The sequence below is a fragment of the Arthrobacter sp. E3 genome, assembly GCF_017353415.1.
Classification (GTDB): Bacteria; Actinomycetota; Actinomycetes; order Actinomycetales; family Micrococcaceae; genus Specibacter.
In genome coordinates, this window is sequence record NZ_JAFMPX010000028.1 from 1 (window position 1) to 49,597 (window position 49,597).

49 protein-coding genes and 1 tRNA gene are annotated in these 49,597 nt (G+C 62.4%); 19 read left to right on the forward strand and 31 right to left on the reverse strand.

Annotated features, from left to right (window positions below; translation table 11 throughout):
- Nucleotides 1–78 precede the first annotated feature (78 nt).
- Together JMA46_RS12110 and JMA46_RS12115 are read right to left on the reverse strand one after the other, a co-directional pair.
- The gene (locus JMA46_RS12110) at nt 79–378 is read right to left on the reverse strand and encodes a hypothetical protein (protein ID WP_207345604.1); all 300 of its coding nucleotides are present in this window, start codon (nt 376–378) and stop codon (nt 79–81) included.
- 26 nt (nt 379–404) lie between these two features.
- On the reverse strand, nt 405–2,639 hold the full coding sequence (locus JMA46_RS12115) for an ABC transporter permease (protein ID WP_207345605.1): 2,235 nt from the start codon (nt 2,637–2,639) through the stop codon (nt 405–407).
- Nucleotides 2,640–2,840: 201 nt separating this feature from the next.
- Here JMA46_RS12115 and JMA46_RS12120 point away from each other — a divergent pair, with 201 nt between their 5' ends.
- Nucleotides 2,841–3,503 carry a TetR/AcrR family transcriptional regulator gene (locus tag JMA46_RS12120; protein WP_207345606.1) on the forward strand — a complete coding sequence of 221 codons (663 nt, stop codon included), beginning with the start codon at nt 2,841–2,843 and terminating at the stop codon, nt 3,501–3,503.
- A 39-nt stretch (nt 3,504–3,542) separates the two neighbouring features.
- On the opposite strand, the gene JMA46_RS12125 is transcribed toward JMA46_RS12120, so the two are convergent.
- Complete coding sequence (locus JMA46_RS12125) at nt 3,543–3,872, reverse strand: thiamine-binding protein (protein ID WP_207345607.1); 330 nt, start codon at nt 3,870–3,872, stop codon at nt 3,543–3,545.
- Between the two features lie 111 nt (nt 3,873–3,983).
- Between JMA46_RS12125 and JMA46_RS12130 the strand changes: the two genes are divergently transcribed.
- Nucleotides 3,984–4,679: a DUF5684 domain-containing protein gene (locus tag JMA46_RS12130; RefSeq protein WP_207345608.1), complete on the forward strand. Its 696-nt coding sequence runs from the start codon at nt 3,984–3,986 to the stop codon at nt 4,677–4,679.
- On the opposite strand, the gene JMA46_RS12135 is transcribed toward JMA46_RS12130, so the two are convergent.
- The 4 genes from JMA46_RS12135 to JMA46_RS12150 form a co-directional block, all read right to left on the reverse strand.
- Nucleotides 4,656–4,967, reverse strand: a complete 312-nt coding sequence (locus JMA46_RS12135; protein WP_207345609.1) for an AzlD domain-containing protein — start codon at nt 4,965–4,967, stop codon at nt 4,656–4,658. The genes JMA46_RS12130 and JMA46_RS12135 overlap by 24 nt on opposite strands.
- The gene (locus tag JMA46_RS12140) at nt 4,964–5,770 is read right to left on the reverse strand and encodes an AzlC family ABC transporter permease (protein WP_207345647.1); all 807 of its coding nucleotides are present in this window, start codon (nt 5,768–5,770) and stop codon (nt 4,964–4,966) included. Before JMA46_RS12140 ends, JMA46_RS12135 begins: the two co-directional genes overlap by 4 nt.
- A gap of 81 nt (nt 5,771–5,851) precedes the next feature.
- Nucleotides 5,852–7,717 carry a glycoside hydrolase family 15 protein gene (locus JMA46_RS12145; protein ID WP_282099593.1) on the reverse strand — a complete coding sequence of 622 codons (1,866 nt, stop codon included), beginning with the start codon at nt 7,715–7,717 and terminating at the stop codon, nt 5,852–5,854.
- A 14-nt stretch (nt 7,718–7,731) separates the two neighbouring features.
- Complete coding sequence (locus JMA46_RS12150; protein WP_207345611.1) at nt 7,732–8,544, reverse strand: glycerophosphodiester phosphodiesterase family protein; 813 nt, start codon at nt 8,542–8,544, stop codon at nt 7,732–7,734.
- Nucleotides 8,545–8,566: 22 nt separating this feature from the next.
- On the opposite strand from JMA46_RS12150, the gene JMA46_RS12155 reads away from it, so the two are divergent.
- The gene (locus JMA46_RS12155) at nt 8,567–9,856 is read left to right on the forward strand and encodes a DUF445 domain-containing protein (RefSeq protein ID WP_247647268.1); all 1,290 of its coding nucleotides are present in this window, start codon (nt 8,567–8,569) and stop codon (nt 9,854–9,856) included.
- On the opposite strand, the gene JMA46_RS12160 is transcribed toward JMA46_RS12155, so the two are convergent.
- The 7 genes from JMA46_RS12160 to JMA46_RS12185 all read right to left on the reverse strand — a co-directional run bounded on the left by JMA46_RS12160 (nt 9,853) and on the right by JMA46_RS12185 (nt 13,958).
- Nucleotides 9,853–10,329 carry a hypothetical protein gene (locus JMA46_RS12160; RefSeq protein ID WP_207345613.1) on the reverse strand — a complete coding sequence of 159 codons (477 nt, stop codon included), beginning with the start codon at nt 10,327–10,329 and terminating at the stop codon, nt 9,853–9,855. The two genes, JMA46_RS12155 and JMA46_RS12160, sit on opposite strands and share 4 nt — an antisense overlap.
- Nucleotides 10,271–11,206: a serine hydrolase domain-containing protein gene (locus tag JMA46_RS12165; protein ID WP_207345614.1), complete on the reverse strand. Its 936-nt coding sequence runs from the start codon at nt 11,204–11,206 to the stop codon at nt 10,271–10,273. The genes JMA46_RS12160 and JMA46_RS12165 overlap by 59 nt, the downstream gene beginning before the upstream one ends.
- Before the next feature lie 261 nt (nt 11,207–11,467).
- A complete protein-coding gene (locus JMA46_RS12170; RefSeq protein ID WP_207345615.1) occupies nt 11,468–12,385 on the reverse strand; it encodes a hypothetical protein in 918 nt (305 codons plus the stop codon).
- Between the two features lie 98 nt (nt 12,386–12,483).
- Complete coding sequence (locus JMA46_RS17630) at nt 12,484–12,744, reverse strand: DUF2871 family protein (protein ID WP_348770149.1); 261 nt, start codon at nt 12,742–12,744, stop codon at nt 12,484–12,486.
- Entirely contained in the window at nt 12,684–12,932 is a 249-nt protein-coding gene (locus JMA46_RS17635; protein ID WP_348770150.1) for a DUF2871 family protein, read from the reverse strand. Before JMA46_RS17635 ends, JMA46_RS17630 begins: the two co-directional genes overlap by 61 nt.
- A 140-nt stretch (nt 12,933–13,072) precedes the next feature.
- Nucleotides 13,073–13,306 (reverse strand): hypothetical protein, encoded by a 234-nt coding sequence (locus JMA46_RS12180; protein ID WP_207345616.1) that lies wholly within the window; start codon nt 13,304–13,306, stop codon nt 13,073–13,075.
- Between the two features lie 10 nt (nt 13,307–13,316).
- Nucleotides 13,317–13,958, reverse strand: coding sequence for a phospholipase (locus JMA46_RS12185; RefSeq protein WP_207345617.1), 642 nt, complete (start codon nt 13,956–13,958; stop codon nt 13,317–13,319).
- Nucleotides 13,959–14,311: 353 nt separating this feature from the next.
- On the opposite strand from JMA46_RS12185, the gene JMA46_RS12190 reads away from it, so the two are divergent.
- The 6 genes from JMA46_RS12190 to JMA46_RS12215 all read left to right on the forward strand — a co-directional run bounded on the left by JMA46_RS12190 (nt 14,312) and on the right by JMA46_RS12215 (nt 22,015).
- The gene (locus tag JMA46_RS12190) at nt 14,312–15,100 is read left to right on the forward strand and encodes a DeoR/GlpR family DNA-binding transcription regulator (protein WP_207345618.1); all 789 of its coding nucleotides are present in this window, start codon (nt 14,312–14,314) and stop codon (nt 15,098–15,100) included.
- Nucleotides 15,097–16,065: a 1-phosphofructokinase family hexose kinase gene (locus tag JMA46_RS12195; protein WP_207345619.1), complete on the forward strand. Its 969-nt coding sequence runs from the start codon at nt 15,097–15,099 to the stop codon at nt 16,063–16,065. The genes JMA46_RS12190 and JMA46_RS12195 overlap by 4 nt, the downstream gene beginning before the upstream one ends.
- Nucleotides 16,062–18,158 (forward strand): fructose-specific PTS transporter subunit EIIC, encoded by a 2,097-nt coding sequence (locus JMA46_RS12200; RefSeq protein ID WP_207345620.1) that lies wholly within the window; start codon nt 16,062–16,064, stop codon nt 18,156–18,158. The genes JMA46_RS12195 and JMA46_RS12200 overlap by 4 nt, the downstream gene beginning before the upstream one ends.
- 23 nt (nt 18,159–18,181) lie before the next feature.
- Nucleotides 18,182–19,900 (forward strand): putative PEP-binding protein, encoded by a 1,719-nt coding sequence (locus tag JMA46_RS12205; protein ID WP_207345621.1) that lies wholly within the window; start codon nt 18,182–18,184, stop codon nt 19,898–19,900.
- A gap of 65 nt (nt 19,901–19,965) precedes the next feature.
- Nucleotides 19,966–20,241, forward strand: a complete 276-nt coding sequence (locus tag JMA46_RS12210) for an HPr family phosphocarrier protein (RefSeq protein ID WP_207345622.1) — start codon at nt 19,966–19,968, stop codon at nt 20,239–20,241.
- Nucleotides 20,242–20,410: 169 nt separating this feature from the next.
- Nucleotides 20,411–22,015, forward strand: a complete 1,605-nt coding sequence (locus JMA46_RS12215) for an MFS transporter (protein WP_207345623.1) — start codon at nt 20,411–20,413, stop codon at nt 22,013–22,015.
- A gap of 18 nt (nt 22,016–22,033) precedes the next feature.
- Here the strand turns inward: JMA46_RS12215 and JMA46_RS12220 are convergent, their stop codons facing one another.
- The 3 genes from JMA46_RS12220 to JMA46_RS12230 are packed head-to-tail and all read right to left on the reverse strand — an operon-like array spanning nt 22,034 to nt 24,019.
- A complete protein-coding gene (locus JMA46_RS12220; protein WP_207345624.1) occupies nt 22,034–22,795 on the reverse strand; it encodes an SDR family NAD(P)-dependent oxidoreductase in 762 nt (253 codons plus the stop codon).
- Nucleotides 22,796–23,131, reverse strand: a complete 336-nt coding sequence (locus tag JMA46_RS12225) for an N-acetyltransferase (protein WP_207345625.1) — start codon at nt 23,129–23,131, stop codon at nt 22,796–22,798.
- Between the two features lie 54 nt (nt 23,132–23,185).
- On the reverse strand, nt 23,186–24,019 hold the full coding sequence (locus JMA46_RS12230; RefSeq protein WP_207345626.1) for a hydroxymethylpyrimidine/phosphomethylpyrimidine kinase: 834 nt from the start codon (nt 24,017–24,019) through the stop codon (nt 23,186–23,188).
- Between the two features lie 102 nt (nt 24,020–24,121).
- On the opposite strand from JMA46_RS12230, the gene JMA46_RS12235 reads away from it, so the two are divergent.
- Complete coding sequence (locus tag JMA46_RS12235; RefSeq protein WP_207345627.1) at nt 24,122–24,769, forward strand: cysteine hydrolase; 648 nt, start codon at nt 24,122–24,124, stop codon at nt 24,767–24,769.
- Between the two features lie 55 nt (nt 24,770–24,824).
- Here JMA46_RS12235 and JMA46_RS12240 read toward each other — a convergent pair.
- Nucleotides 24,825–24,900: transfer RNA gene (locus JMA46_RS12240), tRNA-Lys, on the reverse strand.
- 180 nt (nt 24,901–25,080) lie between these two features.
- Between JMA46_RS12240 and JMA46_RS12245 the strand changes: the two genes are divergently transcribed.
- The 3 genes from JMA46_RS12245 to JMA46_RS12255 all read left to right on the forward strand — a co-directional run bounded on the left by JMA46_RS12245 (nt 25,081) and on the right by JMA46_RS12255 (nt 27,557).
- Nucleotides 25,081–25,728: a hypothetical protein gene (locus tag JMA46_RS12245; protein ID WP_207345628.1), complete on the forward strand. Its 648-nt coding sequence runs from the start codon at nt 25,081–25,083 to the stop codon at nt 25,726–25,728.
- A 198-nt stretch (nt 25,729–25,926) separates the two neighbouring features.
- Entirely contained in the window at nt 25,927–26,544 is a 618-nt protein-coding gene (locus JMA46_RS12250) for a nuclease PIN (RefSeq protein WP_207345629.1), read from the forward strand.
- Between the two features lie 2 nt (nt 26,545–26,546).
- Entirely contained in the window at nt 26,547–27,557 is a 1,011-nt protein-coding gene (locus JMA46_RS12255; RefSeq protein WP_207345630.1) for an inorganic phosphate transporter, read from the forward strand.
- Between the two features lie 134 nt (nt 27,558–27,691).
- On the opposite strand, the gene JMA46_RS12260 is transcribed toward JMA46_RS12255, so the two are convergent.
- The 5 genes from JMA46_RS12260 to pstS all read right to left on the reverse strand — a co-directional run bounded on the left by JMA46_RS12260 (nt 27,692) and on the right by pstS (nt 32,902).
- Nucleotides 27,692–28,804 carry a hypothetical protein gene (locus tag JMA46_RS12260; RefSeq protein WP_207345631.1) on the reverse strand — a complete coding sequence of 371 codons (1,113 nt, stop codon included), beginning with the start codon at nt 28,802–28,804 and terminating at the stop codon, nt 27,692–27,694.
- A gap of 57 nt (nt 28,805–28,861) precedes the next feature.
- Nucleotides 28,862–29,641, reverse strand: a complete 780-nt coding sequence (gene pstB, locus JMA46_RS12265) for a phosphate ABC transporter ATP-binding protein PstB (RefSeq protein ID WP_207345632.1) — start codon at nt 29,639–29,641, stop codon at nt 28,862–28,864.
- A 25-nt stretch (nt 29,642–29,666) separates the two neighbouring features.
- Entirely contained in the window at nt 29,667–30,776 is a 1,110-nt protein-coding gene (gene pstA / locus JMA46_RS12270) for a phosphate ABC transporter permease PstA (RefSeq protein ID WP_207345648.1), read from the reverse strand.
- The gene (gene pstC, locus JMA46_RS12275) at nt 30,773–31,651 is read right to left on the reverse strand and encodes a phosphate ABC transporter permease subunit PstC (protein WP_348770151.1); all 879 of its coding nucleotides are present in this window, start codon (nt 31,649–31,651) and stop codon (nt 30,773–30,775) included. Before pstC ends, pstA begins: the two co-directional genes overlap by 4 nt.
- Nucleotides 31,652–31,786: 135 nt before the next feature.
- A complete protein-coding gene (pstS, locus tag JMA46_RS12280) occupies nt 31,787–32,902 on the reverse strand; it encodes a phosphate ABC transporter substrate-binding protein PstS (protein WP_207345634.1) in 1,116 nt (371 codons plus the stop codon).
- A 219-nt stretch (nt 32,903–33,121) separates the two neighbouring features.
- Here pstS and radA point away from each other — a divergent pair, with 219 nt between their 5' ends.
- Nucleotides 33,122–34,534, forward strand: coding sequence for a DNA repair protein RadA (gene radA / locus JMA46_RS12285; RefSeq protein WP_207345635.1), 1,413 nt, complete (start codon nt 33,122–33,124; stop codon nt 34,532–34,534).
- Between the two features lie 177 nt (nt 34,535–34,711).
- Nucleotides 34,712–35,782, forward strand: a complete 1,071-nt coding sequence (gene disA, locus JMA46_RS12290; RefSeq protein WP_207345636.1) for a DNA integrity scanning diadenylate cyclase DisA — start codon at nt 34,712–34,714, stop codon at nt 35,780–35,782.
- A 6-nt stretch (nt 35,783–35,788) separates the two neighbouring features.
- On the opposite strand, the gene JMA46_RS12295 is transcribed toward disA, so the two are convergent.
- Nucleotides 35,789–36,448, reverse strand: a complete 660-nt coding sequence (locus JMA46_RS12295; RefSeq protein WP_207345637.1) for a hypothetical protein — start codon at nt 36,446–36,448, stop codon at nt 35,789–35,791.
- A 236-nt stretch (nt 36,449–36,684) separates the two neighbouring features.
- On the opposite strand from JMA46_RS12295, the gene JMA46_RS12300 reads away from it, so the two are divergent.
- Nucleotides 36,685–37,605 (forward strand): A/G-specific adenine glycosylase, encoded by a 921-nt coding sequence (locus tag JMA46_RS12300; RefSeq protein ID WP_207345638.1) that lies wholly within the window; start codon nt 36,685–36,687, stop codon nt 37,603–37,605.
- 123 nt (nt 37,606–37,728) lie between these two features.
- Here the strand turns inward: JMA46_RS12300 and dhaM are convergent, their stop codons facing one another.
- The 7 genes from dhaM to lysS all read right to left on the reverse strand — a co-directional run bounded on the left by dhaM (nt 37,729) and on the right by lysS (nt 45,759).
- The gene (gene dhaM / locus JMA46_RS12305) at nt 37,729–38,412 is read right to left on the reverse strand and encodes a dihydroxyacetone kinase phosphoryl donor subunit DhaM (protein ID WP_207345639.1); all 684 of its coding nucleotides are present in this window, start codon (nt 38,410–38,412) and stop codon (nt 37,729–37,731) included.
- On the reverse strand, nt 38,409–39,059 hold the full coding sequence (gene dhaL, locus JMA46_RS12310) for a dihydroxyacetone kinase subunit DhaL (protein WP_207345640.1): 651 nt from the start codon (nt 39,057–39,059) through the stop codon (nt 38,409–38,411). Before dhaL ends, dhaM begins: the two co-directional genes overlap by 4 nt.
- Nucleotides 39,060–40,061 (reverse strand): dihydroxyacetone kinase subunit DhaK, encoded by a 1,002-nt coding sequence (dhaK, locus tag JMA46_RS12315; RefSeq protein ID WP_207345641.1) that lies wholly within the window; start codon nt 40,059–40,061, stop codon nt 39,060–39,062.
- Between the two features lie 101 nt (nt 40,062–40,162).
- Nucleotides 40,163–40,684, reverse strand: coding sequence for an amino-acid N-acetyltransferase (locus tag JMA46_RS12320; RefSeq protein WP_207345642.1), 522 nt, complete (start codon nt 40,682–40,684; stop codon nt 40,163–40,165).
- 348 nt (nt 40,685–41,032) lie between these two features.
- Nucleotides 41,033–43,522: an ATP-dependent Clp protease ATP-binding subunit gene (locus JMA46_RS12325; RefSeq protein WP_207345643.1), complete on the reverse strand. Its 2,490-nt coding sequence runs from the start codon at nt 43,520–43,522 to the stop codon at nt 41,033–41,035.
- Nucleotides 43,523–43,718: 196 nt separating this feature from the next.
- Nucleotides 43,719–44,048 (reverse strand): Lsr2 family protein, encoded by a 330-nt coding sequence (locus tag JMA46_RS12330; protein WP_207345644.1) that lies wholly within the window; start codon nt 44,046–44,048, stop codon nt 43,719–43,721.
- Nucleotides 44,049–44,310: 262 nt separating this feature from the next.
- Complete coding sequence (gene lysS, locus JMA46_RS12335) at nt 44,311–45,759, reverse strand: lysine--tRNA ligase (RefSeq protein WP_207345649.1); 1,449 nt, start codon at nt 45,757–45,759, stop codon at nt 44,311–44,313.
- 247 nt (nt 45,760–46,006) lie between these two features.
- Here lysS and JMA46_RS12340 point away from each other — a divergent pair, with 247 nt between their 5' ends.
- Genes JMA46_RS12340 through JMA46_RS12350 form a run of 3 tightly spaced genes read left to right on the forward strand, consistent with a single transcriptional unit; the run spans nt 46,007 to nt 49,379 of the window.
- Nucleotides 46,007–47,008: a nucleoside hydrolase gene (locus JMA46_RS12340; protein WP_207345645.1), complete on the forward strand. Its 1,002-nt coding sequence runs from the start codon at nt 46,007–46,009 to the stop codon at nt 47,006–47,008.
- A gap of 5 nt (nt 47,009–47,013) precedes the next feature.
- On the forward strand, nt 47,014–48,429 hold the full coding sequence (locus JMA46_RS12345) for an MFS transporter (RefSeq protein WP_348770152.1): 1,416 nt from the start codon (nt 47,014–47,016) through the stop codon (nt 48,427–48,429).
- A complete protein-coding gene (locus tag JMA46_RS12350; protein ID WP_207345646.1) occupies nt 48,426–49,379 on the forward strand; it encodes a ribokinase in 954 nt (317 codons plus the stop codon). The genes JMA46_RS12345 and JMA46_RS12350 overlap by 4 nt, the downstream gene beginning before the upstream one ends.
- The last annotated feature ends 218 nt before the right edge of the window (nt 49,380–49,597 follow it).

Below are 49,597 nucleotides of genomic sequence, written 5' to 3' on the forward strand. Positions count from 1 at the left end.
CGAACCCCACGACCACTGCCAATCGACGGAAACCATTAATAACGGGCAGAAGCGTCACCACCAAAACCGGCAGAACTGTCACCGATGTGTTGATACAGAAGTGTCACCGATGTCCTGCGACATAACAAACAAAATTAACAGATCCCACACAAAATTAAAAGGCCCCCGCACAAGACCTAACAAAGTACTACTAGCCCCTTGTATCCGGGCCAGCAGCATGAGCAGTTTCCCCGCCGTCGGAGCCACCTCGATGCGTGGCATGCCGGCGTCGTCGATGCTGCGCAGCACCCTGTCCATGCTGGAACCACCCCGTACAAGCGTGGCGGACAAATAGTCCTCAACATCGGCCCAGCCAAGCCGCCTCTGATGCTCAACCATAGGCCCAGCCTAGCGCCGTTCCGGCTTTAGGCAGGCACCAATTCCCGCGGCACTTCAGGCTGGGCCACAAGGCTGGCGACAGACCCGGTTGAAGTGTCGCCGTGCGGCGGCACTTCTTTCCTGCCGTTCACCGGCTTGAACCTGTCAATGACTGCCACAACTGCCAGTGACACGGCCCCCCAAATGGCGAAGTTCAGCAGCGCACCACCCACCACGTCGCCACCGAAGTACAGGATTGAACGCGTCGCTTCCACGGCCGCAGGCATTGGGAGGATGTCGTGCAGCACCCGGAAGATCTCCGGTTCCATGTAGACCGACAGTGCCCCGCCAGAAGAAGGCACACCCAGGAACATCAAGATGGCTACCACCGGGATGATCGACAGCATGCCGATGAGCCGTTCAAACACTGTGGCGAACATGGCCATGGCGAAGATCGCCACGGCACCAGTGCCAAACAGTGCCCAGAAGTGCCCGTCAATGGCCCCCACCATGGGCCCGGCAATCATGTAGAGGACAGCGGACATGAATACGGACCAGGCGGCAACGATTGGCAGGAGCTTGCGCAGCGGCCGCGAAGCCGGCGCCGCATTGGCACCCACCACGATGATCATGAACCCTGCCATCATCCAGCCCATGGCCATGTACATAGCCACCGTTCCGGCGCTGTCGCTGTCCGGCAGCGGCGCCACGTTTTCGGTGTCCAAGCCCATCTGCTGCCCTGCGGCCACTTGGCCGAAGATGGTGGTGACGAGTTGTTGTGCGCTGGAGCTGGCCGCCTCATTGGTCAGCAACAGGGCGGCGCCGTTCGGTGCGGTGGGCAGCACCAGAGCGGCGCTGACCGTGCGGTCGCCAACCAGAGTGCGGGCTTCCTGTTCCGAATCCACGGCGCGCAGCTCAAACAGCCCCTGCATGCCGGCATCCAGCGTATCCACCGCTTCCTGCCCAACTTCCATGGTGGCACCGACGACGGCGACCGGCATGTCACGCGGCGTCGGCTCGAACATGGCGCCGAGCATGAAGGAAATCATCATGGCTACCATGGCAAAAGGGAAGAACAACAGTGCGGCATAGCGCCAGAACCGCGTCTTGGGGCGGGGCCCGCCGTGAAGCGATTGGACAGCGACCATGGGAAGGGCCGCGTTCGGGTTCTTGCGCTGCTTGTTCGCGTCAAAGCCGAGCGTGAAGAGTAGTGCCAGCACGGCACCCACCGCGAGAACGAGCACATAGGGTCCCGTTCCGGCACCGTCAAAGTACATGACGGAGCTCAGCGCCTCACCCAGTGCGGGGGTGGGAAGGAACGTATGCAGGAACGCATAGAGGTCAGGCATGGTGTAGACGGACATGCCCATGTTGGACGCCGGGACACCGAGCACCATCAGCAGGAACATGGCCGCGATGATAGCCATGGGTCCCATGAGCCGGGTCAGCAGCAATTGCACGGCGCCGACAGCAAACACACCGAGCCAACAGACTCCCAGCACTGCCCATGCATGCCCCTGAACCACCCCCAGGAGTGGACCCGTCACGGCCCACACAAGACCGGCGGCGAGCGCCGCCCATCCGGCCAGCAGTGGCACGGCCCGGCGCAAGCGCAGCAATTCCGGCGAATTTGAAAGCGTCAGGCTGAACGGCAGGTACCCGGCCATGATCAAGGCCGTCGTCATGAACATGGCACCAAGCCCGGACTTGTCGTTATCCGGGAGCCGAGCCAGATCCTCGGCGTGCAGTTCCAGCCCTTGGGACATGATCTGCGGTGCCAGCAGCCCTGTGACGGCTCCGGCTTGGGAGGCACCGGCGGCTCCGGCGGTGTACAGCGAGGCATTGCCTTCACCGAGTACCACCGCTGCTGCAACGTCGCGGTCCACAACCAGTTTGCGCGCTTCTTCAGCAGTGGCAACGGTGCGGACATCCACTGCGTCCGGGTCAGCCAATTCCAGTGATTGGGCGAACTCCGCAACGGCGGCAGGGGCACCCGCCACTACGACGGGCATGTTGTTCGGCGTCGGCGAGTGCATTGCGGCCAGGTATCCGCCCACCATCATGCCGACCATGATCAGCGGCATCATGAACATGGCGGTGTAGCGCCCGATTGTCTCAGCCTTGGCTCGCTTGCGTGCTGCAGCTTCCGCCGCGGCTGGGCCATCGGCTGATGATTTTGCCGATGGTTCGTTGCCGTGTGCTGGGACCTTGCCAGACGCCTCCAGTGTGCGGAGTTCCCCTCCCGGAGGGTGGGTGCTGGGATTTTCTTCGGTGCTGCTCAAATTCGTACTCCTGTTGCTGCGCTCTAAGGTTGCATGGCTTCCCACATGGTCGGAAAGCGCCATTCACACACCACAAATTCGTGGGGCAAGATGCAATTAGATCACTTTACGCCACGTGGCGTAAAAATGTACAACAGGTGGCCAGTGCAAACCTCATTGCCGTCCGCGATACGGTGGGGAATTGAAGGGAAGGTGGGATACATGGGACATCATGGAGACATGGCGCGTGAGGCTCTACTCGATGCGGCAGAGGAGCTATTTGCCCTGCATGGTGTGGATGCAGTTTCCAACCGCAAGATTGCTGAACATGTGGGCACGCACAACCACTCGGCCGTTGCCTACCACTTTGGCAACCGCGACAAACTCATCCACGCCCTGCTCGAACGGCACTTGCAAAGCATGGAAGGACGCCGGGCGGAGCTCATCGCAGATCTTCCCGCGGACGCAGATCTACGCTCCGTGATCGCGTGCCGGATACTGCCGTGGGTGGAGCAGCTTGCGGAAATGCCCCAGCCAAGTTGGCGCGCGCGGTTCCTTTACCAAGTGCGCACCGTCCCCTCCGTGTCCGAGGTACTGGCGTCTTCCTTCGAATCAAGCAACAATTTCGATGACTTGCTCCTGCGCATGCGCGAGGGTCTGCGCGAAATTCCACCGACCATTCTGCGGGCGCGAGCCGGTGTCCTGGGACATATGGCGCTGGGTATCTGTGCTGACTTTGAGGCGCAGCTGCAGGCTGGCACCCAGCAGGGCAGCTGGACGTCCGTGGGCTACTTCCTCATCGACGCCGGGGCGGGCATGCTGGCCGCACCTGTCACCCACAGTGGGGACTTCCTGTCACCACAGAGCATGCCCAGCCTGATTTAGGTGCCCGTCCGGTGACGGACAGGCACCTGCAGCCAGCTACTAGCCAAGTTCACCCAGCGCGCTTTGGAGCCTCTCGATCTTTCCGGTGATTTCACCGGTGTGGCCCGGGCGGATGTCCGCCTTGAGGACAAGCGAAACACGTGAGCCGTACTGCCCAATGGCCTCGGTGGCGCGTTTTACAACGTCCATGACCTCATCCCACTCGCCTTCAATTTCGGTGAACATTGAACTCGTGCGGTTGGGCAGCCCAGAATCACGGACTACCTTGACGGCGGCAGCTACTGCCGTGTGCACGGAAGCGTCGTCGCCCCTGCCCGCTGGTCCATCGAGCGGGGTGCCGCTGGGTGCAACTGAAAACGCAACAATCATGAAGATCTCCTAGAGTTGAGGGCCGATGTTTGCATTCGGCCTGGTGTCCACTTCCATTATGGGCAGTTCACCCCATGGGAGGGTGCCTCCAGAGCGGATACGATGAAACCCATGCTTGCCTCATTGCTTTCGCTTCCGCTGGCCCCTGCCCCGGATCCTTATGACTACCAATACGACGGCGCCTCAACGGCGGCCTCCATGGGTCTCGTCCTGATGATCATGGGCATCTATTTTATGATCTTCGTGGTCTTCTGGTTGGCAAACGGCTTTGCCTGGGCCGGTCTCTTCCACAAGGCGGGCCACCCGAAGTGGGCTGCCTTTGTGCCGTTCTACAATTCATGGGTCATGGTGAAGATTGCTGGTCGCCCCGAATCAAGTTTTTGGTTGCAGTTCATTCCCTATGCCGGAATTTACTGGATGATCGTCACCCTCAATGATCTTGCCAAGTCCTTCGGCAAGGACGTCGCCTATACGGTTGGCCTGGTATTTGTCCCGGTGGTGTTCGCTGCCATCCTCTCCTATGGAGACGCCCGCTACTTGGGCCCGGCCTACGTCTCACCTGCCCAGAAGCAGTACTGGCAAAACTATCCGCAGCAGCAGTACGCCGGCCAGCAGTACCCCGCCCAGCAGTACCCTGGCCAAGGGCAGCCCCAGTACGATCAGTCGCACTACGGACCGCAGGACCCACAGGGCCAGTACCAGCAATATCAAGGCCAACAGTTTCAGGGCCAGCAGCCGGAATACCCCAGCCAGCAGGCCCCTCAGGCGCAGCCGCCGTACGGTTCAGGGCCAACCCAGCAGCCGTAGCCCGGCAGCGGCCGCAGCGCCGGCAAGAACCACCACGAGGAACGGTGCCTTGAGCCAAAGGGCGATCCCGGCCGCCACCAAAGCACCGATTCTGGCATCAAGCACCAGCGAGGCACCACTCGCTGCGGCGTTGACAACCGTCAGCGAGGCCAGCAGCCCGATGGTCAACGTTCCTGCCACCCGCGACATCCGCGGGTTGGCCAGGACCTTTGCCGGCACAAGGTAGCCCAGCAGCTTGGTCAGATACGCCAACGCGGCGGCAACAAGCAGCCAAAACCACATGCTCACGGCTGTTCCCCTTCATTCCCGGCCACCAAGTGCCCCGTTCCTGCCGCTGCATGCCTGGGGCGTGCAACGACGTCGTGCTTGTATGGTTCAAGGTCAGGTTCCAACCCGTCACCAACATGCCCCGGCGCATGGCCGGGCGTGCGGTCACTGCGGAACCAGCCGATCAGCCCGGCCACGACGGCAGCCACCAGGATTGGCACACCCGGGGGTACCCACGGAACAGCCAGCAGCGTTGCAACGGCGCACACCACGGCGATCGCGGCAGGCTGGAATGCCTTGATGCGCGGCCACAACAAGCCGAGGAACGCCGCCACTGCGGCGCCGTCAAGACCCCACTGTTTGGGGTCACCCAAGGCGTCACCAAGAACGGCGCCGGCGGCTGTCATGACATTCCACAACACAAAAATTCCCAGCCCGGCCACCCAGAAGCCGCGCTTTTGTTCCCCAGGATCGCTTTGGCCGGTTGCCGTGGCAGTCGACTCATCGATGGTCACGTGGGCGGCCGCAAATCGGCGCCAGCCCGTGGGCCGCAGCAACGCGTTGAGTTGCATGCCGTAGACCCCGTTGCGGATGCCCAGCAGGGCAGAGGCGCTCATGGCCGCAACTCCCGTGCCACCGGCGGCCACCACGCCAATAAACGCAAATTGCGAGCCACCGCTGAACAGCAACAGGCTCAGCACCATGGTTTGCCAAAAGCTCAGACCCGAAGCTACCGAGAGCGCACCAAACGAAACCCCATACAAGCCGGTGGCGACGGCGATCGAGGCGCCAATCTTGGCGGCCGGGGAGTCCTTGAGCTTCATCCCCACCATGGTGTCATGTCTGCCTCCCTGACGGTGCACCGCAGGGGCGCAAGGCCGGGAAGGCCCGTTCGGGTTGCCAGCCTATTGCCGCACGATGGCAATGGGCCTGGTGTGCGTGTCGATGGGTTCCGTGGACAGGCTCAGGCTTTCAGTGCCGTGGAGGGCATCCGCGGCCCGGACAAGCGCCAGGTGGGAGAAGGCCTGCGGGAAGTTCCCGGCCATCCGGCCCTGGGCCATGTCATATTCTTCACTGAGCAGACCCTCCTCATTGGCCAGCCCCACCAGCTTGTCCATCAACGTGACGGCCTCGGCGCGGCGGCCCGTGTGGGCGTACTGCTCCACCAACCAGAAGGAGCAGGCAAGGAACGGGTGCTCCCCTGGCGCCAGTCCGTCCAACCCTGACGCCGTTTGGTAACGCAAAATCAGTCCGTGTTCGTCGACAAGCTCTTCCTCGAGGGCCGCCACCGTGCCCAGCATCTCCGGGGACGTGTACTTCACGAAACCCACCTGCGGAATGACAAGCAACGAGGCATCCGTAGAGGTTCCGCCGTATGTTTGGGTGAACGTGTTCAGCTCCTTGTTGAAGCCATGTTCAAGAATTTCTTCCCGCAACTGCTCGCGTACGCTCTCCCAGTGCTCAACCGGCCCCGGCAGGCCGTGGTTGCGTACGGCCCGCACGGCACAGTCAAAGGCGGCCCACATCATGACGCGCGAATGGGTGAAATACAGCAGGTCCCCACGCATCTCCCAAATGCCGTGGTCCTTGTCCGTCAGGTGCTTGTCAATGAAACCCAGCATGGCTTGTTGCAGCGGCCAGGAGAAATGGTCTTCATGTCCACCGGCGAGCCGCAGCTTTTCCAAGGCCACCATGACTTCACCGACGACGTCGGCCTGATATTGGCCCACAGCTTCGTTGCCGATGCGCACCGGCAGAGCGCCCTCGTATCCAGTCAGGTGGTCAAGGTCGCGTTCAGGCAGATTCCGCTCACCTGAAAGCCCGTACATGATTTGCATGTCCTCGGGGTCCCCGGCCACGGCCCGCAGCAACCAGTCGCGCCATTTCAAGGCCTCATCGGCGTAGCCGTGCGTGAGCATGGCCTCGAGCGTCAGGGCCGCGTCCCGCAGCCAGCAAAAGCGGTAGTCCCAGTTTCGCGCTCCGCCAAAGTCCTCCGGCAGCGAGGTGGTGGGCGCCGCGACAATGCCACCTGTGTCTGCATGCGTCAGAGCCCGCAACACCAGCAGGGACCTCTCCACCAGGCGTGCGTACTTTCCGTCCTGGTTGTACCTCTTGGCCCAGTCTTCCCAGTATTTGCAGGTTTGCTCCAACGCCGGTTGCGTGTCGACTGCCTTGGGAACTGGGCGGTGCGAGGGGTACCACGTCAGCTCCTGCACCACTTTCTCACCGGCCTGCACTGTGAACGTGCCACCGTGCAAACGGCCGACGGCGTGCGGCAGGTGGTCTCCGCGCAGCACCACCGCGTCCGGTCCGGCGACACCAACGATTGCTTCCGTGCCGTCTTCCTCCTCCACCCGACGGATCCAGGGCACGATCTTGCCGTAACCGGGGCGGAAGGTAATTTCCTGGTTGAATTCTACGCTTCCACTCACCCCGTCGATGCGACGCACAATGGACGCCCGGCGATCCCCGATCGGCATGAAGTCAGTGACACGTGCAGTGCCTTCGGGAGTTGTCCAGAGCGTTTCCAGTACAAACGTCCGCCCGAGATAGTTGCGCTTTTCAACGGCTGCTTCAGGGTGTGACGGTGCCATGAGCCAGCGTCCGTTGTCAGTGGTGCCCAGCAGTGCCGAAAACACTGCGTGGGAGTCAAAACGCGGAAAACACAGCCAGTCGATGCTCCCATCACGGCCCACAAGGGCGCCGGTGTGCAGATCGGAAAGCAGTGCATAGTCTTCAATTCTCGATGCCATGGTTCCATGCAACCACATGGAACCGGGCGCTGCTACATGAACGGCAAAGCTGTCAGAGTTGAACGGATCACTGCGGGCACGTTGCTTGTCACCTGTGTCACCCCGTGGCTCAGGCACAGTTGCAGATCATCAGCGGTGTCAACGGTCCAAACTCGCAGGACACGGCCAGCTGCCACCCACCGTGCGACGTTGCCAGGGTACGCCCGCACGTAGCCGACGCCCGGCCCGGCAAGGTGGGCAACGCCGTCGTCCAATAACTTTTCCCCCGCAGCCACGGCCTCAACAGCAGGGGCCGTGGCTACCTCCAGCAGCTGACACAACTGTTCCGCCGGGACGTGTTGGGCTAAATATGCCACGGCTTCCGGATGGAAGCTCATGAATGACACCTCCACATTGCCGGCCTGTCCGCCGTCGTCGCTCCATCCGTGGCCGCGCAACGCCTCAAGTGCGGTCTCTACAAGAGTGGGCTCAAAGAGTGCACCGTATTTGAACTCGATCGCCAGCCCCACGGGCCTGCCAGCGTTGGCCAGGATGTGCAACAATTCCAACAGCGTCAGCAGCTGGGTGGCGGTGGTGCCGAACTCGGGAGGGAGCGGTGTAATGTGCCAGCTGCTGAAATCGAGCTCCCGAAGCTGCGCGAGCGTCAGTTCGGAGACGGGTCCGGTGCCGTTCGAGGTCCGGTCCACGGTGTCGTCGTGCAGCAGGATCAGTTCCCCGTCGGCGCTGAGGTGAACGTCGCACTCAACCCCGTCGGCGCCGTCGGCCAAGGCCTGGAGGTAGGCGGCGCGGGTGTGCTCGGCAAATGCAGCGCTGGCTCCGCGGTGGGCGTAGATCTGAACCGTCATGGCTCCACGCTACGCTTGCTTCATGGCGCAAACACAACAACTTGGCTCAGCGGGTTTGGCAAAGGTTTCGAAAACCGACGCGGAAAAGGCTGCGGCCCTGCGATGGATGAAGCGCTTCGCCCTGTCCCTGCTGCTCTTCATGGCGGTAGTGTTTTGCGTGGCCTTTGCCCTGGAGCCCCAGTACCCGTGGCTTGCCTACGTCCGGGCTGCAGCCGAGGGCGGCATGGTGGGCGCGCTTGCCGACTGGTTTGCCGTCACAGCACTGTTCAAGCACCCCATGGGCATCAAAATCCCGCACACGGCCATCATCCCGAACCGCAAGGATGAGATCGGGGTTTCACTGGCCGACTTTGTGGAAAACAACTTTCTGTCAGAGGCCGTCGTTGCCGAGAAGCTCGCCACCACCGAAATCGCGCAAAAAATAGGTGCATGGCTGGCCAAGCCTGCAAGCGCCCAGCGGGTGGCAAAGGAGGGTGCAGCAGCCCTGCGCGGGGCCATGGCAGTGTTGAAGGATGAGGACGTCAAGGACGTCATCGAGGCCATGGTGCGCAAGCATTTGCTTGAGCCGCCATGGGGCCCGCCCATTGGCAAGGTTGCCGAGCGTATTTTCGCCGACGGCCACCACCATGCCCTGGTCGACTTGCTCGTTGACCGCTCAACCACGTGGATTCGCAGCAACCACACCACCATCAGTGGACTAGTGACAGACCGCTCCCCCAGCTGGGTGCCACAGTTTGTGGACGGGATGGTGGGAGACAAGATTTACACCGAGATTTACAAATTTGCCCGCGCCGTCCAGGATGACCCGCAGCATGAAGTCCGGTTGAAACTCGATGAGTACCTCAAGGATCTGGCCCAGGAACTCCAGCATGACCCGGCCATGATCGCCAAGGCTGAATCCATCAAAAAGCAGGTCCTGGGTGACCCGGAAGTGCGTGACTTGGCGGCACGTACCTGGAGCACGATCAAGACGGCCATTACCGACGCCGCGGAAGACCCCAATTCCGAGCTGCGCCTGAAGTTCACGTCAGTGGTGCAGGAGTTTGGCAACAGATTGATCGAAGACTCTGAGCTGGCGGATAAGGCCAACAAGTGGATTTCCGACGCGGCCGCGTACCTTGTTGGCACGTATAAGCATGAGATTACCTCTCTCATCTCCGATACCGTGGGGCGTTGGGACGCTGTGGAAACCAGTCAAAAGATCGAGCTACAGGTGGGACGGGACCTGCAGTTCATCCGCATCAACGGCACCGTCGTTGGCTCATTGGCCGGCCTGGCCATCTTCGCCGTCGCAACCCTGGTCTTCGGCTAGTCTTGCACAGCTGAGCTTCCCCGGCTCCCGGTGTAGGCCACCCCAAGCCTGAACACGGCCCACAGAACACCGGTCACCGCGGTTGCGATGAGCAGCAAACCAATATCGGGCTGGAACAGAAGTGTGGTGGCGAGCGGCGGGCCACCCAGCTTTGGCAGCAGAGTGAAAACGATCCACGCTGCAATAAGCATGGCCAGCAGAGGGCACCACAAACTGAACAGGCCAACAATGCCAGAGTTCAACTTGGCGCGGACCTTGGTGCGACGAAACCACGCCCAAATCATGCTGACCCCAAAGACCATCGGCAGGAGCACCATCGCGATGAACAACACCTTCCGGGACCATCGCAGCCCATCACCGTCGTAGTCGATGCCCATCGCCCTGGCGGTGATGCCGTTACGGAGTTGGGTAGTTTCACCGAATCCCAGCCCGCTGCCGCCGTTGACCAACAGCGCCGTTGCTGGAATCCACAAACCAGCCAAAGCCGTAGCCGGGCGATGCGTCGCTGGCTGGGCGCATCATTCGCGCTTTGCCTTCGGCGCTCAGCACATCGTTCCGACCATTCATCATCATCTGCATATAGCTCGCCAGATCGGTGGCGCTCGCGACGATCCCACCTTGCGGAGCCGTCCCGCGATCGGTCGTTTTTTTGGGCAGCGGTCGTGTGGTGCCGAACCATGGCGTGTGCCCGGCCGCCATGGATTCGTGGATCTCACCGTCAGCGACGAAGCTGTGCTCCATTCCAACCGATTCGAGGATGTTGAGTGCAATATAGGCTTGGTATTCCTGCCCGCTGACTACTTCGATCAGGCGACCAAGAATCTGGTAATTCGTATTGGAGTATTCCCACCTCTGATCGGGCTTGTGAGCTGGATTCATCTGCGCAAGCTGGTCAACCCGGCTCGCAAGCTCATTCTTTCCGCCGGTTATGTCCGTATGCGAGGTGTTCCCTTGAAGAGTCGAAAAGCCGCTCGTGTGGCTGAGTAGCTGCCTGATCGTGATTGCGCCGACGGGCTGGTCCGAGAAACGCTCAAGATAGTGCGAAACCTCGGTGTCCAAGCCGATCGCGCCTGCCTCGATAAGTTGCATCACGGCCAGCGCCGTAAAACTCTTTGAGATCGAGCCGGTCAGGAAAGCCGTGTCCGAGGTGACTTTCCTGCCGCTTCCGATCTTGGTAGCACCGCGCGCGCCAACCGATGTGACGCCGTCGGCCACGACGGCGTAGGCCAGGCCGGGCACGCCCACAGCAGGCATCTCGGCATCGATGAAGGCCTCGATCGATCCCTCAGATCCACCAGTCTGGAAGGCTGCACTGAGGCCAAGAGCCAGGATCACCAGTAATCGCCACACGGTATCGTCCTCCCCGGGGCATCTGCGTGTGGTCTGATTATAGGTCCAGTAGTCGCATCACCGTTGGGGGTGGGGGCAGCTGCGGCGCGTCAGTTGAGGTTTTTAAGCGCTTGGACGGGGCGGTTCCCGCTGCGCCGCAGACCATGGGCGCTGGTCGTTGCAAGGCCTCGCATGGTCAACGAACTCGAGTGGCCGCTGGGGGTTAACCATGCCAAGGCTGAAGCTCAGCCTTGGGCTAAAGCTCAGTCCACGGCACGAGCACTAGCTGCGTTTGTGGGTCCTTGGTTGTTTCGCCTGCTTCGCTACTTTGGCCGGCTTCGGGGGCTTAAGCGCCTTGGGCTCCTTGGGTGGCTTGGCTGCTTTACCGTTGGTCTCCAGCTCGGCCAGCAGCTGCTCCGGAATCATGAGGGGCGCCGGACCGAAGGCGCGGTTAGCCGAGGCCACCACCGCCCGGCCCATCATGTAGTTGCCTGCTCCACCTACGGCAGCACCGATGCCAAACGGCAATGCCCGTCCCACGATGGAGACGCTGCCCTTGACGGCCATCTTCCGCAGAAACTTTTTCTGCATGGGTGCAATCAGCGTCTTGACTGTTGCCAGCGGAATGCTCTTGGTGACCGTCCGCCCCCACGCCTGCATCGGCGTTTTGCCGGTGCCCAGGGCGTGCCCGGTCAGTCCCTGCAGCATGGACAGGCCCTCATCACCCAAAATAATGGTCATGACAGTGAGTTGGGCGAGTTCGGGATCTTTGAGCCGCAAGCCGTGGAGTTCTGCAATGGACTGGGCGTAAAGTGCCGTTGCTTCAAGAAAAACTCCGGCAGCGGCAGCTGAAATGGTCAGTGCCGCGACCGTGCCAACCCCCGGAATGATTGCCGTGGCGCCAATAGCGGCACCGCCGGTTCCAACACCGGACAAAAAGTCACGTTCCAGCCGCTGACTGAGCTCAAACGCGGTTGCGTTCGGATGGCGTTTGCGAAGGCGCCGCAAATTGGCCAGCACCAGCGGGCGTTGTACCTCAACGGCTTTGAGCAGCAGCCCATGAACGGCAGGCGTGGGCCTGCCGTCGCTGCCGAACGCCGCCCCTGCGGCAACTCCCACGGCCGGGTTGACCTTCCCTGCCGACTTCGCGAAGCCAGGTCCGGGCTCCATTCCAACGTGCTTGAGTTCCTTGCGTGCCATAACTCCCCTACCCTGTCTGTTCCTCAAGGCTAACGGCACATCTGTGCAATGGCCCAGACGTTCACTCCTAGGAAAAATCTGCCAGCCAGCCCGGGAGGTCAGCCTGCGAGCGCAACCGACGTGGCGCCGTCGTGCTTCACTGCGGAGGTAAAGAGGCGGGTGCGCAGGGAAAGCAACAGCAGCACCATGCCGACGCTGAGCAGTATGTGCCCCAATCCGGCAATGCCGGGGATGGCCGCAGAAACCTCGGTGGCGCCGTTGACCTGGAGCATTCCGTGGACCACCATCATGGCCGCCGTCAGCACCAGCCCGGCGTTGTACGTCCAGAAGAACCAGCTGAACAGACGCGAACAGGACAACACGAACACCTTTCAAGCACCAGCACGATCAGCAGCACCATGAAGCCAAGGGTCAGCAGGTGCGTGTGGATCACGGAAAGCTGGGTGAAGCCGGTGAAGTTCTTTCCCTTTGTGAACTCTCGGTAAAAGAAGCCCGAAAGCACTCCGATGACCATGTAGGCAAACGCTGAATAAAAGAGCTTCTTCATGAGGGGTCCTTAGCTGCGGGCCCCCGGTGCGGGCCTTTGCTTCCAGCCTAGGAACGCGCACTACGACGGGCATCAACCTTTTGGTTGAACCGGCCGCGACACTTGGCTTATGTTTGCGCTTGCTTTTGTCCGAGTCCCGTTCAGCGGCACTGCCCGAAGTTACGCGGGTGGTTTTTCGCTGTGCGCTCGTTTCCGCGCTTGTAGTTACCGGTCAGGCGGGCCATCAACTCCTGGGGGTCTGCCGCTTCCAGATCGTCGCGAAACTTCCGGGCCGAGCTGCCACGCAAGGTTGCTGCGCTGCGACCGTGGTGGCTGATGGTGACGTCGCCGTTCTCCGCGATCGTGTACTTAAAGCCGTTGGGTTGGTTGAGCATTTTGCGAGGCCTATCCGCGGGGGACGAACGAACCCGATACGTGTCCGGTCAGGAAAGATGACACATCGGCCAGTTCGGTGGCGCCGATGTGGTGGCCCATCCCGGCATAGTGGGCGTTGCTCAGTTCAGTGTTGTCCACCAGCCAATCGGCAGTGAACGCCGTGGCGTCCGGATTGATGACGACGTCGGCGGGGTCGCGCGCCCAGAGGAACGGGATCTGGACGGCCAAGGGTTCCATGGCGGCAAGGAGTTCATTGTGGAGGACAAAGCCCGAGAGCCCCACGCCAGCAGTGAACTGCTCCGGGCGCAACCGGATGAGTGTTGTGGCCATGGCCATGCCTTGTGAAAACCCCAGCACCGACACTGAACTGAAAGCGTATTTCTCCATGACGGAGTCCAGCCAGGCCAGCACTGCGCTGGCAGCACCAACCACCTCGGCGAAATCGTTGACCAGGAAATAGTCCAACAAGAACCAGCCCCTGCCCCCTGCAATGTCCCGTGGTGCCCGCGGTGCCGCGCAGGTGAAACCCTTGGGCAGGTCCTTGAACATGGCGGCCATGCGTGCTTCATCCGAGCCGTAGCCGTGCAGCATCAGCAGCAGGGGCGTGCCGGCGCGCTCGCCCTCGGGGCGGGACCACAAAATGTTGTCCATGGGGCAACACTACCCATCCGGTGGGACCTGGTCGGCTTTGAGCGGCGGTTTCCCGCTTGACCGCACCTTTTCCGCATATTCGCAGGGTACAGACACCGCTTTAGCGGTCAAGGTGCGTTTATGCACGAAACAGCCGTCTGTGTCCCCGATCCTGCCCTCAAAAACAGGCGTCCATTCCACAAAATCCGGCCCAGCCTCACGCCGAATCCCCGCTTTTCTGTGTTTGCGTGGATAAATCCTTGACAAGTGAAGATGAACACAGATAAAGTCACTTTAAACAACATCGTGACACACGTCACGCAGACCGTTTCAAGCCCCACACCGCCTGAAACGGTCCCAGCGAAAGGAATCCCATGTTTGCGGAGGAACGGCACCAGAAAATAGCCGAACTCGTCGGCACCCAGGGCCGGGCTGGCGTGAATGAACTGGCCGAACTCTTTGCCATCACCCAGGAAACGGTCCGCCGCGATCTGGCTGTACTCGAGGAGGCTGGCCAGCTGCGCCGGGTCCACGGAGGCGCCGTGGCACCGGACCAGCTCACTCGCTCCGAATTGAGCCTGGGCGAACGGCAGGGCCGTCACATGGATGAAAAGCAGCGCATCGCCACTGCCGCCATGGCACTCATCCCCCACACGCCGACGGCATCGATCCTGCTCGACTCCGGCACCACCACCGCTGCGCTGGCCGACCGTCTCGCCGGATGGTCGCCCACCAAGGTCGGCGATGAACTGCTCATCATCACCAACTCCCTCCCCTTGGCAGTTTCGCTGGGCACCAACCCCAGGCTGCTCCTGGACATTGTGGGTGGCCGGGTCCGTGGGCTGACAAGCGCCGTCGTGGGTGCCAGGGCCACCGAACAACTCAGCGGGCTGCGCCCCGACATTGCCTTCATCGGCACCAACGGCATCCATGCCGACTTTGGTCTGAGCACACCGGACCCCGTCGAGGCGGCCACCAAGACCGCCATGGTGAAGGCAGCCCGCCAGGTGGTGGTCCTTGCCGACTCCTCCAAGCTTGGCACCGAGACGCTTGTCCGCTTCGCCACGCTCGAGGAGATCGACACGCTCGTCACCACCGCAGCACCCTCCCCGGAGCTCGAGGCAGCGCTGGCCGCGGCCGGCGTCGAGGTGGTGCTGGCATGATCATCACCCTGACCCCCAACCCCAGCCTTGACCACACCATCGAGCTCTCGGCAGCATTGGAACGCGGCGAAGTCCAGCGCGCAACCGCTGCCACCTTGCACCCCGGAGGCAAGGGGGTGAACATAGTCCGCGCCCTGTCAGCCTCTGAAACCCCCGCCCTGGCACTGCTCCCCGGGGACGCAGGCGACGCCGTCGTCCGCGCCCTGGTGACCGAAGGCATCCCCCACAAGGCACTGGCCATCGGTGCACCGCTGCGCAGCAACGTCGCCATCACCGAGCCCGACGGGACCACCACCAAGGTCAACGAACCGGGCCCCGTGCTGACCACCGCCCAGGTTGCGGCACTGCTGGAGCTGACGGTGGAAAAGTCCGAAGGCGCATCCTGGCTCGTGCTCGCCGGCTCGCTCCCACCGGGGGTGCCGAACGACTTCTATGCCCGTGTCATCGACGCTGTGCGTGCCGCCCATGGGACGCACGCCCCCAAAATTGCGGTTGATTCCTCCGGTGCACCGCTGCGCGAATGCCTGCAGCACGCGCCGGACCTGCTCAAGCCCAACGGCGAGGAATTGGCTGAGTTGACGGGCTTTTCCGACGGGCCGGCACTTGAAGCGGACCCGTCGCTGGCTGCCAGTGCGGCAGATCTGCTGGTGCGCCAAGGCGTCGGTGCAGTCCTTGCAACGCTGGGGTCCAAGGGTGCCGTGCTCGTGTCCCAACACGGCACCTGGCACGGCTCCGGCCCTGCCATTGAAGCAAAAAGTACCGTCGGGGCGGGCGATTCCGCCCTCTCCGGATATCTGCTGGCGACGCTTCGCGGGGACTCCCCCGAAGCATGCCTGCAGCAAGCAGTGGCCCATGGGGCGGCCGCCGCTTCCCTTCCAGGAACCCTGGTTCCGTCCCTTGCACAAACCACCCCCTCCGCCGTTGTCGTGACGGCCCTGTCCGGAAGTCAAAGAGATCTGACATGACAACCCTCATCAATACCGACCTGGTGCTCCTTGATGCCGACCTCGGCACGGACACCACATCCGTCATCCGCCACCTTGCCGAGCTCGTGGCAAAGACCGGCCGGGCCGCCGAAGTTGAAGGCCTGTTTGCCGACGCCCTGGCCCGTGAACAAAAGACAGCCACCGGCGTCCCGGGCGGCATCGCCATCCCGCACTGCCGCTCCGCAGCCGTCCTCGAACCCACCCTGGCCATGGCCCGGCTTTCCCCCACAGTTGACTTCGGCGCCAAGGACGGCCCCGCGGATATCGTCTTCTTCATCGCAGCTCCGGCCGGAGCGGACAACGCCCACCTGAAACTGCTCTCCAAACTGGCGCGCTCCCTCATCAAAAAGGACTTCACGGCCGCCCTTCGAGCAGCGAAGACCCCGGCAGAGATCGTGGCCCTGGTCGACGGCGCCCTCGCCGACAATCCACAGCCAGCCGCAACAGCCACCGCTGCTGCGCCGGTTAGGTCCGGCGAGTCCAGCGTTGGGGGCCCGGGTGTGGTCGGGCACCGCGGAGCGGGCGGGGTCCCCAACGCTGGCGAGGTCGGCCAAACCTCCGCACCGAAGCGGCTGGTTGCTGTGACGGCGTGCCCCACGGGCATCGCCCACACCTACATGGCCGCCGATTCCCTCGTGCTGGCAGCGCAGGAGGCCGGCGTGGACCTGCAGGTCGAAACGCAGGGCTCCGGAGCCGTGACCCCGCTTGACCCGGCCGTCATTGCCGCTGCGGATGCCGTGATTTTCGCCGTCGACGTGGATGTGCGTGGCAAGGAGCGTTTCGCTGGCAAGCCCGTGGTCAACTCCCCCGTCAAGCGGGGCATTGACGAGCCGGCCAAGATGATCCAAGAAGCCCTCGCAGCCGCCGACGACCCGCACGCCCATAGGGTTCCGCACTTTGGCGCCGAGGAGACCGCGGAGCACAACGCAGAAGCCTCAAGCGAGCACCTTGGCACGAAAATCAAGAAAGTTCTGCTCACCGGCGTCAGCTACATGATCCCGTTCGTGGCAGGTGGCGGTTTGCTCATTGCACTTGGCTTCCTGCTGGCCGGTTACAGCATCGCGCTGGGTACCACGGCCGATGACATTCTCGGCAACAACACCTTGTTGAATCTGCCCGACGGCAACCTTGCCCTGTATCTGGGCGCTGTGGCGTTCAAGATCGGCGGGCTGTCGATGGGCTTCCTGGTCCCGGCACTGGCAGGCTACATCGCCTTCGGCATTGCAGACCGCCCCGGCATCGCACCGGGATTCACGGCCGGTGCTGTGGCCGTCTTCATGGACGCCGGATTCCTCGGCGGACTGGTGGGCGGCATCCTCGCCGGCCTCGCCGCCTACTGGATCGGCAGCTGGAAGGTGCCGCGCTGGCTGCGCGGCCTCATGCCGGTGGTCATCATCCCACTGCTGGGCTCCATCATTGCCTCCGGTGCCATGTTGCTGTTCCTGGGCGGCCCCATCGCCGCCCTGACTAACGGCCTCAACCACTGGCTGACGGGCATGTCCGGCGCCTCCGCAGTAGTGCTGGGCATCATTCTGGGCCTCATGATGTGCTTCGACCTCGGCGGCCCAGTCAACAAGGTGGCCTACGCATTCGCCGTCGCCGGCCTGGGTGCCGGCACTGCAGTGGACCAGGCTCCTTGGCAGATCATGGCCACCGTCATGGCCACAGGCATGGTTCCCCCGCTCGCCATGGCCCTTGCCACAGTGATCGACAAAAAGCGCTTCTCCCTGGCCGAGCGTGAGAACGGCAAGGCAGCATGGCTGCTGGGCGCATCCTTCATCTCCGAAGGCGCCATCCCGTTCGCCGCTGCGGACCCGCTGCGCGTTATCCCCTCCATGATGCTCGGCGGCGCGGTGACAGGTGCCATGACCATGGCCTTCCACGTGACGTCCCAGGCACCGCACGGCGGAATCTTCGTTTTCTTCGCCATCGGCAACGTGGGCATGTTCATCCTCTCGATTCTGGTGGGAACCGTAATTGGCGGATTCTCGGTGGTTGCCCTCAAGCGCTGGGCCGTCCGCAAGCCCGTTGATACTGTTGCCCCACAGCAGCTCGTTGCACAGAACAGCTAAAAGTGACTTTCAAAGGAACGGTTATGCAAAACTTTGTTGGAGTTGGCGTTTCCCGGGGCCGCGTCATTGGCCCGGTCCGGCACATGCCCGCCGCCTTGGCCGAGCCGCCCCCGGGTGAGAAGTTGGCAAGTTCGAAGGCGCCCGAGACTGCCGCGGCCGCGCTCAAGGAAGCAGCGGCTGCCGTCAAGGCGCAGTTGCTGGCCCGTGCCGGCAGAGTGGAGGGCACTGGCAGGGAAGTCCTCGAGGCCACCGCACTGATGGCCACCGACCCCATGCTGATCAAAGCCGCCGTGAAGCTCATCAATGCCGGTACTTCGGCTGAACGGGCCATATGGGAGGCCGGGGAGTCGGGGGCAGCCATGTTGATGGGCCTGGGCGGCTACATGGCCGAGCGTGCCCACGACGTGCAGGACGTCAAGTCCCGCATCGTGGCGCAGCTGCGCGGCGTTCCCGCCCCCGAGATCCCCGATGCCGACGCACCGTTCATCCTGGTGGCGGAGGACCTCGCCCCCGCCGACACGGCCACCCTTGACCCGAACAAGGTGGTTGCCCTGGTCACGGCAGGAGGCGGGCCGCAGTCGCATACGGCCATCATCGCCAGGGCACTGGGCCTGCCGGCCGTGGTTGCTGCCGACGGGGTCGGCGCGCTCGACGACGGCGCCTTGGTGTTCGTCGATGGCGCAACGGGCGTGGTCAGCACCGAACCAGACGACGCCGAACGTGCGGCCGTGGCCGTCTGGCAGGAGCAGGCTTCGCTGCTGAGCGTCTTTGACGGTGACGGCCGCTTGGCCGACGGCACAGTGATGCCCTTGTTGGCCAACGTGGGCGGCGCCGCTGACGCCCAGGAAGCAGCTGCAGCGAATGCACAGGGCGTTGGTTTGCTGCGCACCGAATTCTGCTTCCTAGGCAATGACACTGAGCCCTCCCACGCCGACCAGGTGGCCGCCTACAAGGGTGTTTTCGATGCGTTTCCCGGCCAGAAGGTGGTGGTTAGGACACTCGACGCCGGCGCCGATAAGCCACTGCCCTTCCTGACCGACACCAGCGAGGCAAATCCGGCGCTGGGCGTCCGCGGCTACCGCACCGACACCAGCACCCCCGGTGTTTTGGCCCGGCAGCTTGCCGCCATTGCCGACGCCGCCGCGCAGTCGGACGCCGCAGTGTGGGTCATGGCCCCCATGATCTCCACCGCCGCCGAGGCCTCCGACTTTGCCGCACTGTGCACCGAAGCAGGGCTGAGAATCCCCGGTGTCATGGTGGAGGTCCCGTCTGCGGCACTCACCTCCCGGCATTTGTTCGACCATGTGGAATTCGCCAGCCTGGGCACCAACGACCTCACGCAGTACGCCATGGCCGCTGACAGGCAGCTGGGGGCACTCGCCGCCTTGAACGACCCATGGCAGCCTGCCGTGCTGGCGCTCATCCAGGCAACCGTTGCCGGCGCCGCATCCCAAGCCAGGCACTCGTCCGCCCAAGCCCTCGAGGACACCGCGCCCAAGCCGGTGGGAGTGTGCGGGGAGTCGGCAGCGGACCCCGTTCTCGCCGTCGTGCTGGCAGGGTTGGGTGTCACATCGCTGTCCATGACGCCGCGTGCACTGCCGGCCGTCAGCGCAGTCCTGCGCACTGTGACACTTCCGCAAGCCCGCGCGTTGGCCCTGCGCGCCGTGGATGCGCCATCCGCGGCAGAGGCCCGCGAGCTTGTCCGTGCCGGGCTGCCCGCCTTGGCCGAGCTGGGCCTTTAGTTTCACCCGTCCCCAAACACCACACACAACACCCATCACCCCCGGAAAACGAGTTGGAGAACACCATGATTGAACGAACAGCCACCATTGCCAGCAGCGTCGGCCTGCACGCCCGCCCCGCCTCGATCTTTGCCGAAGCGGCGGGCGAGCTGGGCATTGAGGTGACCATTGCCCGCGCTACCGATCCCGTGGATGAGGCCGTGGATGCGGATAGCATGCTTGCCCTCATGAGCCTCGGCGTGGAGCACGGCGAACTGGTGGTGCTGCGCACCGAGGACGACACTGCCGCGGAGGCTCTGGAGACGCTCGCGCGCATTCTGGAAACGGACCACGACGCCTGACTTTCACTGCGTGTTTTCACTGCGTGTGGGGCCTTCCCCACACGCAGAAGTGGTCGTTGTGAGGAGTATCTCCACGGGTCAAAAATGGTGCACCTGCTAGAATTGACGGTCTGTCCGAAAGAAACAACCGCAAGTCGCAAGCAACCAGCCTCCTTAAGGGGATGAGCAAATGCCCATAGACCCGAGCACGATTCAACCGGAACCAGGTGTTAAGGACACCGCAGGCCGTCAGCAGGCGCGAGTGAAGAAGCCTCGTCTGCCCACGCTGAAAAAACGCAGATTGGGCGTTGACGATGTGAACATTGTCAACGCACCCATGCTCAAGAAAGCCCTCGGCGGAACCGTCGTCGGAAACACCATGGAATGGTACGACGTCGGCGTGTTCGGCTACCTGATCGGCACCATGGGGCCGGTCTTTCTCCCCGACGCCGACCGCGATGTCCAGACACTTTTCCTGTTGGGTACCTTTGCCGCAACATTCCTGGCCCGCCCGCTCGGCGGAGTGGTCTTTGGCTGGCTCGGAGACAAGGTGGGGCGCCAGAAGGTCCTCGCCACCACTCTGATCGTCATGGCTGCGTCCACTTTCGCCGTCGGACTCCTCCCTGGTTATGCGCAGATCGGCGTCTGGGCCGCAGTGCTGCTGGTGGTGGTCAAACTCATTCAAGGATTTTCCACTGGTGGCGAATACGCTGGCGCCACCACCTTCGTCAGTGAATACGCCCCTGACAAGCGCCGGGGCTACTTCGCCAGCATCCTGGACCTAGGCAGCTACCTGGGCTTTGCCATCGGTGCCGCACTCGTGTCCGTGCTGCAATTGACGCTAGGCCAGGACGCCATGGAGCAGTGGGGCTGGCGAGTGCCATTTTTGGTTGCCGGGCCACTGGGCCTCATCGCCGTGTACTTCCGGATGAAAATCGAGGAATCCCCTCAGTTCCAGGCGACCCTGGACGCCAACGAGCAGAATTCCAAGTCCGCCGCAGCCGACGATGAAGACACCTCGGGCGGCCTCGTCCGCCTTGTCAAGGTCTACTGGCGGCAGATTGTGCTGGCCATGGTGCTGGTGGCCGCAGCCAACACTGTCGGTTATGCACTGACCTCATACATGCCCACATATCTGACCGAGTCAAAGGGCTATGACCCTGTGCATGGAACGTTGCTGACCATCCCCATCCTGGTCGCCATGGCCGTGTGCATCCCGCTGACCGGCCGTCTCTCCGACAGGATCGGACGCCGTCCGGTGCTGTGGGTCGGCGCGCTGAGCACGGTGGTGCTGGCCGTCCCGGCCTTTGCGCTCATCGGCATGGGGCCCGTGTGGTCCACGCTGCTTGGGCTGGCCTTGATCGCCTTCCCCGTGACGTTCTACGTCTCGAACCTGGCATCGTCGCTGCCCGCCCTGTTCCCGACGTCGAGCCGCTACGGCGGCATGGGCATCTCCTACAACTTTGCCGTGGCGATCTTTGGCGGCACCGCACCCTTCATCATGAAGGGCTTGATCACCCTCACCGGCAATGACATGATGCCGGCGTTCTACCTGATGTTCACCTCGGCCATCGGCGCCGTGGCAATTTACTTCCTGCGGGAGTCTGCCCGGAAGCCGCTGCCGGGGTCCATGCCCAGCGTGGCAACGATGGAGGAAGCGGAGGAGCTGGTGGCAACTCAGGATGAGAATCCGATGCTTGACATGGATCATCTGCCGTTCGATTCCAGCTATGAGCCGCCAACCCCGGGCACCGGCATTCCGGTTACGGTGGGCAGGCCGATGGCTGACGTCTAGAGCGTCCTGCCGCGACGTTCAGCGGCCGCGGTTCCCCACCGCGGCCGCCACCTTGTCCGGGACGAAGCGACTCAGCGCCACGATGGTTGCATAGCGCTTGGATGGGATGGAGACGGCCTTGCCTGCAGCATTGTCCGCCAGACCTTCACGCACCACCGGTTCGACGTTGAGCCACATCCACGGTTTTACCCCGCCCATGTCCGCGCCCATGCGCTGGTGGAATTCGGTGTGCACGAATCCAGGGCACACTGCAGTCACCTTCACGCCGTGGGGACCATACCGCAAGTTCGCCGACCGGCTAAAGTTTGTCACCCACGCCTTGGCAGCACCGTAGCTTCCCCGCGGAATGAAGGATGCCACGCTTGAAACATTGATGACCCGGCCATGGCTGCGCGCCAGCATCCCGGGCAGCACGGCATGCATGAGTTCCAAGGGGGTGCGCACGAGGATGCGCAACTGCGCAGCTTCCTCTTCCACAGTGTTCTTTTCGAACGGCTTGACTAGGCTGAACCCGGCATTGTTCACCAGTACCGAGACGGGCCGGGCAGGGTCCGTCAGCCGGGCACTGACGGAAGCAACGCCGTCGTCCGTGGTGAGGTCCGCGGACAGCACCTCCACTTCCACCCCAAAGTCACTGCGCAACCGCACGGCCTTGGCCTCAAGCCGTTGGGCGTCCCTAGCCACCAGCACGAGGTTGTGCTGGGATCGGCCCAGCTGCTGGGCGAACTCGGCCCCCAGCCCGGAGGTGGCCCCTGTAATCAATGCAACGTGTCGCTTCAACTAAGCCTCCTGCGGAAAGTCGGTGTACTGGGTGTACAAGTCCTGGTGGTCTGCAATGAAGCGGCGCACATAATTGCAGTGCGGGATGATGCGCTTACCGGCAGCCACCACATCATCCAGCGCGTACCTGGCCAGCACCATCGGCAGGCCTCCGTCCTCAAAACCAGGCTGGGCTTGTGACCCGACAATATCGGTGTGCCCCGGCAGATCCTGGAACGTCATGACCACCGCCAATTCATCAGCTGCAAAAAGTTCGTACCGGTGCCGGGCATCGTTGCGAACCATCCGAACGTTGGCGTCAAAGCAGTCTGATTCCTGGCTTGTGTTCACTCTCATAAATCGAGCTTGGCACAACGGACAGGTGCTGGCAACAGCGTTCTTCTACTGCGGTTAAGCGCCTGCCCCACCCTGCCACAGAGCAGTGAACGGGGCACCGGAAACCACCTGGTTTTTAATGCCCTCCGTGACAAAGGCCTTCGCTGTCCGTGCGGCTTCCAGCGCGGTGGCGCCCTTGGCCAGTTCAGCGGTTACGGCGGCAGCGAGCGAACATCCGGCTCCGGAGACGGCCACCTCCCCCACCTTCGGCGCGGACAGGACCTCCAGGGTTTCCCCGTCAAAGAAAACGTCGACGGCGTCCGTGCCAGCCAGCCGCACCCCGCCCTTGGCCAGCACTGCCGCACCACTGATTTCATGGATTTTGCGGGCCGCCGCCTTCAAGTCCTCGACATTGTTGATTTTCATGCCGGAAAGGGACTCGGCTTCAAAGTGGTTCGGCGTGACAAAGGTGGCCAGCGGCAGGATCTGTGCTTTCAGTGCCTTATCGGTGTCAAGGGCGTGGCCAGGCTCCTGTCCTTTGCAGATCAGCACCGGGTCCAGGACCACATTCTTGAAGGCTGCTGCTTTGAGTGCAGTCTCTACCGTGCTGATAGTGGCGGGGCTGCCCAACATCCCGATCTTGACAGTCTCCAGCAGTGTCGGTGCGCCAGAAGCTGCACCGTAGGCCGCCAACGTGGCTTCCAATTGGTCGGCGATGACCTGCTGGTCCACCGGCACGAAGCGGTGGTTCCAGTTGTCCTTGGGGTCAAAGGACACGATGCAGGTCAGATTCACGATCCCGAAGACGCCAAGTTCCTGAAACGTCTTCAAATCTGCCTGAGCGCCGGCACCGCCGGTTGCTTCGGATCCGGCAATGGTCAGGGCGAGTGCAGGGGCTTTTGTTGTCATGGAGACTATCTTGCCACTTTGGCGGCCCTACCAATGTTGCTCCGCCGCCGGTAGATTCTTAATTTGTGCGAGAAATTCCACTACGAAACTAAGGACAACGCCATGGACATCGATTCCACCGCTGTGGTTTTCATTGAATTCCAGAATGACTTCACCTCTGAAGGCGGAGTGCTCCATGACGCCGTCAAGGACTCCATGTCAGCCAACGGCACCTTGGACAACGCCGAAAAGGTCTTGGCAGCAGCCCGCCAAGCAGGTGCCACGGTGATCCATTCGCCCATCAGTTTCGCCCCCGGGTACAACGAAATCTCCAAACACCCCTACGGCATCCTCAAGGGCGTGGTGGACGCGACGGCATTCGTGAAGGGCGCTTGGGGAGCGGAAATCATGGACCGTTTCGCCCCGGCAGAGTCCGACATCATCATTGAAGGCAAACGCGGCCTTGACGCCTTCGGCAGCACGAACTTGGACTTTATCCTGCGCTCAAAGGGCATCAAGACGGTTGCCCTGGCGGGCTTCCTGACCAACTGCTGTGTGGAGTCCACCATGCGGACCGCCTACGAGCGTGGCTACAACGTGGTCACGCTGACGGACGCCGTGGCAGCCACCAGCGTTGCAGAGGGGGAATCCGCCGTGAAGTTCGACTACCCCATGTTCTCCACACCTACTACGTCGGCGGAGTTCATTGCAGCCTTGGCTTCGTCAGCAGACGTGGATGATGCCTCCAGGGGGTACGAGGGCGTCTCCTAGGCATACAGAAAAAGATCCCCTGCACCGGATACGGTGCAGGGGATCTCTTTGCGACTGGTGGGCCCTGCGGGGCTCGAACCCGCGACCCACGGATTAAAAGTCCGATGCTCTACCAACTGAGCTAAAGGCCCGACCTAATGCCATCTCCGCAACAGTGAATCCACTGTGTAAAAGTTGACGCATATTAGACTACCGCACGCCGTGCACCAGAATGCAATTCCACCCCGGGAAAACCCACAGACCACCCTTCCAGTACCTGCCTGCGCGACGGCTCACTCGACCCCGAACCACAGCCGGAGTAGTGTCGTGTCATGAACGATCAACCAGCCAGCAGCGCTCCCCGCCCGCACAAGCCAGTGCCTTTTTCGCCGGCCGACTTTGAATCGTTTGCCGGCGGCACCGATCCGGCGCGCGTGTCCGAGGCCGCACACTTGGCCGCCCGTGCGCTGGTGCACAGCGGAAGGGCCAGCAACGACCCTGAAATCACCAAAAGGCTGGTGAAACTTGCGGACCGGCAGGGGCTTGAGGCCATTGCAGAAATGTGGGCAGCCAGCCCGGCGCGCTCGCTTCCCGGGGCACTATGGCGCCTCTACGCACTGCGAGCCGCCACATTGCAGGACCCCGAGGGTATTAGCGTCTTCTTCCGCGCAGGGCAGCAAAAAGCCCAGGTGGCCAACGCCGTCGCCGGGGTTGCCGAGCCGCCGGGAGCCGAGGAAATCACGGCCATGTCCAACGCCATTCTTTCCGGCGCCTTCGACGGTGAGTTCGATGTCGCACTGGAGCGTTCGGCCGCTTTTTGCCGGGTCGTTGCCTTGGGACAGGCCACACTTGCCGAGGAACGCGTGGCCGCACACCCCGAACATTCAGCAGCCCTGACGAAAAAAGCCCGCCAACTGGTGCGCACGGCCGAGGATCTTGAAGGCGCCGCAAAGTCGTGGCGAATGGGCGAACTGGACTAATGGAAACCGGCTCCAGTTGACAGTCGGGGCTGGACGTACAAGACTAAAGGCGGTGTCGAACCGTGGAACCCCCGGGCTCCATTTTATAGCCGCTACGAGCGGCCTAGTGCCGAGAGGCGCTCCCGGTTCGGCACCACTTTTTTGCCCAGATCCAACCCGCATTTTTGCGCAGCAGTCCACCACAACAAAGGCCTCACTGTGAAGCTTCGACTTTTCCCCCAGGAGACTGCCGGGCTTCAGGCGCTGGCTCGCATGGCGGAGCAGATTTTGGCGGGTACGCACACCCTGGCGGAACTGCTTGGGGCGGGCCGGGGCGACTTTGCTGCCCTCACCGAAACGTTGCGACGACAGGATGCGGCCTCAACTGCCGACTTTGCAGCCCTGCTGACGCGCATGCGCACAAGCTTCATCAATCCGCTGCCGCGCGAGGATCTGTACGCCCTGGGCAGGTTGTTGAATGAAACCAGTGAGATTCTCACCGGGGCCGGGGAAATCATCGAGCTGTACACCCTCGACCGGACGCCGGCCCGCATCAGCGACCAGCTTGAAATCCTCTCCCGCCAGGCAGAACTCACCACCGCCGCCATGAGAAACCTCAACGACCTGGACAGTCTTGAGGACTATTGGTTGGAGGTCCTGCGTCTGGGCAAGCGCGCCGACCACACCCACCGGGTGCTGGTTGCCGAGCTGCTTGAAGCCCACAGCCCCGCCACGTTCACTAAATACAGTACGCTGGCCGGCCAGTTCGCGGCCGCCAGCAGGCAGATGCGCGCCGTTGCCACGCAAGTAGGCAGCATCATCGTCAAGGAATCCTGAGCTTGCTGGCTTTCCTGCTCGGCGCCGTGATCGTCGCGGCGGCAATTTTTGCCTTCCTGAACGGTTTTCGCGACGCCTCGGCCGCCGTCGCACTCTCAGTCCGAAACCGCGCCCTGACGCCTACCATCGCCGTCATTCTCGCCGCCGTATTCAACGCCTTGGGAGCCCTTGCCAGCGTGGTACTGGCGGCGAGCTATGCCGACAAACTGTTCACGGTTCCCACTGGCCGCAGCGGTCTGGTACTCCTCCTCGCCGCACTGATCGGTGCCAGCCTGTGGGGCATTTACCTGTGGTGGCGCGGCTTCCCGTCCTCCTCCACCCATGCACTCATCAGCGCCGTGGTGGGCGCGTCCCTGGGCTCGACCGCGTTGGGGCATCCCCCGCTGGAAGGCATCAACATCACGCTGCTGACGCTCGTGCTCCTGCCGCTGCTGGTCTCCCCCGTGCTCGCGTTCGTCCTGGGTTTCGCCGCCGTCTACCCCACCTCGTGGGCAGCGAGGAACACGGCCCCCAACATGGTCAACCGGCGCAGTCGGCAGTTGCAGTCCGTGGCGGGTGCCGCCGTCGCCTTTGGACACGGACTCCAAGACGGCCAACGCACGACGGCGGTTGTCCTGTTCGCCCTTGTTGCCGCCGGTGCCGCCGGGGTCGGGGAAGTGCCTTTGTGGGTGCCGGTGTTCACGGCCGGGATGCTCGCCGTGGGCACGCTGTTCGGTGGGTGGCGCATCTCCTACACCTTGGGGCACCGTTTGGTCAGAATGGACCCCATGCGCGGCTTTGTGGCGCAGATGGTGGCTGCGTGCCTGCTGTTTTTCGGCGCTATAGGCCTGCACATGCCACTGTCCACCACGCACACCGTCACAGCTGCCATTGTCGGCGCCGGAGCAAACCAGCGCTTCTCCGCCACAAATGGCCGGATGCTGCTGCGGATCGCTGGCGCATGGGTGGCCACCCCGCTTGTCTGTGCAGGACTCGGTGCGGTGTTCTTCCTGGCCCTGTCTCCGCTGGCGTGACGCCTGAGTCCATACTGCAGCTGATGCGGGTTGGACCCGCTGCTCGCAATCCATACTGCAGCCGATGCGGGTGTCCGCGCTCGTCACCCGCTCGTCACCCGCATCAGCTGCAGTAACAACCAAGGCCGGCAGGATCAGACGCTTGCTGCCTTGATGATCTCCGCGTGTAGGCGCAGAAGCGGCGCCATCCGATCTTCAGGGCCACGGCCAAGTCCACATTCGGTGGCCACCCCAAATTCCTCCACTCCGGCGGCAGCCAGCGCCGGGCGGGCTGCCGCTATACGGCGCAGGCCGCCTTCGGTGCCATCCTCGTGGTGCACAAGGCCAAGATACAGCGCTGTTTCGGGATGCAGTGCTAAAGTTGCCATGGGCGCGAAGTAGGCTTCGTCGTCGCGCTCGATCGGCACGGGCAGCTGCAGAAAACCGATGGGGCGTGCCACGCGCGCTGACAGGGCGTTGGCGACTGCTGTCAGGTTTCCAGCGTCGGCAGGTTCCACGAAGTGCTTCTCGGCAACATCCCCGTAGCAAAGGTGGAAACCAAGCTCCACGTGCTCAGGGACGGTTGCGGCGACCTCGGCGGCCATCGTGGTGACAGCCTCGATGATGGTCTCGGCGGGCACATCGGCATCCTCTGCCAAGCCCTCAATGAACCAGGGGAACGGCTTGCGAGCACCCATGGCCACCTGCTCGATGTAGGAGAACTCGGTGGCCAGGTCGATCTGGATGGCCAGTTCCTCGGCCGGGATGGCCGCTGCGATGGCGGCGATCTCCTTGCAGATCGCGGCGGCATACAACGGGTAGACGGCCGGGCGATCGGCCGGAGCCACGTAGACCGAGAGTGGGGCCAGTGGGGTGGGCAGGCAGACCTGGAAACGGGCGCCTGTGGGTATGGTTCCGGCTTCGCGGAGGGCCTTGAAGTCCCGGTAGCCTGCGAGCGCAGCCTCTGCATAGCCCAGCGGCCCGAACACAAGTTCGCCGGCGGGGACGGTGCCATCCAGCACCAGTGGCCGCACGTCGAAGCCGGCGAGCATGATCGGATCTCGCGGGACGCGCTCCAGCCCGGCAACGGCGTCGAACTTTGAGCCTTGGAACAGGATCCAGTGGAAGCGTTCGCCCACTTCACCGTCGGGGTAGCGCGCCACGTGGCCGGCGAGGTTTTCGGCAACTATGCGCAGCGAATCGGCTGCCGTGGGCTGGTTGATCGATCCAACGAGGTGGGCGCCGCGCACGGCTGGGAGTGAAGTCATGTGTCAAGCGTATCGCCGGGCGCTCCAGCAGCGATTTCCTGCCAGCGCCAGCCGTTGTCAGCCGAAGCGGCCGGAGACGTAGTCTTCCGTGGACTTTTCCCGTGGGTTATTGAAGATGGTGGCTGTTTCGGCGAATTCAATCAGCTTCCCGGGCTTGCCGGTGCCTGCGATGTTGAAGAAGGCCGTCTTGTCGGAGACACGGGCGGCCTGCTGCATGTTGTGGGTGACGATGACCACCGTGTATTCGTCCTTGAGCTCATTGATGAGGTCTTCGATGGCAAGCGTGGAGATGGGGTCCAGTGCGGAGCAGGGCTCGTCCATCAGGATCACGTCCGGGGAGACGGCGATGGCGCGGGCAATGCACAGACGCTGCTGCTGACCGCCGGAGAGTCCGGAGCCGGGCTTCTCGAGCCGATCCTTGACCTCATTCCATAGGTTTGCCCCGCGCAGCGAGCCCTCCACCAGCTCATCGGCGTCGCTGCGTGAAATGCGGCGGTTGTTCAGCTTTACGCCGGCCAGCACGTTGTCGCGGATGCTCATGGTGGGGAACGGGTTGGGCCGCTGGAACACCATGCCGATCTGACTGCGCACCGTCACGGGGTCCACACCGTCGCCGTACAGGTTGTCGCCGTCGAGCAGCACCTTGCCTTCAACCCGGGCACCAGGGATGACCTCGTGCATGCGGTTCAGGGTGCGCAGGAACGTGGACTTGCCGCAACCGGAAGGCCCGATGAAGGCGGTGACACTTTTGGCGTCGAGGGTGATATTTACGTCCTCCACAGCGCGAAAATCGCCGTAGTAAACATTCAAATCACTGACATCAATACGTTTGGACATAGCTGGAGTTCCATTTCAAAGTAATTTAGCGGCCGGTTTTCGGCGCGAAGAGGCGTGCCACCAGGCGGGCACCGAGGTTCAGGAGCATGACGAGGATGATCAAAAGCAGCGCCGCGGCCCACGCACGCTGGGTGGAAGGATCGGCGTTCGACGGCGACGTGGGCGTCATGATCTGCGTGTAAATGAACGTGGGCAGCGATGACATCCAGCCGGCAAAGACGTTCATGTTGATCGTCGTGGCGAACCCTGCCGTGACCAGCAGGGGCGCCGTCTCGCCGATAACCCGGGCAATGGCCAAGGTGACGCCGGAAGCGATGCCCGAGATCGCCGTCGGAATTACCACCTTGAGGATGGTGCGCCACTTGCGTACACCCAAGGCATAGGCGGCCTCACGCAGCTCGTTCGGCACGATTTTGAGCATTTCCTCGCTGGAGCGCACCACCACGGGGATCATGAGGACTGAAAGCGCGACGGCGGCCACGAACCCGGTCTTGGTGCCCGGGCCCAGGATCATGGCGAAGAAGGCTGCGGCGAACAGGCCGGCCACAATCGAGGGGATGCCGGTCATGACGTCAACGAGAAAGGTGATGACCTTGGAGAATCGGTTGCCGGCACTGTATTCCACGAGGTAAATGGCGGTCAGCAAACCGACCGGCACGGAGATGAGTGTGGCCCACAGGGTGATCAGGATCGAGCCCACAAGTGCATGGTAGACGCCGCCTAGCACCGGGGTGCCATCCTTCACCGAGGCATTGTCCACAGCCCCTGTCACGCCGTTCATGGACGTGCTGAGGAAGCCGGGGGTCAGCAGCCCGGGCACGCCGTTGACCCACACCGTCCAGATCACTGAGACCAGCGGCAGCAGGGCTACGAGGAAGGCGCCGACAACAAGCGAGGTAGCCAGCTTGTCCGTAGCCTTGCGCCGGCCTTCAACGAGCGCCGAACTGACGACGTTGGCGGTGGCGAAAAGCACTGCGGAGAGCACCGCCCAGCCAAAGACGTGGAATCCGATAAGGGCCATGAGTGCCGCAGCCACAACAACCGAGCTGGCAGCAATCACATAAGGGGTGTATTTTGGCAGGCGGCCGCGGGTCAGTGCAGAGCGCTTGCGTTCAGTCATGAGCGTCGCCATCAGTTGGCTCCCGAGAATTCTTTGTGGCGGTTGATGATCCAACGAGCCACCATGTTGACGACGAGTGTGATGAGGAACAACACCAGGCCCGCAGCGATGAGTTCATGCATGCGCAGCCCGAAGGCTTCGGGGAAGTCCAACGCGATTTCGGCGGCAATGGTTTGGTTGCCCGAACGGATCAGCGAGGCGATCAAGGGTCCTGATGAGAGGACCAAGGCCACCGCCATGGTCTCACCGAGGGCACGGCCCAAGCCCAGCATGACGGCGCTGATGATGCCGCCGCGGGCAAAGGGAAGAACGGCCATGCGGATCATTTCCCACCGGGTGGCACCCAACGCCAACGCCGCTTCTTGGTGCAGCATGGGTGCCTGCAGGAAAATCTCCCGGGTCAATGAGGCGATGATGGGCAGCACCATGACCGCCAGCACAATGCCGGCTGTCAGGATGGTCTTACCCGTTCCGGAGGCAGGTCCGGCGAAGAGGGGTATCCAACCAAAGTTCTCGGCCAGCCATGCGTATGGGACCTTGAGCTGGGAGGCGAGGTAGCTGGCCCCCCAGGCACCGTAGACAACCGAGGGGATGGCGGCCAGCAAGTCCACCACATAGCCCAGGCCGCGGGCCAGCCTGCGCGGGGCGTAGTGCGAGGTGAACAAAGCGACAGCCACGCCGATGGGTGTGGCGATCAGCAGCGCGATGGTGGCTGCAATCAACGTGCCAACGACGATCGGGAAAATGTAGTCGAAGAACCCTCTGCCGCCGGTGATGTCGGCCGGGTTCGCACTGAATGTAGGCAGTGCTTGGACTACCAGAAACAGGGCCACGGCAAACAGCACGGCCACAATCAGTGCGCCGGCGCCCAGCGCCGCACCGGAGAACACTTTGTCTCCGGTGCGTCCTGTCTTCGCCTGCCCCGGGCTGGACTGCCCCGGACTTGACTTCCCCGGGCTGGACTTCCCCGTTCCCGGTTTGGGTGCGAGCTTTGTGGTGGACAATTTAGTACCTTCTACCGATGCTTACTTTGAGCCGGAGCTGATGGAGTCAATCGCCGCCTTGGCCTTGCCGGCCAGCTCGGTTGAAAGAGGCGCACTCTTGGCTGCTTCCGCCGCCTGCTTCTGGCCTTCATCGCTGAGAACGAAGGCGCCAAAGGACTTGACCAGGCTCGCTGTGGCTGCATCCGGGTAGGACGCGCAGAACACGCCGTAGGACACGAGCACTGCGGGGTAGGCGCCGGCCACCGTGGTGGTGCGGTCCAGCTTCAGCGACAGGTCATTCGCCGAGCGCCCTGCAACGACTGTTGCGGCGTCCACCGCCTTGGCTGCGGCTTCGGCTGTGACGGGGACATAGGAATCGCCGACCTTCAACTCAACCTTGCCAAGGCTTCCGGTGACGGCGGAGTCGTCGGCGTACGTGATGGCACCGGCCGTTTCGGTCACCGTCTTGACCACTCCGGATGTACCCTTGGCGTTTTCACCGGGGAGCGAGGCGGGCCAGTCCCCTGACTTCTCATCCGTCCACACACTTGTTGCGGCCGCAGCCAGGTAGTCGGTGAAGTTTTCCGTAGTTCCGGAGTTGTCTGAACGGTGCACGGGCGTGATGGCCAAGTCCGGAAGTGCGGCATCCGGGTTGGCGGCCTTGATGGCGGGGTCGTTCCAGTTTTTGATGTCACCGCGGAAGATCTTGGCGACGGTCCCGGCGTCGAGCTTGAGGTCCTTGACCCCCTCAACGTTGAAGGCCACGGCGATGGGTGAGATGTACCAGGGGATGTTGATGGCGCCAGCGGGCCCGCACTTGGCCTGGGCGGCGGTAAGTTCGGCGTCCTTCAAGAACGCGTCGGAGCCAGCGAATTGCACGGCGCCTGCGATCAGCCCCTTGCGGCCGGCACCGGAGCCCTCCGGGGAGTACTGGATCTTGGCGCCGGGGTTGGCGGATTCGAACCCGGCCTTCCACGCGTCCATCGCGGCTGAGATTGAGCTGGCGCCAGTGCCGGTCAAGATGCCGGTAGCGCCCGTGCCCGACGTCGTGGTGCCGCCACTGCCCGGGCTCACCACGTTGTCAGTGCCGCAGGCCGTAACTGCGAGCGCGCCGACGGTGAGAACTGCTGCCATGCGGCCCATGCGAAGTACCTTCACGCTTTTACCTCTTCCACGTCTTCGTTGCGTCGATTTAGATTCATTACTCCTTGACGGTATGAGTTCGAAGTGAAGCGAGTGCCCCACCCAAGTGAACGGAAGGTTAACGCTGCGCGGACTCTTGGCATCCATGCACGACGCCGGATACCCCCTCCCGCTGCCGGCCCACCTTGCGCGTGCACTGCGGCCAGTGTCAGTGCCCGGCGATAAGGTTGGGGCATGGCAGCAAAGAGCACAAAGACCAACACGGGGCAAAATTTCCGTTGCACGGAATGTGGATGGACGGCAGTGAAGTGGGTGGGGCGGTGCGGTGAGTGCCAGGCCTGGGGAACGCTGGAGGAGATCGGCACCGTCGTCGTCAGGACCACGGCTGCCACCTCGGTGGTGCGCCCGGCCCAGCTGATCAGCGAAGTTGACGCGTCCAAGGCAGCCCACAACCTCACCGGCGTGCCCGAGCTCGACCGTGTATTAGGTGGCGGCATGGTGCCCGGTGCGGTGATCCTGCTCGCTGGGGAACCCGGCGTCGGAAAATCCACGCTGCTTCTGGATGTGGCTGCGAAGTTTGCCCGCAACGGCCACGGCAGGGCGCCCCAAAAGGTTCTGTACCTCACCGGCGAGGAGTCAGCCGCCCAAGTGAAGCTGCGCGCAGAGAGGATTGGCGCCGTCGCCGAGACGTTGTATTTGGGTGCTGAAACGGATCTCGGCACGGCGCTGGGGCAAGTTGAAGCCGTGCAGCCCGCTTTGTTGATTGTGGATTCCGTGCAGACGTTCAGCAGCGCCATGGTGGACGGCAGCGCTGGCGGTGTTTCACAGGTGCGCGAGGTGGCGGCGTCGCTCATTGCTGCGGCTAAGCGCTTGAACATGACCACACTGCTGGTGGGCCACGTGACAAAGGACGGCTCCATTGCCGGCCCGCGCCTGCTCGAGCACCTGGTCGACGTTGTTTGCCAGTTCGACGGCGAGCGCCACTCCAGGTTGCGTCTGCTGCGGGCCGTGAAAAACAGGTATGGGCAGACGGACGAGGTTGGCTGCTTCGATCTGACCGATGACGGCATTGAGGGTCTTGCAGATCCGAGCGGGCTGTTCACCTCCCGCACCTCCCATCCGGTGTCCGGGACCTGCATCACCGTCACCATGGAAGGACGCCGGCCCCTGCTGGCGGAAGTGCAGGCTCTGTTGACTCCCTCGATGGGTTCCCAGCCGCGCCGGACAGTCAGCGGATTGGATTCCACCCGGATTGGCATGTTGCTGGCTGTCTTGCAGCAACGGGCCGGGCTGCGTCTGGACGCCGACGACAGCTACGTGGCAACAGTGGGCGGTGCCCGGCTGAGCGAGCCGGCCATGGATCTGGCCGTTGCCATGTCGATTGTTTCAGCCAAGACAAACAAGCCGGTCCACGGCAAGTTGGTGGCGTTTGGCGAAGTGGGTTTGGCCGGGGAAGTCCGGCCCGTGCCCGGCATCAACCAGCGCATTCAAGAAGCCAGCCGGTTGGGCTACACACACGCACTTGTTCCGTTGAGCGCCACGGGACCAGGCCCCATTCCGCCTGATTTCACGGTCAAGCAGATCGAGCACATCGCTGAAGCCACCGAACTCATCCTACATGGAACGCCGGGGCCGCCGCGCGCCTGACAACCACTACGGCCGCAGCCGCTGGCCACTTCAGGCATGGAAAACCGTGCAAAGGACACGGTTGCATCAAGATGGCCTGCCCTTATGGCCAGCCACTGCGTCAAGGCCGGTGTTTCCCACTATTATGGGCAGTGTGACTAGTGCGGATTTCCGTGCCTGAAAAGAAGGAACCGTCCCATGCAGCGCAGTCCCGAAGAGGCCTTGAAGGCCACTCTTGCCCGTGTCGCACCTGGAACTCCCCTGCGTGACGGGCTGGAACGCATTCTTCGCGGACGCACGGGCGCGCTCATCGTGCTGGGTTCGGACAAAACCATCGAAAGCCTGTGTTCCGGCGGTTTCGAAATCGGCATTGACTTCGCCCCGACGAGCTTGCGCGAACTGGCCAAAATGGACGGCGCCATAGTGTGCGACAAAGACGTTACGAAAATTGTGCGTGCGGCTGTCCAGCTGGTGCCGGACCCCAGCATCGAAACCCAAGAGTCCGGAACCCGTCACCGCACGGCAGAGCGTGTTGCCATCCAAACCGGTGTGCCGGTGGTTTCCGTCAGCCAGTCCATGCAAATCATCGCGTTGTACGTCGACGGCCTGCGGTACGTTTTGGAGGGTTCGGAAAAGGTTCTGGCGCGCGCCAACCAAGCACTGGCTACTCTTGAGCGCTACCGTGCGCGCCTCGACCAGGTCACAAGCTCCCTGTCCGCTCTGGAGATTGAGGCGATGGTCACCATCCGGGATGTGGCCGTGACGTTACAGCGCCATGAGATGGTGCGCAGGATCTCAGAGGAGATCGCCCAGTACGTTCTTGAACTCGGTGTTGACGGACGGTTGTTGTCCCTGCAGCTGGAGGAACTTTCCACCACCCGCGGCTCAGGCGCGGACATGGTCATTCGCGACTACGCAGACCCTGAAACCATCCAGGTTGATGCGGCAGTGGCGGCCTTGCAGGACATCGACCAAGCCAACTTGATTGACTTGAATCTCATTGCCGGGGTTGTCGGCCTGGTCAGTGGCAATGACTCCCTTGAAGCCATGATCCAGCCCCGTGGCTACCGGCTGGTGTCCGGACTGAAGGCGGTTCCCGGCGCAGTTGCCGGCCGTTTGGTGGACCACTTCGGCGGCTTGCAGAACTTGATGGCAGCCACCATCGACGAACTGATGGTGGTCGATGGAATCGGTGAACTCCGTGCACGCAACGTGCGTGAAGGTCTTTCCCGCATTGCCGAAGCCAGCCTGCTTGACCGCTTCTTGTAGTACTGGCTAGTTCAGCGTGAAGGTTACTTTTTCGCTTGACCATTTGCCCATGGTCGCCACCAGAACATAGGTTGCCCCGCCACGCCCCGGCGCGGCTTCGACCTTCGCACATTCTGGGGAACTGCGCTTGACCTGCCACACAAAGTTGGCAGTTTCCGAGGCGCCCGGCTTCAAGTTCTTCACCAGGTCCGTTGAATCCAACTGGCAGTCCCTTGAGTTGAAGATGACATCTGCACCGCTGGTGATCTGATATTGCATCTGACTGGTGCCCACATTGATGTCACAAGGTGCCTGACCCGTGTTGGTCACCCGCAGCGTCAGGATGGGGGATTCATCGGGTCCATACGACGGCTTGTCCGTGGCAGCGCTCACCTTGATCCCCGCCTCATCACACACGGCCGACGGCGGCGTGCCCGGTTTTGCGGGAGGATTGGGCTTGGCCGTACTGCCATTTGCCGCCGGCTCGCTGCCTGGCCCGGCATCAGGGCCGGAGCACACCAGGCCAGCGATGAAGAATCCACCGGCTACCAAACCGCCAATGACAAGCAGCACAAGGACGAGCACCACAAGCCTGCGCCGGCGGTACACTTTCGCTGATACTTTGGGCCGGTGGGCAGCCGCGTCTGCAGCGGCCCCGCTGTGCCCGGAATTCCCTGTTTTACCCACGTAACCAGTTTATCGATGGCAAGTGTTGCCGAAGACCAACCACGCCGCCGCGCATAGGAGCATCTGCTGCGTGAGGCTTACGGCTCGTCCCAAGCACGGGGTGCCATAGAGTTGTACTGCCCTTCCGGCATATTTTTACCGGGCGAGCCCCGGTCAGCTGGCCAATCATTCAGCCAACCAGTCAGACCAGCAGTCAGTCGGACAGTCAGTCAGTCACCACAGTGCTAGGAGTTCGTATGTACCAGCAGATCCAAGCCTGGTTCCTGCGTGAGGCCAGGGACTTGCCTTGGCGTGGCAATTGCTCAGCCTGGGGCATTCTGGTCAGCGAGATCATGCTCCAGCAAACGCCTGTGGTGCGTGTGCAACCTGTCTGGGAGCAATGGCTGCAACGCTGGCCCACCCCGGCCGATTTTGCAACAGCTCCTGCTGCGCAAGTGCTGCGGGCGTGGGGGAGCCTGGGTTATCCGCGTCGGGCGCTGCGTCTGCATGCTGCAGCGCAACGAATCGTCGAACAGCATGGCGGTGCCGTCCCTGACACCACTGAGGAGCTTCTGGCTCTGCCGGGTGTTGGCAGCTACACGGCTGCGGCGGTTGCCGCATTTGCGTTTGGTCGCCGAACAACAGTGGTGGATACGAACATCCGCCGCGTGCACGCCCGCCTTGTCATCGGCCAGGCCCTGCCAGCTCCGGCACTCACTGCTGCGGAAATGGCACTGGCAACGGAACTTCTTCCCCAGGACACGGAAGAATCAGTGTTGTGGAATGCCGCAGTCATGGAACTGGGCGCGCTCGTTTGCACAGCCCGCAGCCCCAAGTGCGACGTTTGCCCAGTTCTGGACAAGTGCGCCTGGATCGCCGCCGGTCAGCCCGAACCCACCTACATCCCCAAGGGACAGCCGTGGGCAGGCACTGACAGGCAGGTCCGCGGCGCCGTCATGGCCGTCCTGCGGGCAGCAAGCACGCCCGTACATGCCGATCTTCTATGGAACACGGCAGCCGTGCAAGCCCAGGCCGGGCTGATAGCCGAGCTGGCGCCCCAACTGGGCAAGCTGCACGAGTTGAACACGCACGCACCCCAGCTTGAACGCGCACTGGCCGGGCTGGTTGCCGACGGACTGGCACAACTTTCCGAAGCCGGCTACCACCTCCCAGCCTGACCCCACCCCCGACGCTCCTGCACTTTCGGGGCATAAAAGGGCGTCGCTCCCGCACTGGGTGCAGGAGCGACGCCCAAAAACGGCCGGAAAGTGCAGGAGCGTCGGTTGGGGTGGGGCGGTGAGTCAGAGTTCGCCGAAGCCTGCCTCGACCTCGGCGCGGACAAGGTCCACGGCCTGCTGGGCGTCCGGGCCGGTGGCTGACACTACCAGTTCCGTGCCCTGTGCCGCACCCAATGTCATGAGCATCATCACCGACTGCCCATCCACCCCATTGATCTCAATGTCCACATCCATGGCGCCAAGCTGGCCCGCCAAGGCCGCAGCAGGGCGGGCATGAAGGCCCATCGGGTTGATCAGCGTGAGCACCGCAGCAACTTTTCCGTCGCTCTCCTCACTACCTGCCACTGGCGCCCCGTCGGCAGCGCCCCTGACCGGGTTCAACGCCGTCTCAGCCGCCTTGCACACCACGTCCAGGCATGCGCCAGACTGTGCAGCCACGGCTGCGGCGACGGCTCCTTCCACCAAGGGCGCGTCGGCCAGCCGCATATTTTCCGGATTGCCCAGAAATTCAAGCGCCGATTCGGCCGTCATGACAGCGGAGCCCAGGTCGGTCAGGACAACGGCGCCGTTTCCAGTATCTGCCAACCCCAGCGCCGTCATGACCTTTTCAAGGGAGGTGCCCAATCCGCCGTCGTCCATGCCGCCAGCGGGAAAGAGTGACACGTCCGGGGCCATCTGCGCGGCCAGCTCAACAACACCGGCGGCCAGTTGGGCGCTGTGGGAGACCACCACCAGGCCGACGCTCACGAGCTTGCCTCCGCTGCCTGGGCGGCAGCCCGCAGAATCATCGCCGAGGACACGGCCCCCGGGTCCCGGTGCCCGATGGCCCGCTCCCCCAAATAACTGGCCCTGCCCTTGTGGGCCACCAGCGGATCCGTGGAAACGGCACCGGCCTCGGCAGCCGTCGCGGCTGCGTCCAGCACAACGGCAGGCCCTGCACCGTCGGCGGCCGCGCTGGCGGCAGCGTCCACGGCGGGGGTCCACGCATCGATCATGGTTTTATCTCCCACTGCGGCTTTCCCGCGGGCCACCACGCCGTCCCGGGCGGCCGCCAGCGCTGTGGCAAGCGTGGCCGAGTCGAGAGAGGCGGCATCACCCACGGCTGTGGCCGCACGCAAATAGGCCGTGCCATAGAGCGGACCCGCAGCCCCGCCAACCTTTGACATCAAGGTCATGGCGGCCAGCTTGAAGGCAGCACCCGGCGTGGCTGGAAGCTCCGCGTCCAGTTTTTCCAAGATGGCGCTAAAGCCGCGGTCAAGGTTTTCCCCATGGTCCGCGTCCCCAATGGCCCGGTCAAGTTCAATCAAGTGCACCCGGTTTTCAGCAACGACGGCGGCGCTCCTGCGCAGCCAGTCGATGGCCCAGGCAGCATCCAATGCGGCATTGTTCGCCATTTACATCCCCCATCGCAGTGCCGGCGTGTTCACTGGCGCATCCCACAGCTCGGTCATTTCATCATCAAGTCGCAGCACGGATATGGAGCAGCCCTGCATTTCAAGGGCCGTGATGTAGTTGCCCACCAGGGAGCGCTCAACCACCAGGCCGGCCGCTTCGAGCGCCTTCGCCGCATGCCGGTACACAATGTACAGTTCACTGGCCGGGGTGCCGCCCATCCCGTTGACGAACAGCAGCACCTTGTCCCCGGAAGCCGGTTTGAGGTCTGCCAGGATGGGCTCCAGGAGCCTGTCCGTGATGCCGTCGGCGTTCTCCATGGGGATCTTGTGCCGGCCCGGCTCCCCGTGGATGCCAATGCCAATCTCAATCTCGTCCTCGGCCAGCTCAAAGCTGGGCACCCCTGCGTGCGGGACGGTGCAGGCGGACAGGGCCACGCCCATGCTGCGCACGTTCGCGTTGACCCGGTTGCCGATGGCAGCAACTGCATCGAGGTTGTCACCGCGTTCTGCGGCAGCCCCGGCGATCTTTTCCACCAGTACGGTGCCGGCCACGCCGCGGCGCCCTGCCGTGTACAGCGAATCTTCCACGGCGACGTCGTCGTTCACCAGGACTGTACGCACCTCCACGCCTTCGGCCTCGGCCATTTCGGCAGCGGTTTCAAAGTTGAGCACGTCCCCGGTGTAGTTCTTCACGATATGCACGACGCCGGCACCTGAGTTCGCTGCGATGGTCGCCGGAATGATCGCGTCGGGGGTTGGCGAGGTAAACACCGGGCCGGGGACTGCGGCGTCGAGCATTCCGTACCCAACGTATCCGGCGTGGAGGGGTTCGTGCCCGCTGCCTCCACCTGACACGAGACCGACTTTCCCCGCGCGAGGGGCGTCTTTACGGATGACAAACAAGGGGTCGGGGTTGACCTTCACATGCGCTGCGTGCGCCAGGCCAAACCCCTCCACCGATTCATCGACAACTTTTTTGGGATCATTGATGAGCTTTTTCATGACGAAACCCTCCGATACACTCAGTGAAATTTCAGGCGTGCGAAAACTCCGCGCCTGTCCTGAACATTACCCGGCAGCCGAGGCCGTTGGTAGGTTTCCGGCTACAGGTTGCAGATCATCCGGGTGTTGCCGAGCGTATTTGGCTTGACCCTGGCCAAGTCAAGGAACTCCGCGATGCCTTCATCAGAGGAACGCAGCAGCTCCGAATAGACGGCTGGATCCACCACGCTTTGATCCGCCATGACGGTGAAGCCATTTCCCAGGAAGAAGTCCACCTCGAACGTCAGGCAGAACACTCGGCTGATCCCCAACATCTGGGCATTTTCCGTCAGCTTTTCCACGAGCGCACGGCCCACCCCTTTGCCGCGCCAGGCTCCGTCCGTGGCCAGCGTCCGGATTTCTGCAAGGTCTTCCCACATGACGTGCAGTGCCCCGCAGCCAACCACCCTCCCGTCCACCTCGGCAATGAGGAACTCCTGGATGGACTCAAAGTAGGTGACGGACTCCTTGGAAATCAAGATTCGCTGTTCGGCCAGCGGGGCAACCAGGTCCTTGATGGCGTGGACGTCTGAGGTGCGGGCAGGGCGGAGGACAACGGACGGGGCAGAAGTATGAACAGTCACCGTTTCAGTCTATGACGCTTGCTACGTCATTTCCGTCATTCATCGCACGCACAAACCGCCTCATCTTCCAGCCGCCGTGCACCATCGAAACGGGCCGAGGCGCCGGGGCCTCATGGAAGTGCTGGCCAGCTGGCCAAGAAGATGCGCCGTTTTCGGTGATGACGGTGACACCCTGCGCGCTGGCCGAAAAGATACGCCAGTGTCGCCAGTTGGCCCCTTCACTGATGAAATCATGCCGCATTGCCACTTCCGCGACACGGCTAAGGGCGCACAACCCGCAGGTTGTGCGCCCTTAGCCGTACTGTGCGCCCGAGTTTCGCTGCTGCACCGCTGTGGCGCAGCCCCGCCTTATGCGGAAGCGGTGATGGCCTCAGGTACCTTTGGCTTGGCCTCGCCCACGAACGTGAACGTGGCTTCGTCGCCTTCGCCTTCAACATCGACCGTGATCATGTCCCCGTCCTTGAGTTCACCAAAAAGGATCTTCTCGGAGAGGTGGTCCTCGATCTCGCGCTGGATGGTGCGGCGCAACGGCCTGGCACCCATCGCGGGATCGTAGCCCTTGGTGGCGAGGAGAACCTTCGCTGCGGGTGAGAGCTCAATGCCCATGCCCTTGTCAGCGAGGCGGGTCTCCAAGCGCGCAACCATCAGGTCAACGATCTCGATGATCTCATCCTGGGTGAGCTGCGGGAACACCACCACGTCATCAACACGGTTCAAGAATTCGGGGCGGAAGTGCTGCTTGAGCTCTTCGGTGACCCGTGCCCGCATCCGGTTGTAGCCGGTTTGGGTGTCCGCACCGGACTGGAAGCCGGTGGCGATCGCCTTGGAGATGTCCCGCGTGCCCAGGTTGGTGGTCATGATGATGATGGTGTTCTTGAAGTCCACCACACGGCCCTGGCTGTCGGTCAGACGGCCGTCTTCCAAGATCTGCAACAAGGAGTTGAACAGGTCTGCGTGCGCCTTTTCAACCTCATCGAACAAAACCACGGAGAACGGGCGACGGCGGACCTTCTCGGTCAGCTGCCCGCCCTCTTCGTAGCCAACATAGCCGGGAGGCGCACCAAACAGACGTGAAACGGTGTGCTTCTCCGAGTACTCGGACATGTCAAGGGTGATCAGCGCATCTTCATCGCCGAACAAGAACTCGGCAAGTGCCTTGGCCAGCTCGGTCTTGCCAACGCCTGTGGGGCCGGCAAAAATGAACGAGCCACCGGGACGCTTGGGATCTTTCAGCCCTGAACGGGTGCGGCGGATGGCCTTCGAGATCGACTTGATGGCCTCATTCTGGCCAATCACGCGTCGGTGGATCTCATCTTCCATCTTCAGCAGTCGCGTGGACTCGGCCTCGGTCAGCTTGAAGACAGGGATGCCGGTGGAGTTCGCCAGTACCTCGGCGATGAGCTCCTCATCCACCTCGGAGATTTCATCCAGGCCGCCAGTCTTCCACTGGCGCTCCTTCTCGGCCCGCGAAGCAATGAGCTTTTGCTCGTCGTCACGCAGGGACGCGGCACCCTCGAAGTCCTGGGCGTCAATGGCGTCTTCCTTGCGCTTTTTCACTGCCGCAATTTCACCGTCCATGGCCTTGAGCTCCGGCGGGGCCGTCATGCGGCGGATGCGCAGGCGCGCACCGGCCTCATCGATCAAGTCAATCGCCTTGTCCGGCAGGAACCGGTCAGAGATATACCGATCCGCCAGCGTTGCCGCAGCAGCCAGCGCACCATCGGTGATGGAAACACGGTGGTGCGCCTCGTAACGGTCACGCAGACCCTTGAGGATCTGAACCGTCTCCGCCACGGAGGGCTCCGGAACCTGGATGGGCTGGAAACGGCGTTCCAGTGCAGCATCCTTCTCAATGTGCTTGCGGTACTCGTCCAGTGTGGTGGCACCGATGGTCTGCAGCTCACCGCGGGCCAACATCGGCTTCAGGATGGACGCAGCATCAATGGCACCTTCGGCGGCACCCGCACCAACGAGGGTGTGGATCTCGTCGATGAACAAAATAATGTCACCACGGGTACGGATTTCCTTCAGCACCTTTTTCAAGCGCTCTTCGAAGTCACCTCGGTACCGTGAACCGGCCACAAGCGATCCCAGGTCAAGAGTGTAGAGCTGCTTGTCCTTGATGGTTTCGGGCACGTCACCGCGCACAATTGCCTGCGCCAACCCTTCAACGACAGCGGTCTTGCCGACACCGGGCTCACCAATAAGAACAGGGTTATTCTTGGTGCGGCGGGAGAGGATCTGCATGACGCGTTCCATCTCATGCTCGCGCCCAATGACGGGGTCAAGCTTGTTCTCACGCGCAGCTTGGGTCAGGTTCCGACCAAACTGGTCCAGCACCACAGACCCGGCAGGGGTGCCTTCCTGCTGCTGTCCTCCGCTGGCAACCGGCTCCTTGCCCTGGTAGCCGGAGAGCAGCTGGATGACCTGCTGGCGCACACGGCCCAGGTCAGCTCCGAGCTTCACCAGCACCTGCGCGGCAACACCTTCGCCTTCACGGATCAGCCCGAGCAGGATGTGCTCAGTGCCAATGTAGTTGTGGCCCAGTTGCAGCGCCTCACGCAGGGAAAGTTCCAGAACTTTCTTGGCGCGCGGGGTGAACGGGATGTGCCCGCTGGGTGCCTGCTGCCCCTGCCCAATGATCTCCTGGACCTGTTCACGGACACCGTCCAGCGAAATGTTCAAGGACTCCAGTGCCTTGGCGGCAACGCCTTCACCCTCGTGGATGAGGCCGAGCAGGATGTGCTCTGTGCCAATGTAATTGTGGTTGAGCATGCGGGCCTCTTCTTGGGCCAGCACAACAACACGTCGGGCTCGGTCGGTAAATCGCTCAAACATTTCGCCACACTCCTTTTACTGCGTACTTTGATGCTACGCAGTGCCGGCCAGTCGTGGGGGCTTGTTCGCCACAGGGGAAATAGCAATACCTCGCCACCTTGTGCTTCCACGGCATTAAAGTACGACGGCGGGACCTCCGTTGCGTGGAAGTCCCGCCGTAGCGCCGGGCTGCTCAGGCCCTAGGAATTACTGGGTTTTACCCCTGTGCTGCGTAGTAAGCGTCGCGGATCTCGGCCTGAATACGGCCCCGTTCGTGCACTTCGTAGCCATTTTCACGGGCCCAGGCACGGATTTGCGCAACATCGCTACCGCCCTTCGGTGTGGCTGGCCCGCGGCCGCGAACAGCCCTGCCACCAGCACGGCGGCCCGCACCAACATATTTACTTAAGGACTCACGCAGTGCGTGCGCATTCTCTGCGGAGAGATCAATCTCGTAATTGATGCCATCAAGCCCAAAGATGACGTTCTCATCCGCCGGGCTCTGATCAATATCGTCAACGAGCGTGACGTGAATTTTCTGTGCCATGGGTGCTAATCGCCTCACATTCATTTGATGAATACAACACATCAAATTATGGTTCGAAAATGCATTCACGTCAAAGAAAGATTCATTTTCTCCTAATTAAGCCCCGTGCTCGCCATTCGATTCAGCATCATGTTCGGCCTGCGCCAACGCGTCACGCTCTGACCTGTCAGCATTAAATATTGCTTTCATAGCGAAGTAGAAAAGGGCTCCAACACCTATGGAAGGCAATATAACCGCAATATATTCCATAACCTTGCCGCTCCTACTCGGGTTTCATCAAGGGAAAGAGAATGGCTTCACGGATACCCACACCCGTGAAAAGCATGACGAGGCGGTCAACACCCAGCCCCAGTCCGCCCATGGGTGGGGCGCCGTATTCCAGGGCTCGCAGGAAGTCCTCATCCAATTGCATGGCTTCAGGATCCCCGGCCGCTGCCGCCATGGACTGTTGGGTGAGACGATCACGCTGGATGACCGGGTCGATCAGCTCAGAAAATGCCGTGCCGGTTTCCCGGCCGTCAATAACCAGGTCCCAGGCTTCGATCAAATTCGGCTTGTCCCGGTGTGGGCGTGCCAGCGGCTGGGCCGATGGCGGATAATCACAAACAAACGTGGGTTGGATAAGTGTTGGTTCCACTATTTCACCGAATAGTTCGGTGACGAGCTTTTCTGCATCCCATGCCGGGTCAATTCCAACCTCATGCTTGAGCGCAATGTCACGCAATTGGTGAGCCGTGGTGTCAGGAGTAATTTCAACGCCCACGGCATCGGAAAGGCCCTTGTACACAGGCAGCCAAGGCCATTCCCCGTCGAGGTTGATTTCACCTCGGGCAGTTTCAATGACGCGTGAACCGGTGGCATCAGCTGCGGCAAGAATAATACGCTGCATGGTCTTTGCCATCGTGAACTGGTCGCCGTATGCCTCATAGGCTTCCAACATGGTGAATTCCGGGCTGTGTGTTGAATCAACGCCCTCATTACGGAAAATACGGCCCAGTTCAAAGACTTTGTCCAGCCCGCCGACCACAGCGCGCTTGAGGTAGAGCTCAATGGCGATGCGCAGCGTCATCGGCTGGTCGAACGCGTTCAGGTGTGTGTGGAACGGGCGTGCCGAGGCGCCGCCGTGAACCAGCTGCAGGATGGGTGTTTCCAGCTCAATGTAATCTTCGCCGTGCAAGGTGTCCCTGATGGCTTTCACGATCGCGGACCGGGTCTTGACCTGTTCACGGGCTCCTTCGCGGACAATCAAGTCCACGTAGCGTTGGCGCACGCGTGTTTCCTCGGAGAGTTCCGCGTGCAGCACAGGCAGCGGGCGCAGCGCCTTGGCGGCCATGGACCACTGCGTTGCCATGATGGAGAGCTCGCCAGTGCGGGAGCTGATCACCTCACCCTTGATAAAAACATGGTCGCCCAAGTCAACGAGGGCTTTCCAGTCAGCCAAGGGCTCTTCGCCAACATTGGCCAGTGAGAGCATGATCTGCAGGCGCGTGCCAGCCCCGGATTGCATCGTGGCAAAGCACAGCTTGCCCTTGTTGCGTACAAACACCACACGGCCGCTGACGCCAACAATATCGCCTGTGGCGGTGTCGGCTTCCAGCTCCGGGTACTTGGCCCTGATTTCTTCCAGCGTGTGTGTCCGCGCCACACCCACCGGGTAGGCCTGTTCGCCTCGTTCAAGCAATTTGGCACGCTTGTCCAAGCGGACGAGCATTTGCTCCGAGGCGTCACTGGTTTCAGGGGTCAGGGTATTTTCTGCGCTCACGAGATACTAGCTTAGAGGGTGAATCTGAGTGAACCCTCCGTGCCGTGAACCACGCGTACAAAAATGCCATACGCGGCCTTCGTGACGATTACGAATACTCGAGCCCTAGACGTAAGTCTGTTCCCGGTGCCACACTGGCTGTCACGACAGCCCCGGCACCCTGTCCGGGAGCGGCCCTCGAAGACGTGGAGAAAAATTGAACCCGTTCCCAGCCTCACAACCCGACGGCCCAGGTCCCCACCATGGCGCTGAAGCTCGCAAGATCATCCTGGACTGCGACCCTGGCCATGACGACGCCGTCGCACTTCTGTTGGCGCACGGCAATCCGAACATCGAGCTGCTGGCCGTAACCACCGTGGTGGGCAACCAGACACTTGAAAAGGTCACCCGGAACGCCTTGGTTGTGGCAACGATCGCTGGTATCACCGGGGTCCCGTTTGCCGCGGGCTGCGACCGTCCGCTCGTGCGGAGCATCGAAAATGCGCCGGACATCCACGGAGAATCCGGCATGGACGGCCCGGAACAGCCCGAGCCGACCACCACGCTGGACCCACGCCACGCCGTCGACCTCATCATTGACACCATCATGGCGCACGAACCCGGCTCCGTGACCTTGGTGCCGACAGCAGGGCTGACCAACATTGCCATGGCCGCCCGCAAGGAGCCGCGCATCGTGGAGCGAGTGCGCGAAGTTGTCCTCATGGGTGGCGGCTACCACGTGGGCAACTGGAGCCCGGTGGCGGAATTCAACATCAAAATTGATCCCGAGGCAGCGCACATCGTGTTCAACGCCGGCTGGGAGGTTGTCATGGTCGGTCTTGATTTGACCCATCAGGCACTGGCCACCCCGGAGGTCGTCGCCGCCATCGAAGCCGTGGGGACGAAGCCGGCCAAGTTTGTCATGGAGCTCATGGAGTTCTTCACCAAGACGTACAAGGACGCCCAGGGCTTTGACTACCCGCCGGTCCACGACCCCTGCGCCGTCGCATATGTGATTGACCCAACCGTCATGACCACCCAAAAGGTCCCGGTGGACATCGAACTCACCGGCACCCTGACCCTTGGCATGACGGTGGCAGACTTCCGTGCCGCCCCACCGGCGGACTGCCACACGTCGGTGGCCGTGAAGCTCGACCACGAGAAGTTCTGGAACCTCGTCACCGACGCGCTGGTGCGGATCGGCGAGGTGGACCCGTGAGCAAGATCGGGACAAACACGACGTCGAAGGCGGCGAGCGTCACAGCGCTGATGACGGCCCTGCTGACCGCCTGCATCGCTTTCCAGCTCAATGCTTCCATGCTCAGCCCCGCCCTTGTCATCATGGGCGAGGAACTCAAAACCGATCAGGCCATGATCGGCTTGTCGCAGACATGGTTCTTCACGGCTGCGGCCCTGTTCTCGCTGTTCCTGCCCCGGCTCAGCGATATTATCGGACGCAAAAAAGTGCTCGTGGGCATGATGCTCCTGATGGCTGCAGGCTCCGTCATCTCCGCCATCGCCCCCGATGTTTCCTGGCTGTTCGTGGGACGCATCATCCAGGGTGTCAGCGGACCCACCGTACCGCTGGCCTTGATCATGCTGCGCTCTGAAGTCAGCGACGCAAAGAAATACGGCGTGCTGATGGGCCTGCTCACGGCGGTCAATGGCGGCATCGCCGGAATCGACTCATTTGTGGGCGGCTTCATGGCCCAAAATTACGGTTTCCGGAGCATCTTCTGGCTCATGGTGGTCCTTGGTGTCATCGCCGCACTTCTCGTTGTCTTCCTGGCTCGTGAATCCAAGCCCAGTGCCGGAACGCAAATGGACTGGTGGGGCGTGCTGTTCATCGTTGTGGCCGTCGGTGCGCTGCTGACGGCGCTCAACGAGGCCACCGCACTGCTAGGGGCATTCTCCGCCGACACGCTGATGATCACTATCGCGCTGGCCGTGCTCGCCGCCGTCGCGTTCGTCTTGTTCTGGAAGACACAGCAGCGCTCCAAGCATCCCATGGTGGAAATCAGGCACCTGCGCCAGCGCGCCACCTGGGCCACGCTGCTGACCACAACCTTGGCCATGACCGGCATCTTCGCCGTCATCAACGGGATCGTGCCGGCATTTGTGCAGGCCGCGGACCCCGGGTTCGGCCTGGGCGCCACGCAAATGGCGCTGCTGATTTTGACACCATATGCGCTGCTCGGCTGGCTGTTCGGACCCTTCAGCGGGCGGCTGGCACCCGTGTTCGGCTACACACGCGTGCTGCGGATCGGCCTGGCCGGATCCATTGTGGCTTTGGCGGTAATAGGATTCTTCGGCCTGCACAGCCTGCCGCTGATGATCACCGGTGCCGTACTGTTGGGCATCATGTACGCCGGAACTGTTAACATCATGCTCAATGGCCTGGGCGTGGTCCACTCCCCCGAAGGCAACCCGGGCTTCCTGCCGGGCATGAACGCCGGAGCCTTCAACCTCGGCGCCGGGTTGAGCTTCCTGGTGCTGCCTGCCATTCTGGTGGCCACCACGTCCTCGGGTGTGGTCGCGTCCTACACCACGGTGGTGGTCGTGGCATTGGTAGTGACCGCACTGGCCCTGCTGGCCTCAACTCTTATCCCCAAGCCGGTCAGCGCAGAGGTGACAGCATGAGCAGCCAAAAAACACCGGGGACACCACGGCGGATTGTGGTGGCGGGCTCACTCAACGCCGATCTGACCATCTACTGCGAGCGTCTGCCTCTGCCTGGGGAGACGCTCCACGGCAGCGGATTTGCCGTCAACCCGGGTGGTAAGAGCGCAAACCAAGCCGTAGCAGCTGGCAGGTTGGACGGGAACGTCACGCTGATCGGTGCAGTAGGCAATGACCCCAACGGCGACATGCTGCTTGCCTCCACCGCCGGTGCCGGCGTGGACGTCAGCCATGTCCGCCGCGTCGAGGAGCCAACGGGCGTAGCGGTCATTTCGGTGGAGGACAGCGGCGAGAACAGCATCATCATCTCCGCCGGCGCCAACGGCACCCTGACCGCCAACGCCATTGACCCTGCCTTGTTTGAAGGTGCCGGCGTCGTCTGCCTGTGCTTGGAAGTGCCTGCGGAGACTGTCCTTGCTGCAGCGCAGGCCGGGCACGACGCCGGTGCAACAGTTCTGCTGAACCTCTCCCCTTACGCCCCGATCACGGACAAACTGGCACGCCTGACAGGCGTGCTGCTCGTCAACTCCCACGAAGCCTCACAGTTTCTTGGCGGGCTGGCCATGCCACCCTCCGACGCACCTGCCTCCGATTGGTTGGCTGCGGTGGAACAATTTGCTGGCCGCGGCCTGGCCAAGGTACTGGTAACGCTGGGTCCTGCCGGCTCAATGGTGCTGGATTCGACCAACGCTGATGAGCCGGCGGTGTGGATCGCTCCCACAAAGGTGAACGCCGTGGACACAACAGGTGCCGGGGACGCGTTCACCGGTTCGATCGCAGCACGCCTGGCCGCTGGCGACTCCTTGGTGGAGGCTGCCCGCTATGCGTCCGTGGCGGCAGCACTGGCCACTACCAAAAAGGGAACCCAAGCCGCCTACCCTTCGGCTGTAGACGTGGCCGCGCTCCTGTAATTCCGGCACCAAGCCTGCCAAGGCCCCAACCACATCTTGGCCGAGGCCTATAGTGTCTGCCGTGGCGCACCATTAGGAGCCGTTGGTGCGCGGCCCTCTACGTCAGGCTGGTTGTGAGTCATTCGTGTCTTTTGATTAAAGGAGCCAGCCATGTCATCAATTACGAAGGGTTATACAAGGGATGAGATTCGTGGGTTGGTCCATGAATATTATTTGCA

Bases quoted from the DNA above. Each gene is read 5' to 3' on its own strand.
- JMA46_RS12110 (WP_207345604.1), bottom strand. From the start codon at position 378: ATGGTTGAGCATCAGAGGCGGCTTGGCTGGGCCGATGTTGAGGACTAT.
- JMA46_RS12120 (WP_207345606.1), top strand. From the start codon at position 2,841: ATGGGACATCATGGAGACATGGCGCGTGAGGCTCTACTCGATGCGGCA.
- JMA46_RS12125 (WP_207345607.1), bottom strand. From the start codon at position 3,872: ATGATTGTTGCGTTTTCAGTTGCACCCAGCGGCACCCCGCTCGATGGA.
- JMA46_RS12130 (WP_207345608.1), top strand. From the start codon at position 3,984: ATGCTTGCCTCATTGCTTTCGCTTCCGCTGGCCCCTGCCCCGGATCCT.
- JMA46_RS12140 (WP_207345647.1), bottom strand. From the start codon at position 5,770: ATGAAGCTCAAGGACTCCCCGGCCGCCAAGATTGGCGCCTCGATCGCC.
- JMA46_RS12145 (WP_282099593.1), bottom strand. From the start codon at position 7,717: ATGTGGTTGCATGGAACCATGGCATCGAGAATTGAAGACTATGCACTG.
- JMA46_RS12150 (WP_207345611.1), bottom strand. From the start codon at position 8,544: ATGACGGTTCAGATCTACGCCCACCGCGGAGCCAGCGCTGCATTTGCC.
- JMA46_RS12155 (WP_247647268.1), top strand. From the start codon at position 8,567: ATGGCGCAAACACAACAACTTGGCTCAGCGGGTTTGGCAAAGGTTTCG.
- JMA46_RS12170 (WP_207345615.1), bottom strand. From the start codon at position 12,385: ATGGCACGCAAGGAACTCAAGCACGTTGGAATGGAGCCCGGACCTGGC.
- JMA46_RS17635 (WP_348770150.1), bottom strand. From the start codon at position 12,932: ATGAAGAAGCTCTTTTATTCAGCGTTTGCCTACATGGTCATCGGAGTG.
- JMA46_RS12180 (WP_207345616.1), bottom strand. From the start codon at position 13,306: ATGCTCAACCAACCCAACGGCTTTAAGTACACGATCGCGGAGAACGGC.
- JMA46_RS12185 (WP_207345617.1), bottom strand. From the start codon at position 13,958: ATGGACAACATTTTGTGGTCCCGCCCCGAGGGCGAGCGCGCCGGCACG.
- JMA46_RS12190 (WP_207345618.1), top strand. From the start codon at position 14,312: ATGTTTGCGGAGGAACGGCACCAGAAAATAGCCGAACTCGTCGGCACC.
- JMA46_RS12195 (WP_207345619.1), top strand. From the start codon at position 15,097: ATGATCATCACCCTGACCCCCAACCCCAGCCTTGACCACACCATCGAG.
- JMA46_RS12200 (WP_207345620.1), top strand. From the start codon at position 16,062: ATGACAACCCTCATCAATACCGACCTGGTGCTCCTTGATGCCGACCTC.
- JMA46_RS12205 (WP_207345621.1), top strand. From the start codon at position 18,182: ATGCAAAACTTTGTTGGAGTTGGCGTTTCCCGGGGCCGCGTCATTGGC.
- JMA46_RS12210 (WP_207345622.1), top strand. From the start codon at position 19,966: ATGATTGAACGAACAGCCACCATTGCCAGCAGCGTCGGCCTGCACGCC.
- JMA46_RS12215 (WP_207345623.1), top strand. From the start codon at position 20,411: ATGCCCATAGACCCGAGCACGATTCAACCGGAACCAGGTGTTAAGGAC.
- JMA46_RS12225 (WP_207345625.1), bottom strand. From the start codon at position 23,131: ATGAGAGTGAACACAAGCCAGGAATCAGACTGCTTTGACGCCAACGTT.
- JMA46_RS12230 (WP_207345626.1), bottom strand. From the start codon at position 24,019: ATGACAACAAAAGCCCCTGCACTCGCCCTGACCATTGCCGGATCCGAA.
- JMA46_RS12235 (WP_207345627.1), top strand. From the start codon at position 24,122: ATGGACATCGATTCCACCGCTGTGGTTTTCATTGAATTCCAGAATGAC.
- JMA46_RS12245 (WP_207345628.1), top strand. From the start codon at position 25,081: ATGAACGATCAACCAGCCAGCAGCGCTCCCCGCCCGCACAAGCCAGTG.
- JMA46_RS12260 (WP_207345631.1), bottom strand. From the start codon at position 28,804: ATGACTTCACTCCCAGCCGTGCGCGGCGCCCACCTCGTTGGATCGATC.
- pstB (WP_207345632.1), bottom strand. From the start codon at position 29,641: ATGTCCAAACGTATTGATGTCAGTGATTTGAATGTTTACTACGGCGAT.
- radA (WP_207345635.1), top strand. From the start codon at position 33,122: ATGGCAGCAAAGAGCACAAAGACCAACACGGGGCAAAATTTCCGTTGC.
- disA (WP_207345636.1), top strand. From the start codon at position 34,712: ATGCAGCGCAGTCCCGAAGAGGCCTTGAAGGCCACTCTTGCCCGTGTC.
- JMA46_RS12300 (WP_207345638.1), top strand. From the start codon at position 36,685: ATGTACCAGCAGATCCAAGCCTGGTTCCTGCGTGAGGCCAGGGACTTG.
- dhaL (WP_207345640.1), bottom strand. From the start codon at position 39,059: ATGGCGAACAATGCCGCATTGGATGCTGCCTGGGCCATCGACTGGCTG.
- dhaK (WP_207345641.1), bottom strand. From the start codon at position 40,061: ATGAAAAAGCTCATCAATGATCCCAAAAAAGTTGTCGATGAATCGGTG.
- JMA46_RS12325 (WP_207345643.1), bottom strand. From the start codon at position 43,522: ATGTTTGAGCGATTTACCGACCGAGCCCGACGTGTTGTTGTGCTGGCC.
- JMA46_RS12330 (WP_207345644.1), bottom strand. From the start codon at position 44,048: ATGGCACAGAAAATTCACGTCACGCTCGTTGACGATATTGATCAGAGC.
- lysS (WP_207345649.1), bottom strand. From the start codon at position 45,759: ATGCTCGTCCGCTTGGACAAGCGTGCCAAATTGCTTGAACGAGGCGAA.
- JMA46_RS12350 (WP_207345646.1), top strand. From the start codon at position 48,426: ATGAGCAGCCAAAAAACACCGGGGACACCACGGCGGATTGTGGTGGCG.